Genomic DNA, 40,559 nt, shown 5'->3' with positions numbered 1-40,559 from the left:
AGGATTCTCCGCATGATTCATGCAGAAAATCGCCCATCTCACCGACGAAAGATACGTGGGATAGTCTACCCGCTTACAATGTGATCCGTGAGACGTCTCTTAGAAGTGAGAAAGGGTGGCCAGATCTGGATCATAATAACATTTGCAATTCATCATGGTGCCACGGAACAAATGGCTTCGGCTTCTCAAGAAAGTTAATAAGACCATTTATGTCAGAGAGAGCATATGATGAGGATATTGCTATCGTACGCAGTCGGCTCGGAGAGAAGCAGGAATCCCTGTGCCTATGTCATGGCCTTAGTGCCGATTATTATCTGGCTCAGCGTATGGGCTGGAACGAAGAGACAGCAATCTTCAAGCAAGTTCGTCATGAAATTGAACAATCTGGTTTAGGCACAGACTTTGGATTGAGTAATTTTGAAATGGTTGGGGCTATGAATGGTGTCAGCGGACTTTTTATCGGCGAGCATCTTCTTTAGAGCCTGAACCAATAAAGGCGCCATTTGCAGCCAGCCACATAGGATTGGGTGCTCCCCAGATTGATAATTATTGCCTGCATCGACGAGATATCGCCATCATCACCTGTTGCCTCTCGGCATTGATATCAATGCCCATTTCCCGACGTGTCCAAAACGATTCTTTCGCCTGAGCGTTTTCGTGCAATCACGAACATCCCCGGTTGGCTGCGGATAGTTGCGTTGATCCGACGTTCATCCATCAGACTGAATGCAGTAGCCCAAGCATCCGCTCTCGCTGCATCACTGGCTACAACAGTCAACCAACGATAAAGTGCCGCTGAAAATCCGGTCTTTGGGTTGAGCAAATGGTTGAACCGTCCGGATTCTTCGAATTGAAACCCGCTGAAGCTGGATGTTGCGAGTGCCTGACCACGGATATCAACATATTCTTCGGCTTCAACTCCGGCTTCCAGATCGGCAATGCCGATGCGCCATGCCGTGCCGTCCGGCCTTGAACCAAGCGCGCGATATTCCCCTATATCGACCAGTGCGTGCTCGACTCCTTCCCTTCGCAACAATGCCGTCACACGGTCGGTAACGTAGCCCTGTGCAATACCGTTTAATGTCAGAGCCATTGACGGCTTGGAGAACGCAACGCGGTTCTCATCAAATAAAACGTGGTCGAACCCTACCTTTGCAAGCGCCTCGTCCCAAAGCAGCTGCGACGGTCCGTCGGGAGAAGGATTCTCTTGCGAAAAGTGCTTCTTCAGGCAGTTCCAAAGAGGCTGAACCGTCGGATCGAAAAGGCCGTCGCTGGCCTGCCAGCATTCATGGCAGATGCGCAGAACCTCAACCAGATCGGCTGAAGGCGATGCCAGCGCCCCATTGCGATTAAGTTCGGCAAGGTCTGAATCTTCGCGATAGAGGCTGAAGATGTTCTCCAGCCTTTTGGCCTCTTGCGCCGCTTCGCGCAGCAACCGTTCGGCAGTCGAACGATCCGGATGATAGAGTATGATCTTGGCTAGTGCCCCCATCGCCTGGCCACGCCAGATGATGGGCTCAGGAAGGTCGAGTGAAACTGCGTGTTTTGGAATGGCCCAAAACACTACTCCAGCCGCACCGCCAGCGAGTAAAAGCCGACGGCTGATACGGTGCCCACCTTCAATGCGCATGGCTCTCCGCTCCGGGATCGGAGGGCCGCATCGACTGACCGCCGAGAACGTAATCCTCCGGTATTTCGGTGAACGTGTTAATACGGCCGCCCTTTTCAGCGATGAACTTCTCTGCTGCTTCCCGTGTTGAAAACGGCACAGCCTCCTGTGCCCCCATCCCGCCTACAGCAGTGCTTTCAATCACGAAAAAGGCTTTGCGCGCATCGACCCAGTTTTCCGCTCCCGGCTCTTCCCAGCTTGGCGCTTTCCCCATATCTGAAACGTAGATCGCCGCGATCCCTTTTGGCTCCTCAGGCAGCATCGTAAAGGCGAGCGTATCACGGGCGGAAGAGAACCATACTGCCTCGTTTGTCGGCTCTAGAATGATCTGGCCCTTGGGGCCTGGGTGTTCCAGAACATTCATCCCGCAATAGCGGCCCATTGCGCTTTCCGTCAGAGCGAAAGGAGCAATGACTGCATCTTTCTTTTCATCTGGAGAACATCCGGCAAGCAGAACCAGCAACAGCGGGGCAAGAAACAGAGCGGGTTTCATAATTCTTTCCTCGAGAAAACCAGCATCGCAAGGGACAGTGGCAGCATGACCCAGAGACCGAGCGCCAGTGTCAGCGCTGAAGCCGAGAGCGTAGCGTTACCGGCTATGCCGCCCATGCCGGTCAGAGATCCAGCCTGTCCGAGACCAAAATTGAGAAGACGATAGGAATCGGCCGGGTTGAGCAGGAGCAGACCGTTGAGCACGCCGCCCCCAACAACACGGCCCTGATCGAAAACCAGCAGGGCAAGAAGCGCTGCATCATAGATCAGCACGAAAAACAGCCAGACGCCGATGGCGATACCTGCTGCTGTGCTCCGCTCGCGCACCAACGTGCTAGCGAGAAAACCGATGGCAATGAACACCGCGCCCAGCAGGATCGACGAGATAATGAGTTTCAACAGCGACAGCCAGCTTCTCGCATCCACGCCGGATCCGGTAACAATCAGTGCCACAGCCGCAGCGCCGTAGCCGAACAATGTCGCGAAAGCCAGAATGGCAAGCTGACCAATGAACTTGCCTAGAACCAGCTGAAACCGGCTTATCGGATAGCTCAGCAGCAACAGCATCGTGCCGCGTTCCATTTCACCAACGATTGCATCATGCGAAATGAGAAGTGCAATGAGAGGAATGAGGAAGATGGTCAGACTGGAGAGGCTGACGATCACCACGTCCAGCCTGCTTGCGGCAACCGAGCTGCCGGTGGGTGCGCTGCCGAGAAAAGTCATACTCAGGGCCAATGCTGCAAGCAGTAACGTGGTCGCCAGAACCCAGCGATTGCGCAAGCCTTCCTGAATTTCCTTGGAAGCAATGATGAGAATATTATTCATTCCGCTGCCTCCGCGCGCGCCGCTTCTCCGGCATTGAGAAAGTGGGCGTAAAGTTCGTCCAGCGTCGGCGGAACGAGATCAAGTTCCGTGAGATTGTCATTCATAGCCACGATTTCGCGGACAAGCGCCATCTTGCCTTTCGTCGGGGCTTCCGTTTCGAAGATATCCGGGCCGAGACGATGCCAGCACAATGCCGTATTGGCGGTTGCCGAAGGCAACCGGGAAACGTCCGGCGTCTGCACGCGTATGCGAAGCGGCAGTTGTGAAATCCGGCGCAACGTATCAATGGAGCCATCGGCGATGATCTTGCCCTTGTTCGCGATGATGACGCGCCCGACCTTGGTTTCCAGTTCGGTCAAGGCATGGGACGACATGAGGATTGTCGTGCCTTTGCTCCGCAGCTCTTCGAGAACTTCATAGAAGCTCTGGCGCAAGGCGGGATCGAGACCAGTCGTCGGTTCATCAAGCAGCAGAACGGATGGCTGACCGAGCAGTGCCTGAGCAAGCCCCAGTCGCTGGCGCATCCCTTTCGAATAGGTGCCAACCCGCCTGTTCGCAGCTTGGGCGAGGCCAACGCGCTCCAGCAGCTCAATATTTTGGGCAACCGGCATTCTCTTGAGCCGCGCGTAAAAGCCAAGCGTTTCCGCTCCCGTCAGCGCCAGATTGAAAGAGACGTGCTCAGGCAGATAACCAAGGCGCAATCTGGCGGCAAAAGCACCCGTCGCCGGATCCTCGCCCAGCACGCGAACTGCGCCCTTGGTCGGACGGATCAGCCCGAGCATGAGCTTTATCATCGTCGTTTTGCCGGCACCGTTATGGCCGACCAGCGCAATGCTTTCTCCGGCGTGAAGGCTGAAACTCGCCTCGCTGATGGCGTTGAACCCGCCATAGGACTTTGTGACCTGATCAAGAATGACAGTCTCAGTCATTTGGTTTTCCTTTCGCCGGATCGACCGGATGCGGCGGCTTCATAAGGGGATGGCTATCGACAACACCGCCCGGCAGGAGCGCTGGAAACTGGGTCTGTGCCCAGCGGATTGTCTCGATTGCTGGACTATTGATGAGAATTTTTGCCTGTGGCGCGGTCCACAAAACCTTATCGATCAGATCATTGGGTCGGTAAGGGCTGTCTGCGATACCATCGCCATTGAGATCGAAGGCCGGATTGTCACTCCAGTAATTGCCACGCCCATTGACCGACCAGTCGAGGTTGCGCGTGCCGACATATTTCACCTGATTGCGGTTATTGATGAAGGCGTTGCCACTCATGGCATTACCCTCCGAGCCGGCGGTAAAGTGAATGCCTATGCTGCAGTTCTCGAAACTGTTCTCGGTGAACTTGTTCTTGTTGGCATTGTAAATGAATACGCATTTTTCTGGACCGAGCCGCGCGGTCTCGCCTGCCAGCGTCTCCGCCTGGTCTTCAGCAGGAAGGCCGTGTTCAGCTTTTTGAACACCCGCATCCAGCCAGCGATCTATCGGCTGCATACGTCCGATCACACGATTGCCGGAAATGACCGAGCTGTTTGCATAATTGAGCAACAAGCCATGATCCCGGTCGCCGTCGGACAGGTTATCCAGCACCTTGAGGCGGTTGGTGTACATGATCGCGAAACCGACTGAATTGTTGCGCGAAACATTGCCGATGACCTGGCTGTCATCCGTGTACATGTAATGGACGGCGAACCGGACATCCTCCATCACATTGTTGCGGAAGATGTTCTTGCGGCTGGCATTGGTATAGATGCCGTCGCGCCCGTAGCGAATGACGTTGCCGATAACCTGTGCGCCGGGCGCATTCCAGATGGAAACGCCGCTGCCGGTTTGCGCCATCCGCACGCCTCGACGGCCAATGATCTCATTATCGCTTGCGATGGAGTTTGCAGCACCGTGCAGATAAATCCCATAGAGATTATCGATAAGGCGATTGTTCTCGACGCGCGCGCCCGTGGCGGTTTTAGCTACGAAAATCCCGGAATTGAGGTCCGGCATATTATCGCCCGAACCACGCACTTCCAGCCCACGCACGATAGCATCCGGTGCGTTGATCGTTATGGCATTGCCCAAGCCAAGTCCGTCAACAACAGCACCCGGCTCGCCGGTCAGTTCAATGGCGCGGTCAATCGTAACCGCGCCATTGTGTTTGCCTTTCAGGAGCCGGACGACATCGCCCGGTTCCGCTTTGTCGATAGCCGCCTGTACGCCTTCGCCTGCCACGACATCGATCTGCCGTGCCTGCAAACCGTCGCACAGAACGACGGTCAGCAGCATTGCAGCGCTCAAGGACTGAAACCGGCGGGGGAACATCATGGCAGTCAGGCCTTCTTCGGTTCCACGAGCATCCGGCCCTTCATCTCCATGTGCATGGCGTGGCAGAACCACGAGCAGTAATACCACCACACACCCGGCTTGTTGGCCGTGAAGGTGACAGATGCAGTCGCCTGCGGCCCCACCTCCATGTTGACGCCGTAGTTGATGATGGCGAAGCCGTGCGTAAGGTCTTCGATTTCATCGATATTGGTAACATACACCGTCACCTCATCGCCGTGCTGGACAGTGAACTCGGTGAGACCGAAGGCTGGCGCGGCAGACGTCATGTAAACGCGTACCTTGTTGCCGTCCCGGATCACCTCATTGGCGTCCATCAGGTCGAGGCCATCGGCTTTCGCCTGAGTGACAGCATCCGCAAAGAACGGGTCCTCGCGGCTCCAGAAATTGACGGGATTGATCTTCGAGCGATGAACGATGGTCGCATCGTGCGGTTCGGCAAAACTTGGCCCGTCATGGACAATCGCCATCTTCTCACCGGAAATGTCGATGAGCTGGTCATTTTCAGGCTTGAGCGGCCCCACATTGAGATAGCGGTCCTTGGAGAACTTGTTGAGCGAGATCAGCCACTGACCATCGGCGTCCTTGGTCTGGCCCATGGACGTGTGGTTGTGACCCGGCTGATAATGCACATCGAGCTTCTGCCGGATCGGATCGACTTTCTCACCCTTGAAGGCACGCTTGGCGTCCTCAATGTTCCATTTGCAGATCTGGCTGTCGATGAACAGCGTCGTATAGGCGTTGCCCTTGCCATCATAAGCCGTATGCAATGGCCCAAGTCCGAGTTCCGGTTCTGCAACCACTGCATCGCGGGGCTGGATCTTGTCGTCGAAAAGCTCATCAAACTTGCGAACGTCGAACACGGTAACGGTCGGCGACAGCTTGCCGTTGGCGACCACATGGATACCGTCTGGCGCGGTGTTGATGCCATGCGGGCTGTTCGGCACGGGAATGTAACGGGTATATTTGGAACCATGGCGTCCATCGATGACCGGAACGCCGTTGATTTCCTTGAAATCGCCCTTGGCAACCGCCTCTTCGATACGCTTCAGATTGAAGATGACGATCCAGTCCTGCTCACTCGACATCATTTCAGCGAGGGTCGTGCCTTCCTCCGAATTGTAGCAGGTGGCAAAAGCATATTTGCCCTGATAATCGCAATCCACGTTGTCGAGATTGCCGTCAACCATGATCTGCCAGGCAACCTTCATGGTCTCGCCGTCAACGGCCGTGAAGATCGCGTGATACTGCTTGGTGTCGGTCAGATTGCTGCCATCGTTCGGGATCGGTGCGCGATCCTCACCATTACAGAAAACATATCCGGTTTTCGGATATTTCTGGACGCGCAAGCCATGCACGGTGTGCTGGTTCGGAAGCTGAATAATCTTGTCGCATTTCATCACATCGAGGCGGATGCGGCAGACACGCGTATTGGCCTTGTCGTTGGCGTAGAGATAACGCCCGTCATAGGTGCCATCCGTGAAGGACGGATGCGGGTGGTGCAAGTCACCATTCAGAAATATACCACCGCGATCCTTCAGAAACTCTTGATCCTGCGGCAGAAGACCTTCGGTCAGCACCTTCAGGCTTTCGTTTGTCTGGCCCCAGCCGGTCGCGCTATCGCGATTGAACACGGGAATGCGCATCAGTTCGCGCATTGATGGCAGGCCAACGATACGGACCTCGCCGCTCTGGCCGCTGGAAAAGAAGACGTAATACTCGTCCAGTTCTCCAGGCTTCACCTCTGCGCTATGACCAGCGCCGCCAGCAGCAGCCAATGCCGGCTCGGTTGAGCCTGCAAACAGCGCCCCACCAAGACCGCTTGCACCGGCGGCAGCCACAAAGGCCGACGTGCCGAGCAGCTGTCTTCGACTGAGCTGCGTTTTCTTGTTTTCTTCAGACATGCTTCTCTCCTTTAGAAAAGTCAGGCAGCAGGACCGGTATCGGCAGCACCTTCAACCGGTTTTCCTTTGACTGAGATGACGGGTCTGGCCGGTCCACCGCCACGTTCGGCAGCCGCTGCGAGGGGGGCATTGCGGGCTGCGAATTTTTCACGCTTCACGCGCACCTGGATCATGTGCGGGCAGCGCTGGTCGTCGTGATAGAGTTCCTGACAATGCATGCAGTAGATGCATTCATTGACATTGATCTGGCCCTCGGGATGGATCGCCTCGACCGGGCACTCCTTGGCGCAACGATGGCAGGGCGAGCCGCATTCCGGCCATCGTTTCAGCCATTCGAACATGCGGATGCGTCCAGGAATGGCGAGAGCGGCGCCAAGCGGGCACAGATAGCGACAATAGAAGCGCTCGATAAACAGGCCCGCTGTCAGAAGTGTCAGGGCATAGACGACGAACGGCCAGTCACGTGCGAATTTGAGAATTATCGAGGTCTTGAACGGCTCGACCTCCGCGAACACTTCAGCCAGCGCGACCGAATAGAGCGACAATCCAAACAGGCCGAGGAAGATCATATATTTGAGGGGCCAGAGGCGCTCGTGCAGTCCCCATGGCAGCTTGACCTGGGGTACCTTCAGCCATTGGGCGAGATTATTGGTGAGTTCCTGAAGGGCGCCAAACGGGCACAGCCAGCCACAGAAGGGTCCGCGACCCCAGAACAACAGTCCCGCAGCCACCGATGCCCACAAAATGAAGATCAGCGGCGATGTCAGGAAGAATTCCCAGTTGAAGCCGGTAATCAGGGAGTTGGTGAAGGTCAGGACATTGACCACTGACAATTGCGCATTGTTGTAGAAGCCAAGCCAGACAAGGATGAACAGGAGATAGCTACGCCGCAGCCAGGTGAAGAAGCGCGGATGCCTGACCAGACTATTCTGGAAGAAGAAGATACCGACAAGAACTGTAATGGCGAAAGCGGTGATGACCACATTGGCACGATTCATCTCCCACATCCGGACCCAGAGCGGATTGCCCTCGCCCAGAATATCAGCGGCATTTGCTTCGCCGACCGGCTGCGGCTGACGAGGCGCATCGGCAGTTAGTGCGGATTGCGCTGGAGCAGGTTCCGGCAGCTTCACCAGATATTTTTCCGGCAAATTGTAACCAAGATCATAGCTGACATTGGCCTTGTCCCGCGCACCGAAGCCGCGCTGCACCAAGAGCTGCAAATCCCACGGTTCCGTTACGTCGAAGTCGAAGCCGTCCGGGACCTGAAACAGTGCTATCTCGCGCAGACGCGGCGCGCCGTCGGCTATGATGTCGCCGATACGGGTATGGTTCTTGTCACGGAAGCGTACGCCCTGCTCGTCCTGCATCAACTCGATGCGGTCAAAGATACCGCCGCGCACATAACCGGAGCCTTTGAAGGAATAGGCTCCGTCGCCAGCGACCAGGATCGCCTGACGCCCCGGCTTCAGCTGCTTTTGTAACCGTTCGTAGCCATCTTTCCCGAGTAGGCTGATACCGATCGACGGTACTGAGACCGGCGCGACGTAAAGCTCGATGAATTCGTCGTCGGGATTGGTTGTTTCAGGGTTTTCGGCGGCGCGATCATGTTTGGCGTCACGAAACGCCTGTGTCACGTCACCAACCGACAGTTTCAGGCTGCGAACCGCAGCCGTCGCCGATCAATGTTTGCCAGTCGTGTTCTTCACGAATCTGCAAATCAACCGCGCGTTGCACATTGGCTGCGACAGCCTGCACAGGAGTATTTCCGAGCCTCCCACTGCGGATAAGGCCGACTGCCGAGCGAACGACGCTGTCCCCCATGACGAGCACGGTAACTGTGGCACCGCTGACGATTTCCACCTGTGGCGGCTTGCTCTGGCCAGCGGCAACAGCACTCATATCACTATCGACCAACGAGTTCAGCGCAGCCACAACCTTGGCTTCGGGAATGCCGATCAGCACGATCGGCTCTTTGTGGTCTACCAGTTTTATGCCGCGTATGACGCCTTTGGTATCGATGCCTACGACAATATGGATCGGCTTGCCGGAATAGCCGATGGAACTGGTGAAATCTGAATTCAGGTAGGCATAGCCGATCACCTCGCCCCGCTTCATCAGTGGTGCGATTGGCGGCTCGCCTTGTGACTTGCCTATAGCGTCAGCCTCTTTGAAGAGCGCACTTGCTTCAACCTTGGGAATGTATTTTTCCAGATCAGCGGCAGATGCTGCGGTCTGCCAGCAAAGAACCAGAACCATCGCTGCCAGTGCGACGGTCCTGATAATTTCGAATAAAAAGGAAAATGGCTGGCTGACGCTTGGAAAACTCTGCTCCTGAAATCGAGAACCCGGAGCAACCACACGGCCCAGTAATGTTATTTTCACGTCCAACCTGCGTATGCTCAACGATTAATTGTGAGCATGTCTTTCGGTTGGAAATTATCGGATCAGACGTCGAGTTCTTTGCTCTGGCGCAAATGTAGCACACAAGGACCCAACATTATCAACGCTAAAGGATAATCCGACCGGCGTGAAACGAAGATCGATAAGATTATGCTTAAAATAGAAATGGGTTAGAGCGCCGATCTGTTTCAATCAGATCGAAACGCGCTCTAAAAACAAACAAAGGCAGGATTGTTCAGCACGTAAGTGCCATTGCTGGGATTTCATTTCGCGTTCGAGTCAGCGTTGCGCCCTCCGATCGTCACGGAGCCTTTGCCGCTTGCCATTTGATGACTCTAGACATTCCTTCCGACTGGATGGCGTGCAGCATATCACGCAGCGCTGAACCGAATGCGCCATCTGTCAAGGCCGCGGGGAGCACATCAGGGCACACTGACGCAACTGCACGGATTATTTCCTCGGATGTCTCAATATCTTCCAGTGCGATCTGGAGCGCGGTCGCCTTGGGGTCATTCAATGGAGCCGGATGGCCATCTGCTCCTTTTCGAGCCAGATAGGCGAGCCACGAAGCGAGGGCGAAGACAAAGGGCATATACGGCTTGCCCGATGCCAGTGCTTCCAGCGCTGGGATCGTGATGCGCTGCGGCAGCTTCTGTGTCCCATCCATTGCGATCTGTGCGGTGGAATGGGCGATAGATGGGTTGGAAAACCGCTCGGCAAGCGCCGCAGCATAAGCGTCGAGATCGATGGATAATCCCATTACAGTTGAGGCCGCTGCAGCGAGGTGGCGGCGGACAAGCGCGGCGTGATCGGGGTCCGCCATAACATCGCGGACAAGGTTTTTACCTGAGAGCTGTCCGCTATAGGCAAGCATCGAATGTGCCCCGTTCAGCATTCGCAGCTTCATGTTTTCATACGGAATGACATCGTTCACAAAAAGAACACCGGCACATTCCCATTGCGGACGTCCGGCACAAAATTTGTCCTCGATCACCCATTGGCTAAAGGGTTCGGTTTCAACGGCAGCGCGATCTTCTCGCCCTGTTAGCTCCATAGCGAGTTTGGCAGTCTCGGCATTTGATGCCGGCGTAATCCGGTCCACCATGGTAGAAGGGAAGCTGACATTGTTCGCGATCCAGCAAGACAACTGCTCGCCATGAGTTTCGCGGGCGAAGGCCAATGCGGCGTTCTGCAACTTCTGACCATTATGGGAAAGATTATCGCAACTGAGCACGGTGAAAGGTGGTAATCCGCCGGCCATGCGACGAGAAAGTGCTGCTACGATAAGGCCGATCACACTGGTAGGTTCTTCCGGATTAGCGAGGTCGGCGGCGATAGCTGGATGCGCGCGATCCAGCCTGCCGTCACTGGTGATGCCATATCCTTTTTCCGTCACGGTCAAACTGACGATACGACATCCGGGCGAGGTCATCGCAATCACAGCATCACGGCCTACCGTCGGGCCGGACAGCACCCGGTCCAGGGCGCCAATTACACGTGCTTCGGTTACGGGGCCGCGTATGATCAGGGTATAGCGGCCGTCTTGCGGGTTCAAACTATCAGCAACGGCGGTGCCACGCAGCGACACCCCCGTCACGCGCCAATCGCCCCCCTTTTGCGCCAAAACGCTATCGGTATAGGATAAGAGGTGCGCGCGGGCAAAATTGCCAAGACCGAGATGAACAATGCCGGCACCATAATTTTCCGGATTATAAGCGGGCCAACTGGCCGCTGCAGCATCGTTTGCCAGTGCTGAAAGCCGTATCACTTGTTGATCCTGACATCTGGATGGGACAAGGCAGTCATGATCCCGCGCAATTCGGCCAGGCCTTTCAGGCGCCCGATGGATGGATATCCCGGCTGAGCGCGCCGGTTCAGATCATCGAGAATGTCCTGCCCGTGATCAGGGCGTATCGGAATGCACCAGTCCGCACGACCTTCAGCTTTGCGGCGGTTTTCCTCTGCCAGAACAGCAGCAATCATGGCCACCATATCCGTGTGACCTTCAAGATGTGCGGCCTCATGGAACGATCCACCAAGGTGGGGCTCTTCAAGTGCAACATTGCGCAAATGCAGGAAATGTACGCGGTCGCCCAGACGCTTCATCATGCCCGGCAGATCATTATCGGCGCGCGCGCCGAGTGACCCAGTGCAAAGCGTGATGCCGTTTGCGGGAACGTCTACTGCATCCATGATGGCCTTGTAATCAGCTTCGGTAGACATGACGCGCGGCAGTCCGAGAAGCGGGAACGGCGGGTCGTCCGGATGGCAGCACAGACGCACACCGAGCTCTTCCGCAAGCGGACTCACCTCTGCCAGAAAATCGATCAGGTGGTTCCGCAGGCGCTCTGGCGAAATATTGTCGTAATGGGCGAGATGAGCCTTTACGTCGTCCATTGACATGCGCTCGGCAGCGCCAGGCAGACCGAAAACGACATTGCCGGAAAGCTCAAGCCGCCGCTCCTCGGACATTTCCGCAAAACGTTTGCGCGCAGCTTCGATGAACTCGGGCTGATAGCCATCCGACGCGCCCTTGCGCTCCAGCAGAAACAGGTCGAAGACGGCGAAGTCGAGGGCATCGTAGCGCATACAGGTCGCTCCGTTTGCCAGCCGATAGGCAAGGTCGGTGCGTGTCCAGTCGAGGATGGGCATGAAATTGTAGCAGATGACTTCGATGCCCGCCTTGTGCAGGTTACGCATCGATGTCTTCCAATTGGAGATATGGGTCTTCCAGTCTCCTGTCTGGCGTTTGATATCTTCTGAAACCGGGAGGCTTTCCACGACTTCCCATTGCAGCCCGGAAGGTTCGCCATTTGTCATCCGGGCGATTTCAGCTTGCCGTTTTGCAATTTCGGCAGGCGACCAGATCGTACCGGTTGCCACATGGTGCAGGGCAGTGACAACACCTTCCACACCGGCTTGCAGCATATCATCTATGGATACGAGGTCCTTGGGGCCAAACCAGCGCCAGGTCTGTCTCATTTATTCGTCTTTCCTGTTTTCAGTGCGATGCTGACGCATCAGCGAAACTAATCTGAACCTTTACGGACCGGGAACGATCCGTAGCCGCCTGAAAGGCAGACAAGGCTTCTGTCATGGGAATGGTTGCGGTGATGATCGGCCGGGGATCGATAGCCTTCGATCCAATAAGGTGCACGGCCTCGGCGAATTCTGTATCGAACCGCTGTGAGCCGACAAACTGGATTTCTTTGCCCACCATGACGTTGAGAGGCAGGACAGTCGGTCCGGCGACACCAACCTGTACAAGCGTACCGAGCGGCCGCAGGCAGGAAATTGCATCACCGATGGCCGGTGCCGCAGCCGAGCATTCAAATACCAGATCGACCTTGCCCTTGCCTTCCTGCCAGCGGGCTAACCCCGTCGGATTAGTTGCAATATTGACCGCATGATCTGCACCCATGCGCGAGGCGATGGCCAGAGTGGCGTCCTGAATGTCGGTCACGATGATTTCTGAAGCGCCGCGTTGTCGCGCCACCGCCACGCAAAGGGCGCCGATCGGGCCTGCGCCGGTCACCATGACGACCTTGCCAGCAAGGCTGCCTGCAATCGCTTCACCGCGATTGGCTGCGTGAAGGCAGACTGCCAGAGGCTCAGAGCAGGCCGCAGCTCCAGGATCGATTCCATCCGGGACAGGCACGCACTGGTCAGCCGCAATCACGATCCTGTCACGGAACATGCCCTGTTCATGCGGAAGGTACATTGCTGAACCTTTGAAGCGCATCGCGCTGCAATGGCGTGGCAGGTTTTGCTGGCAGAAACTGCAGGTGCCGCAAGGCTGCGAAGGGTTCATGGCAACGAGCTGGCCCAGTGCCAGACCCGTTACTCCCTCGCCAAGGGCCTTGATGCGTCCCGAGGCCTCGTGTCCAAGGATGATCGGTTCCCGGACCCGGATGGTGCCTATTCCGCCTTCCAGCCAATAATGCAAATCCGATCCACAGATTCCGCCTGCTTCGACAGCGACCAGCACTTCTCCTGGCCCCGGCGTTCCGACAGACCGGGTCTCGATCCTCAGATCATCCTGTGCGTGAAGGCAGATCACGCGCGTGTTCGACAACTCACTCATTTCCACCTCACGGCATCAATGTGTTAGGCAGCCAGGTTGCCAGAGGCGGCATGTAGCTGACCATCAAAAGAACAATCAGATTGGTGATGATGTAGGGAATGATTGCCCTGATTACCGGGGAGAGCGGGAGCCGCGCAATATTGGAAGCGACAAACAGGCAAACGCCGACCGGTGGCGTCGTCAGACCGATCATCAGGTTCAGGACTGCAAAACAGGCAAAATGAAGGGGGTCGATACCAACCGCCATTGCCAGAGCCTGCAGAGGTACGAACAGAATGATCAGAGCTGCAATCGTCTCCATGAACATGCCGACGAACAGAAGCAGAATGTTGATCAGCAGGATAACGAGAAACTTGTTGTCGGTGATGGAAAGAACTGCGTCGGCCAATGTCTGCGGGATACGTTCCGCCACGAGAATCCAGCCGAATACATTGGCAGTGCCCACCAGTACCAGAATTCCAGCCGAGCTGATTGCGCTATCGATGATGATCTTCGGTATCCGGCTTACCGGCAATTCTCTGTAGACGAACAGCCCCACTACCGCCGCGTAAAGGCAAGCAACCACAGCCGTTTCAGTTGGCGTCGTAATGCCGACAAGCAAGCCACCCACAATCAGGGCGGTCATTGCAATCGCCCAAATTGCACCGGTAAACGAAGATAGCAACTCCCGGGCACCCCTCCAATCCTCGCGGGGGAAGCTTTTCTTCTTGGCGATGAAATAGGTCGTCACCATCATGGCGAACCCCATCAAAAGCCCTGGAACCGCACCTGCCAGAAACAGCTTGCCCACCGAAAGTCCGGAGAGCGATCCGACGATAATCATCGGCACACTTGGCGGAATCATGGGGCCGACCGTTGATGAGGCAGCGGTGACGGCAGCGGAGAAATCCGCTGGATAACCGACCTTTTTCATGCCGGGGATCATCATGCCGCCAACGGAGGCCACATCGGCGACCGCGGTTCCCGAAATGCCGCCAAAAAGCATTGAGGCCGCGATATTGGCCTGGGCCAGCCCGCCGCGCATCCAGCCCACTAGGGCATTTGCAAAGCGAATAATCCGCTCGGTGATACCGCCGGAATTCATCAGATTTCCGGCCAGAATGAACCCCGGAATGCACAGCAAAACGAAACTATCCATCCCGGCATACATTTTCTGAGGAATGACAACCAACGGGATGTCTGCGAATAGAAGATAGGCCATCGAGGAAAGGCCCAATGTCACAGCTACAGGCAAGCCGATGGCAAGGCCCAGCACGAATGTGCCAAGAAGAAGGGTCAGCCCCATCAATTTTCCTCCGAATTGGGGATGGCGCGCCCGTCATGACGGCCCGACAGCATTTCAATGATGCGCATCAATGCCCAAAGGCCCAAAGCGACAAGAAGAACGAGCTGTGTTGCGTGGACGAAATCCATACGCCAGCCGAGTGACGGAGCAGTCTGACGGCTACCGATCATGGTATAATCCCATGCAGCAGGCAGAAGAGTAACGGCGAAAACCACAGTTAATGCGGCGCTTATCAGTCGCAGCAGCCATGGCATACGTCCAGGAAGGCTTTCGCAAAGAAGGTCGACATTGACCATATCGCCACTACGCAGCGCGAGGCCCGCACCGAGCGCACCAATATAGAGCAGGCAGAATCTGGTCAGCTCCTCGGTCCAGACCGGGGCGCTGCTCAAAAAGGTACGGGCATAGACCTGCAACAGCACCGCGCCCATCAATATGAGAAATGCTGCCAGTATCAGAAGGCGACATATGCCTTCCAATCCCTTGAATAGTTTTGTCATGGTGTCCTCGACCTGGCAGCTGCCGGATTGAATCCGGCAGCCCCGTTATCTCAGTCGTTGAAAATCTGTTCGACCAGCGGACGGATTTCCTGTGGCACGGAGTTGATGACGGCGTCGCGTGCCTTTTCTGCAAAGGCCGCCTGATCCACGTCGACAAACTTCACCCCCCGGCCTTCCAGATCGGTGACGAGTGCCTTTTCGTCAGCTATGAACAATTCACGTTCATAAGCCTGCGTGACCTTGGCTGCTTCCTGCAATGCAGCTTGGTCAGCCTCCGAAAGCTTACCCCAGCTTCGTTCCGATATAGCCAGATAGATCCACGAACGAACATGTTCTGTCTTGTTGATGACTTTCTGGACCTCATAGAAGCCGCCTGACTTGAAAAGCGCGAGCGGATTTTCCTGACCTTCAATGGTACCATTCTGGAGCGAGGTGAAAACTTCGGAGAAGGCCATCGGGGTTGGATTCGCACCGAGCGATTGCCATGCGGCAACAAAGATCGGCACATTCGGTACGCGAAGCTTGAAGCCTTTCAGGTCTTCCGGCTTTGTTATCTCCCGATTGGCTGAAAGATTGCGCGGACCCCGCGCGAAATAGGTCAAAGGGCGAACGCCTGCCTTCTCGATGATTTCCGCCTCGATCTGCTTGCCGATCTCGCCGGATGCAATCTTATCCATATGTTCAAGAGATTTATACGCATATGGCAAGGCTAATAAGGCCGCCTTCGGAGCCCAGTTCTGCAGACTCTCGCCGGTGATGGTCATATCGGCTGTGCCAAGCTGCATACCATTGATGAGGTCGATTTCCTTACCGAGGGATTCATTTGGATATACTTCGACGACGACGCGCCCCTCTGTACGAGATTTAACCTCTTCAGCGAATTTCAGAGCAGCCTTGTGCCAGATATTTTCTTCATTGGCGAGATGACCGAGTTTAAGTGTTACCTCCTGCGCCAGCGACGTTCCTCCCATGACTGCAAGAACAACACAGGTTGCCGCCAGACGCGTAAGACTCCGAAGTTTCATTTCTACCTCCTCTAGATAATGTTTTTGCTACTGCGCGCCCTTACAGAAAATATTCGGGCCGCTCCTGTTCAATGATAGGCAGATCACTCAGAATGCCTCGCAGATGCGCCCGTATTGACTGCTCAGCATCGCCGACATTGCCTTCCGCAATTCCGTCCACGACGGCGCGATGTTGCGCGATAAGGCGATCGACCGGAAAATGCATGCTGGAAAGAAACCGTACCCGGTCCATCTGGGCTTTCATCTCAACGACTACGTGCCAGGCTTTGCCCTTGTCAGCCCCCTCGGCCAGAGTGCGGTGAAATATTTCGTCCGCTTCCATGAAATCCCGAGCAGATCCGCCGATGAGTTTTTCCTGGCGAACAAGCTGGGCCCGTAATTCGGCAACAAGCGCGCAATCGGGCGATTGAGCCAGGAGCTTAACGATGTCGGCCTCCACAGCTTCGCGCACAAAGCGTGCGTCCATTACGGCCCGCAGCGAAATTTTCGCAACGAACGTGCCTCGCTGGGGCCGAACCTCAAGCAACCCTTCATTGGCAAGCTTGATGAAGGCCTCGCGCACAGGCTGACGGCTAACCCCATATTGCTGGGCCACGTCCGCCTCGGAAATCCGGGTGCCGGGCGACAGCGCATTGTCAATGATGGCAGCTCGTAATGCGGCGTAAAGCTGATCAACCACACTGACGTGCTTCGGCTGTAACAACGGGCTTTGCATAAATTTCTCCTCGGCTTTCAGATATACCATACTACCATACCAGTCAATAAGGATACGCGTTCGTGCATCAGTGGAACCACAGCTTGAAATGAAACATGTCGACAGCCGGAGTTTGGCAGAGGTGGAGACCGTTACATCCGCGACGGCCCTACAAAGGGCTTTCATCTCCAGCCTCGGTCACATCAAATAGTTCACGGTCTTCGCTGATATCTGGAGCGTTTCGAGTTAAAATAGAGTCGATGGATCCGCTCTATCTATTTGTTTTCACGCATGTCTTTATCCCCAAACCGGTTCCCGCTTTCGGGAGACATGCGCTAGTCGCACAGGAGAATACGGATTGGTTTTTCCTCCAGCGTGCCCAGTTCCATACATTTTTGATCGGAGCAAAAAGTCCAGCCTCCAGCCGTCTTACCGGAGGCCGCCAGAACAATTTCATGACGCGGAGGAATGTTCGGATGATATATATACCAACCAGCCTTGCGAACGGCATCCGGGGGCGGGTCCATCCCTGCGCCGGATCCCTTGATGCGGGCCTCTGACAATACAAGGCCCTGGGGCGTGACGTTCCAGAACTCCTGCCACGGCACTTTCTCGACACTGTGCGTCCACGAGAGAACGAAGCTCGTGGCGGCGATTTTCAGAACGCCGCCAGCCGTTGCAATGCAAACCGCCATCAACTGGATGACGCGACGACGGAGGGCCGCGACCTCCAGAAATGCCATGCAAGGAAAGCCGCGCAGGCAGCAAAGCCAAGCTCATCGCTATAGGGATAGGTGGCGAGCATCAGAGCGATGGCAACAAAAGCCCATATACGCTCCCATATGTTCAGTGGCGTCCGAAGATAGCCGATTGCGGCTGCACCCCAGAGAAGGATGCTGAGCAGCGCCTTGACGAGCATATAGGCAAAGGCTGGCCAGAAACCGAACTGTTCTGTGAGCGGGCCACCTTCCTGAAGCATGATAACCGGCTCGTATACCGCCATGAAGGGCACGGCAAAGCCCGCCACCGCAATGCGGATCGCCTGCATGCCGATCTTCATGCCCGATTCCCGCGCGATTGGCGCCGCCGCGAAAGCTGCAAGCGCAACGGGCGGCGTGAGGTCGGCCATGATGCCGAAATAGAAGACGAACATATGCGACACCAGAAGCGGCACATCGAGATGAAGGAGTGCCGGGCCGGCGATCGAGGACGTGATGATGTAGTTTGGAATGGTCGGAATGCCCATGCCGAGTACGAGACAGGCCAGCATGGTCAGTATTAGCGAGAAAAACAGCGAGTTCTCACCAACGCTGACGATCACACGGGCAAAAGTCGATCCCGCACCGGTCAGCGCCAGAACGCCGATGATGACGCCGACCAGCGCGCAGGCAATGCCCACAGGAAGCGCATTCTTGGCACCTTCCGCAAGGCTCTGGAGGCAAAGGTTCAGCGTTTCGCGACCGCCGCGCACCAGAAAGTTTATCGCAACCAGCACTGCAACAAGAGCAATGATAAGCGTAATGCCGCGCAGGGCATAGCCAAAGATATTGAATGTCGTGCCGAAAGCCGCTGCCGACATAACACCGAGTGCGATCCAGAACAACACACGCAACGGCATCGACATGGAGCCGGAAACCGGCACGCCCAAAATGATGAGCGCAGTCAGGCTGAGGCCAACGGTGCCTGCAAAAAGTGGCGTATAGCCTGAGAAAAGGAGCCATACCAATGCGACGAGCGGCAGCACGAGAAACCAGCGCTTTCTGATCGCGTCGAGAGCGCTCGGCATTTCGCTTTTATTGAGACCCTTCATTCGGAGGCGCCGCGCTTCAAGATCGACCATTACGAAGACGGTTATGAAGTAGAGAATGGCAGGAACGATAGCCGCCTTGACGATCTCGACATAGGGCAGGCCAAGCGTTTCAGCCATGATGAAGGCGACGGCCCCCATGACCGGAGGCATGATCTGACCACCCATCGACGCCACAGCTTCGACACCACCGGCAAAGGCCGGGCGGAAACCGGACCGTTTCATGAGCGGAATGGTAAATGCGCCTGTCGTCACGACATTGGCGACGCCGGAACCGTTGATCGTTCCCATCAGGGCCGATGAGATCACGGAAACTTTTGCAGGTCCGCCACGCGAGGCGCCCACCGTTCCCATGGCAATGTCGTTGAAGAGCTGGATCATGCCAGCGCGTTCAAGAAATGCTCCGAACAGAATGAAAAGAAAGATATAGCTCGAAGAGACATAGATCGGCGTGCCGTAAATTCCCTCTGTTCCGAGGAACAGAACCTCGACCACTTGCTCGAAATCATATCCGCGATGATTGAATGGCTGCGGAAGATATTGGCCGAACAAGCCGTAAGCCAGAAAGATCGCGCAGATGAGCGGCAAGGTCCAGCCCATCATCTTTTTTCCCGCCCAGAAGACGAGTGCGATAACGAGAATGCCGATCACGATATCAAGCGTATTGGGTTCGCCTGCCCGGATCACCAGATCTTCGTAGAAAATCCAGTGATAGAGACTAAGTGCGAAAGCGACGATGGCTGCCAGCCAGAAAGCTGCCCGTTTTGCAGCGTCTGTACTTGCATTGGCATAAAGGCCGAAGAGAAGCAGAAGCAGAAATCCGACATGGACGGAGCGGACCACCTGGCTTGGTAGCGGTGAATAAGCGGAAGTCCAGAGCTGGAAAACCGAAAAAGCCACGGCGATGGCGAACAGGATTTTAGCACCCGTGCCTGTGCCCCAGGCGGGGATATGTTCAGCCGATTCCACGGCGCTGTTCTCGCTCTGCGTCATGAACGAACCTTTATCAGACTATGCATTAAAATTAACAGTTACGGAAACGATCTGATTGACAAGAATCTGGCACCATCTGTCAGGAACGGTGCCTGGGGTTATTGCCCAGGCACCGTCTGCCGCACAGAATTGCTGTTAGCTTATTCTATGCCTTTTTCCTTGTAGTAACGCAGTGCACCAGGATGAACCGGGACAGGTGACACGATGGTGTTTTTGTCGAGCTTGATCGCCTTTGCTGAAGAATGGGCGGCAGCCAGCTGGTCGAGATTCTCGAATAGCCCCTTGGTCATCTGATAAACCAGCTCTTCATCCATATCAGGACGAACGATCAGATAGTTGATTACGGAAGCGGTTACGACGTCCTTGTCCTGCCCACTATAGGTATTCGCCGGAATCGTATTGACCTGATAAGGCGCCCCAATTTTCTCGATGACGTCTGCGGGAACTTCAACAACATTGATGTCCACCGAGTTGGCAAGATCACGCAGCGAGGCGACGCCAAGTCCGGAAGATTGCAGAGTTGCATCCAACTGGCGGTTTTTCATGAGTTCGACAGATTCTGCAAAGGGCAGATATTCGATCTTGCCGAGATCGTCATAGGATAAACCGGCCGCCTCCAGAATGGTACGTGCATTCAGTTCGGTCCCGGATTTTGGAGCACCGACGGAAAGGCGCTTTCCTTTAAGATCGGCCAGTGTTTTGATGCCGGATTCCTTGGAGGCGACGATCTGAACATAATTCGGATAGATCGCGGCAAGCGTACTCAGATTGGTGAGCTTCTTCTTAAAACCGGCCGCCTCATTGCCTTCATAGGCATCGCGCAGAGAATCGCCCAGCGTGAACGCAACTTCGCCGCGTCCGCTGTTGATGAGATTGATATTCTCAATAGACGCTTTCGTTGCCTGCACCGAAGGGCGCACATCAGGAATGCTCGAATAGATTTTTTCCATCGCAACCCCAAGCGGGTAGTAGACCCCACTGGTGCCGCCGGTCAGAATGTTTACAAATTCCTCGGCCTTAGCTTGCGCTGCACCGAAGACAAGCCCCAAAGCGGTAGCCAGCGAAACAGTCGTTTTCCGATTAAAAATATGCATATTCCCTCCTCACTCCGATAAACTTCGCCATGGTGCAGGCACCACGACCATGCGAGGGAGACTTGCAGATCCTACCCCACCGCATTTTCTAAAAATGTCCTCCCACGGAACTGCGGAAACGCTAACGCATTATAGAGAAAATCCCAAACGTTTTTGGCCGCTCCCACAAGATCTGTATAATTCTCGAATGCTCGTTACATCCAACTGAAGAACGAAATTTTTTATTGCATGCTTTACTGGCGATAGATCGGCGAACTCATAATCGCTGTTCTGCCCGAATATGCTATTAAAGACCGCTATTGCAACGCCAGAGCGTTCTGTGCCGCCGACAGCCAAGCGCTGTCTGAACGGTGGACATATCACGTGGTAGCGCCTCTTCCTTAATACCCCCACGTATATCGGAGAGTATCGCATGTTCTTTCGTTCAATTTCGTTCTACAGAACCCGGCGATGCGCAACCAAGCCGTTCAGCGCGATAAGGAATTCACGCTGTTCTGCAAATAGCTGTTTCCAGCTGTCGAAGAGTTTGATCAGATCAGATGATGTAATGACGTTCATGACTGCACCTCAACCCGCAAAATGCACTGTGCTGGACGACCTGATCAATACTGTGGAACCGCCCGCACCCAGAAGACCATCAGAAGCCCCGAGTTTGGCTAGCGCGTTCGCTTCAAAACATAATTATCGATGATTATCGAACTCACCTGAAAAATGCCCCTATGCAACGCAAACATCAGTCGACGCGAGAGGATATCGCCGATAGAAAGCGGATAACTAATAACCAATCCGGTCTGGCAGACCAACGACAGAAAGACGGAAAATTGTCCAGGAACCCTCCTCGCAACCAGGCTGGTTTTGCAACACGTGCGATCCATATCGGCCAGGAACCCGATCCCCTGACCGGCGCTGTGATTCCACCGATCTATCATGCGACAACCTACGTGCAGGATGGCATAGGAACGAGCAGGGGATACGATTATACGCGAAGTGGTAATCCGACCAGAAACGGCCTTGAGCGTTGCCTTGCCGACCTTGAAGGCGCGGAAGCTGCATTCGTTTTTCCCAGCGGGCTTGCGGCGGCTGCAACATTGCTGGAGGCGCTTCCCGCTGGCTCGTCGATATTGGCTCATAACGATCTCTATGGCGGTGTCTATCGACTGCTGGCCGATGTCAGGCCAATCACAGCGGCACATAATGTAAATTTTGTGGACTTTTCCGACGAAATTGCACTGCGCCAAGCCGTTCTCGACCATAAGCCCGCTCTGCTTTGGTTTGAGACCCCCTCAAATCCAACACTTCGCATTGTCGATCTGTCATTGATTGCTGAACTTGGCAGACAGGTCGGTGCGATTACGGTTTGCGACAGCACCTTCTCGTCGCCTGCGGGGCAGCGCCCTATCGACCATGGAATTCATGTGGTTGTACATTCGGCAACGAAGATGCTGAACGGGCATTCGGATCTATTGGGTGGCGTGGTCGCTGTATCTGCAAACGCACCCGCCAAACTTGCCGAACGGGTTGGCTATCTGCAGAACGCCCTCGGCTCTGTCATGTCACCGACGGATTGCGCTCTTCTGCACCGTTCACTGAAAACCTTGGAAATACGTAGCGTCCGACAATCGGAAACGGCGCTGAAGCTGGCAACCGGTCTCGAACAAAGAGCTGAAGACCTGGGATTGACCAAGGTCGTGTATCCTGGCCTCGCCAGCCATCCGCAGCATAAACTGGCCGCAGATCAAATGATCAATTTTGGCTGTGTCATTTCTATCGAAGTCTCTGGAGACCTGACACGCGTCGAACGCATTCTGACATCGACCCGTTATTTCCACTTCGCAGTCAGCCTTGGAAGCGTGGAAAGCCTTATTCAGCATCCATATTCCCTGACTCACGCCGTAGTACCTGAAGACCAGAAAAATCAGCTGGGAATTGACGCTCGGCTTATTCGCATCTCGATCGGCCTGGAAGACCCGGAAGATCTGGAATCCGATCTGGTGCAAGCACTCTCAAGCAACAGATGATCTCCTCATCTGGAACTTTTACAACAGACCCGCTTTGCCGGTTGCTCGCGCAGTGCCGACACAACGACTGCTAAAGGAGATCACATCGAAACCAATCGATGACAGGTCCCGAGCGAAAGGGTGGACCACACCAAAAATGCTTGTGCTAACGCTTTTTTCGACCGACAGAAAAAATTCGCGCTTTCTTTGAGATACAACAAATCCGGTCCGTGGCTAGCACTCTAGAATGGCTCGAGTGATGATGCGGCTGTCATCATCATACTTCGAAGCCTGACAGCCACGGAACAATATGATGTCGGCAGAACCTGTCTCACTATCCCCCGTAATCGATGTCCGCACCATACCGCCGATTTCGCGGCATGCGACGATCTTCTCGATGATCGATGCGCTTGAACCCGGCGAAGCGCTGGAAATCATCAACGATCACAATCCGGTGCCGCTGCGCCGCCAGCTTGAAACCCGAAATCCAGGCATATTTTCTTGGGTCTACAAGGAAACAGGTCCGCTATGGCGGGTCGAGATCGGTCGCCGGAAAGGCCATCATGGCGCTGACCATGAATGCACCTGCGGCAATCACTAAAGTCTTATAGGCACAACGTCCGGGACGAACTGAGATGATTGGCGCGACACTTTCCCGTTGGACCCTTTCCTATTTTACCGCTTCGCTGGCTTTCCTCGTCTTTGGACTTGCCCTGATGGCAGGCGGTTTCGGCTATCCGGGTCATGGAATTCGCGCGGCTGAAACACTTATAATCGTGCACGCCATCTCAATTGGATGGCTTGCACTGCTCATGAGTGGCGCACTTCTGCAATTCGTGCCGGTTCTGGTGAACAGATCTCTGTGGGGAAGCCGGGCAAGCCTCCCTGCTTTGCTTCTGCTGGTCGCGGGCCTGTCCGGTCTGCTCGTTGCCTTTGCAGGCATGGCCGGACTGACGGAAAGCCCGGCATGGTTGCTCCCAGTCTCCGGCGTCCTGTTGACCTGCGGTTTCTCCGTCATTTTTGCAATATTGGGCATGACGCTCTGGCTAGCGCGCCCAATCGCCCTGCCCGCGCGTTTTGTTGCGGCAGGCATCTGCTGTCTTTTGATAACAGCTCTGCTTGGCAGTGTTTTCACTTTCGCGCTCGCAGGCTTCACCGAGCAAGCCGTTCTGCTCGATATTGCGGGAGCGGCATTGCCGGTTCACGCTGCGCTTGGCCTTGGTGGCTGGATGACCTTCACGGCTATGGGCGTAAGCTACAGACTGCTCACAATGTTCATGCTGTCTCCCGATGCTGTGCGGCAGACAACCAGAATTATATGGTGGGAAGGTGCCGCTGCCCTGACCATCCTTGCTGTCGGAATAGTCGTTGTCGCCTTGGGAATGGGATCGGTCGAAATCGCCGTGACGGCTGCGCTCATTCCCGGTATCGCCTGTATCGCGCTCTATATCGTCGATATTCAGACGATCTACCGGCAGCGCAAGCGCAAGACGATAGAATTGAACAGCGCCGCCAGTATCCCCGCATTTATCGCACTTGGGCTTTCGCTTCTTCTGGCAATTGCCCTGTTCTGGACAGGTACTTCCGATGCAATGATTGCCGGACTTGTCTACCTCTTCACTTTTGGTTGGCTGACCGGCCTCAGCCTTGCCCAGCTCTACAAGATCGTACCGTTTCTGACCTGGCTGGAATGTTATGGCCCCGTCATGGGACGTGCACCGACCCCGCGTGTCCAGGATATGGTCAGCGAACGCCGCGCACGACAGTGGTTCGCTCTTTATTATACTGGCGTGGCAGTGGCGACGCTGGCTTTGATTGCCGAATATCCAATCATGTTTCGTTTGGCTATCATGTTGAATCTTGTAGCGATCCTTGCATTGATCGTGCACTTCTTCCGCGCCCGGCGGCTTCTTAATGTACCGCACGGCCTACGCCTGCCAAAAGGGGCAACCCTGCCCCATCTCATCTATGCCGGTGAACCAATTTTCAGGAGATTGAAATGACACTCTCAGCTCAGGACATCGCGCATCATGTGCTGGACGTACGCCCGCTGATCAAGGGCGGCGTAGAACCGTTCAATGCCATCATGGATGCAGTCGGCGGCCTTTCGCCGGGACAAAGTCTTTTGTTGATCGCCCCATTCAAACCGGCACCGCTTTTCAGTGTCATGGAGCGGAAGGGCTTTTCCGCAAAAGCGGAGTCTTTGGATAATGGTGACTGGCAAGTCCTGTTCAGCCCCGCGATGGATGCCACGCCTGAATTGCGTTTCTCGGATAATGTTGTATCGCCGGATGCCTGGCCGGAGCCGTCGCGTTATCTCGATTGCACGGATATGCAGCCGCCTGAGCCGATGGTGTGCATTCTTGCCGAATTGGAAGATATGTCCGCAGGTACAGTTCTGTTCGCGCTGCTGCACCGCGAGCCTTTATTCCTCTTTCCCGAACTCGAAAACCGCGGTCACGAATGGATCGGCAATTTCGATGAAACCGGCACCGCCTATCGTATCATGATCCGTGTTGGAGACGCGAGGTAGTCATCATGCAACACAACACACATGCCCAGATGGAGAAGCAGATTATCGAAAGTCTGCGTCTGGTGCTCGATCCCGAACTTGGGTTCAACCTCGTGGACCTTGGCATGATCTACAGTATCGACATTCGTGATAGCGGGAATGTCGATATCAGCATGACGACGACAACACCCGGCTGCCCGGCTGCCGGTTATCTGACCGATGCCGTACGCGCGAGCGCCGAATCTGTTGAAGGTGTTAGTGCAGTGAATGTCGAACTGACCTACGAACCGGAGTGGATTCCAGAAATGGCGATGCCTGAAGTGCAAGCACGATTTGGAGATTAATCGCCAGGCACATAAATCCCCGTCACCAAAGCCAGCGAACGCTACCAATCTGTTCGCTGGTTTCTCTTTTGCTCAAACCTCTTCGTTTCAGCCTTTGCTCCAGCGCAAACAAAGCGAAACATATATCAAACGGATGAATTAACTATTTGATATTTAACAATTATTATTACTCAACTTTCTGCACCACCTTGATCGCAGTCAAGGACCATCGAAACGACCCTTTCTATAGTCGCCATGACAGAGCAGGAAATGCTCGGTCCTATCGTAAAGGAGAGTATCGATGGTCGACCAGATGCAAATCAGCCGCCGTAGCATATTGGCAGGAGCCGCCCTGGCCGGGGCACTTGCGCCGGTTCTGGCAACCACATCCGCCTGGGGACAGGGCGCAATGAGAAAGGCAAGTGCAGCAGAAATAGCCGCACTCCCACGCCAGAAAGTCAAGTTGGTGGATCCCCCCTTCGTGCATGCCCACAGTCAGGTTGCAGAGGGCGGACCGAAGGTGGTTGAATTCACAATGGTGATCGAGGAAAAGAAGATCGTCATCGATGATGCGGGAACCGAAGTCCATGCCATGGCATTCAACGGCACCGTTCCGGGACCGCTGATGGTTGTGCATCAGGACGATTATGTCGAGCTAACCCTCATCAATCCCGAAACCAACACGCTGATGCACAATATTGATTTTCACGCTGCAACGGGCGCATTGGGCGGCGGTGGACTAACCGAAATCAATCCGGGTGAAAAGACTATTCTGCGCTTCAAGGCGACGAAGCCCGGCGTCTTTGTCTATCACTGCGCACCTCCCGGAATGGTTCCCTGGCATGTCGTATCGGGCATGAATGGTGCGATTATGGTGCTGCCGCGCGAGGGACTGCATGACGGCAAGGGAAAAGCCCTGACATACGACAAGGTCTACTATGTCGGCGAACAGGATTTCTACGTGCCGCGCGACGAGGACGGGAAATACAAGAAATATGATGCGCCCGGTGACGCCTATGAAGACACGGTTAAGGTCATGCGCACCCTCACCCCAACCCATGTCGTATTCAACGGCGCTGTCGGCGCACTGACCGGCGACAAGGCCATGACGGCAGCGGTCGGCGAGAAAGTCCTGATCGTCCATTCTCAGGCCAACCGCGATACGAGACCGCATCTGATCGGAGGCCACGGGGATTATGTCTGGTCAACCGGCAAGTTCAACACACCGCCGGATGTCGATCAGGAAACCTGGTTCATTCCGGGCGGCGCGGCCGGAGCAGCTTTCTATACGTTCCGGCAGCCCGGCATCTATGCCTATGTGAACCATAATCTGATCGAGGCTTTTGAACTCGGCGCCGCTGCCCATTTCAAGGTCACAGGTGAATGGAACGACGACCTGATGACCTCGGTTCTCGCGCCATCCGGCATGTAAAGCGAATGCATGAAGGCGCCTTGCCTCCCATAGCGCCTTTGGCAAACCTGGAGCGGTTCCCACGTTTGGGGGACATGCTCCAACTGAACGATGTTTTAGGATGAAAGGCTCGGGGCTGTATCCATCTGCCTCCCGGATGGATACGGTCCCCTGATATCCGATGAACGAAAGCAAAGGAAAAACCTGCCTGCGCGAGCTTGCCGTAGCCATCCCGGCGGTTGTGCTAGCAGTCGTCGCAGGATTGTTTGTCGTTGACGCAGTCGGGCGTGCGGATCACTCAATGCCGGGCGCATCGACTGTCGGTCCCGAGACGATTGTCATCGCGCCGCGCACCATGACTTATCGGGCGGATGGCGATTTTCAGAAGAACAATTATCCTGTCGATGCCCCATTGACGACCCGCAAGCTGCAACGGGCATTCGAGATCATGAAATATCAGGTCAGCACGACTGACTACGAACGTTGCGTCGCCGATGGTGACTGTCAGCCTGCCGAAGCTCTGCCGCATAATCACGATGCATCCACAGAAGATAGCCCCATCGTAGGCGTCAGCTATGATGATGCGCAAAACTATGCCGGCTGGCTTTCGCGAAAAACTGGCGATATCTGGCATCTGCCGACAGACGAGCAGTGGGCGTTCGCCGCCGGGTCACGCTTTCCCGACGATGCGCTTGGCATCGAGGATGATGCTGCAGCCAATCCGGCACTGCGCTGGCTGAGAGATTATGAAAAACAAAGTGCCCGCAAGCTGGACAGGAACCCTGCCAGACGCCCCGCCGGCGCTTTCGGTGTCAACGAACTGGGCGTAGCCGACATTGCAGGCAATGTGTGGGAATGGACCCAGACCTGCCACCGCCGCGTCAATATCGATGCCTATGGCAAGCAGGTTGCGGAAATGCCGGCTTGCGGCGTTTATGTCGTCAATGGCAAGCACCGCGCGGCCATGAGTTCATTCATTCGCAACCCGAAAACCGGGGGATGCAGCGTTGGTGTACCGCCGGACAATCTCGGTTTCCGGCTGGTTCGCGACAACCGCTGGTATGCTGTGATGTGGAAGCGCATCCAGAACATCGGCGCATGAGGGATTAACTGTGAATGCCCGGTCTCCGGCTCCGAAAACAATTCCAAGCCCGCTTTGCTGTGCTAAGGTAGATGCAGGATTTTGGAGTGTGAGAAACGCAATGTCCATGATAGATCGCGGACTTGTCAGGAAACTGTCTTTGTTCGCCAAAATGAGTGACGGTGAACTGGACAAGCTTGTTTCCTATGCAACTACAAAGCGTGTTCTTCCTGGAGAAGCGATCTTCGAACAGGGCGACGATGCTGTTCTTTTCTACCTCCTCCTGCACGGGCGGCTGAAGGTCAATCAGGTGACGCCGGACGGACAGCAGATCATCGTCCGAATGGTGCATCCGGGCGATCTGTTCGGGTTTGCCAAAGCCTTGCAAAGAAGCGACTATCCCGGCACGGCGATCGCCGTCGCGGAAAGCATTGTGCTGGCTTGGCCGACAGAGCTTTGGGATTATTTTGTCGAGCAGAATCCCGGTCTGGCAATGAACGCTATCCAGACGATCGGCAAAAGACTGGAAGAAGCCCACACGCGCATCCGTGAAATGTCGACGGAAGAAGTGGAACGGCGTGTCGCCCACACGGTCCTGCGCCTTGCACGTCATGCCGGACGAAAAGAAGACGACGGTATTCGAATCGATTTTCCGATCACGAAGCAGGATATCGCCGAAATGACTGGAACAACCTTGCATACCGTGTCACGCATTCTCACCAGCTGGGAAGCCCAAGGGCTCGTTCGTGGTGGACGCCAGAAACTGACCGTTCTCAATATGTCAGGTGTGAGACGACTTGCAGACGGCGAGCAATAAAGTCAGTAGAAAACAGGAAATACTGGCGGAAAGCGTCCAGCGTAACGCAGTTAAAATACAATAAATAATTAGATAATTGATTTTCCTTCAAAGAAATAGGGACATTATCTTCGCATCACCCGAAGACTTCCCGTTGCTCGGATTTTGCTGCCAGCAGCGCCTCTATCATCAACTTTTCTGACAGGATATGGCGGCGCACGCTCTCCATAAAACCACGCATCATGTATGAAATCGTGTCGGCGGCAAGATTGCTGCACCCTTTTGCAACCGCTGTCAGGGTCTGCGACAACTCCTCGGCAGCCATCCGGTCGCAACGATGTTCCGCCTTCAGCCGTTCGATGATGGCATTGGCGAAATGCGAATGAGCCTGCCGACTGAAATCGGGAAAAAGCACCTCTTCCTCAAGCGCATGGGTTTCGCTGACAAGGCGGGGAATGAGCTTCGCGATCCGCCAGTACTCCTGCATCGAGGCATCGGATTCGAGATCGCCCGCGATTTCCTCCAGCTGGAGACAAAGTTGCAGAAGCTCATGATGATGCGCTTCAAGGCGGCTGATGTCGGTCGCGTGCAGGGCTGGCAGCGTGTCCATGACCTCTCTATTCCCTATTGACCTAAGAATAGAACGGCTGCAATCACGATGGATGCAGCAACGGCGGATAGCGTGCCCGCGCCCTGCAACGCTCCCATGCGATAGAGAACCAGTGAGAATCCGATGATCGCCGGTGTTGCGACCATGAGACCGATCTGTGCATCCGTCATTGAAATTTCCTTGGCTATGACAAGAGTACAATGTCGCGCCCGACGCATTTCTTCTTTGCCAAAACGCAAAGAAGGCCCGAACTGCGGGCGCTAGGCATGTGCGATGTCTGGAACCGAAGATTTGGCCATAGTTGCAATGAATTCAGAGAACCACGCGGAAGACGATCTTCTGCTGTGGATTCTCGTGTGGAGCGAACTCATCGCCTTCGCAATCCTGCTGATAGCCTTCATGGTGATGTCGATCATCAATGCGGAAGGGGGTGCGCAGTTGCGCGCACATCTGAGCCCCGGCCTCGCTGCGACCAACACCGTTGTGCTGCTGATGAGCGGCTGGCAGGCGGCGGTCGCCGTGCGCAGGCGCAACACTATAGATCAGGCTCGCCGCCCGCTTTTATATGCCGCCTTTTTCGGCCTCGTTTTTGTGGCGATCAAGCTTGTCGAATATTCGCATGAGATTCGGTTTGTGGGCGATGAGGCGGCCGGGTCATTCTTCGAGCTTTATTTTCTGCTGACCGGGTTTCATCTTCTGCATGTGCTGTTCGGCTCGGTCGTGCTGGCGCTTGTCGCATGGCGACCGACGCGCGCCAATATTCTGCTGATTACGACGCTATGGCACGCCATCGACCTCGTATGGCTGGTGATGTTCCCCGTTCTTTATCTCGCTTGAGGCCCGCAGTGTCCGATCGCAATCACCATTCGCTCAACCGCACCTTCATCATTCTGATTCTCCTCGCTCTGAGCGGCGCAGTCATCGCAACCACCAGCGCCGGAATGTTTGCAGCCATAATCATCGTGTTGATTCTCGCTTTTGCAAAAGGCCGGTTCGTCATCCTCGATTTCATGGAAATGCGCGGAACCAACGGCACATTGAAACCAGCCTTGTTGGTCTGGCCTGCCCTTCTGCTGGCGCTTGCCCTGACACGTTCCATCGTTGTCCGCGTTCTCCTTTGAACAACCGTGTTGGTGTTTGCCAAATCACAAAGAAGGCTTTCCCCTGACCGATAGAACAGTCCTGTCCCGTGATGCTGGCGAGGGTTTGACCAGCCACATTATCGACGGGGGGATTTGTTGCCGGGGCCTTGTTCCCCGGCAGATGAAAGGACGAAGGGATGGCAGAACGCCTAACCAAGACCGGCGCACGGAACGTCTTCTACGGCGGGTCTATTTTCTTTTTCGCGATCTTCGTGGGGCTTACGGCGCACAGTCACTACTACATGAAAACAACTTCCACGGATGAATCCACGCTGACGGCCTCGGTTGCCCGCGGCAAGCACATCTGGGAGAAAAACTCCTGCATCAACTGCCACACGCTACTTGGAGAAGGGGCTTATTTTGCACCCGAGCTTGGCAATGTCTGGAAGCGCTGGGGCGGGGAAGAAGACCCGGAAGGCGCACGCGAGACAATGAAAGCGTGGATGCAGGCGCAACCCACGGGGATAGAAGGGCGTCGCCAGATGCCCCAGTTCAACCTGAGCGAACAGGAACTCAACGATCTGGCTGATTTCCTCGAATGGACCAGCCGCATCAAGACGCAGGACTGGCCGCCCAATGAGGCAGGCTAAGCGCGGGATGAACGGAGTTACACAATATGAAATATGAAAGCCAAAAGGTCGCGATGCTCTATTTCTATGGAACGCTCGCGCTGTTCATCGCGCAGGTCGCATTCGGCGTTCTCGCCGGTACGATCTATGTTCTGCCCAATACGCTCTCCGAGCTTCTGCCCTTCAACATTGTCCGCATGATCCACACCAACGCGCTGGTCGTCTGGCTGCTGATGGGCTTCATGGGTTCGACCTATTATCTGCTGCCGGAAGAAACGGAAACCGAGCTTTACAGCACCAAACTCGCCGTCATCCAGTTCTGGCTGTTCTTCGTGGCTGCGGCCATCGCTGTCGTCGGCTATCTGTTCCATATTCACGAGGGGCGTGAATTTCTCGAACAGCCATTCATCATCAAGGTCGGCATCGTTGTCGTCTGCCTGATCTTCCTGTTCAACATCACGCTGACGGCGCTCAAGGGCCGTAAGACCACGGTGACCAACATTCTTCTGTTCGGCCTGTGGGGCCTTGCCCTGTTCTTCCTGTTCGCCTTCTACAATCCGATCAATCTCGCGCTCGACAAGCTCTACTGGTGGTATGTCATCCATCTGTGGGTTGAAGGTGTCTGGGAACTCATCATGGCGTCGATCCTCGCCTTCCTGATGATTAAACTCAACGGCATCGATCGTGAAGTCGTTGAAAAATGGCTCTATGTCATCGTCGGCCTTGCCCTGTTCTCCGGCATTCTCGGCACCGGCCACCATTATTACTGGATCGGCGCGCCGGGCTACTGGCAGTGGATCGGTTCGCTGTTCTCGACGCTGGAAGTCGCACCGTTCTTCACCATGGTCATCTTCACCTTCGTGATGACATGGAAGGCCGGTCGCAAACACCCGAACCGTGCGGCCCTTCTGTGGTCCATTGGCTGTTCGGTAATGGCCTTCTTCGGCGCGGGCGTATGGGGCTTCCTGCACACGCTGTCGTCGGTCAACTACTACACCCACGGCACGCAGCTTACCGCCGCCCATGGCCACCTCGCCTTCTTCGGCGCCTATGTCATGCTCAATCTCGCAGTCATGGCCTATGCGATCCCCGAACTGCGCGGGCGCGCACCCTATAACCAGATGCTCTCCATGGTGAGCTTCTGGGCCATGTGCACCGCCATGTCGGTGATGACCTTCGCGCTGACCTTTGCGGGCGTCGTCCAGACCCACCTTCAGCGTGTGCTCGGAGAGTCGTTCATGAACGTGCAGGATCAGCTCGCCGTATTCTACTGGATACGCCTTGGCTCCGGCGTCGTGGTGGTGATCTCGGCCATCATGTTCATCTGGGCCTTGCTGGTTCCAGGCAAGGAACGCCGTGAAAACACGAGCACCTTGATACAGCCTGCCGAATGATCGTCGTCGACAAGCCCCGCCATCCGGCGGGGCTTCCCTGCCCGATACAAAGGAAAACGGCCATGAACCCCATTCTCAGAAATGTCGAAAATACCGGCGCCTCGATCCCTCCCTACAGCGCATCCGGCAATGAATGCGCGCTCTTTGAGATGGCGTGGACGCGCAAGCTGCCATTGCTTCTGAAAGGCCCGACCGGCTGCGGCAAGACACGGTTTGTAAGCCATATGGCCGCAAAACTCGGCCTGCCGCTCTCGACGGTTTCCTGCCATGACGATCTGGCGGCGGCTGATCTGACCGGGCGCTATCTGCTGAAAGGCGGCGATACCGTATGGGTCGACGGTCCGCTGACGCGGGCCGTGCGCGACGGCGGCATCTGCTATCTCGACGAGATCGTCGAGGCGCGTAAGGACGTGGCTGTGGTTCTGCATCCGCTGACCGACGACCGCCGCCTTCTGCCACTGGAACGCACCGGCGAACTGCTCGAAGCGCCGGACGGCTTCATGCTCGTTGTGTCGTACAATCCGGGATACCAGAACCTGCTGAAATCCCTGAAGCCAAGCACGCGCCAGCGCTTTGTCGCCATCGAGTTCGATTTTCTGCCCAAGGAACAGGAAATCGCGGTGGTCAGTGAAGAAAGCGGTCTCGCTGCCCAAAAGGTTGCGCCGCTGGTGGCACTGGCTCACCGGCTGCGAGGGCTTAAAGGCCACGATCTGGAGGAAGGCGTTTCGACCCGTCTGCTGGTCTACTGCGCCACGCTGATCGACGCCGGCATGTCGCAACGCGAAGCCGCACGCGCCGCGATGATCGAGCCGCTGACCGACGAGCCGGATGTGAAAGCCGCCCTGATTGAAGTTGCCGATGCAATGTTGAAATAGGCAGGCGCGCAATGCTGGATTTTCTGGAACTGGAGGAAACTGTTGGCCGCGCCTGGCATCGCCTGATCGGCAAGACCGGATCGTGGCCGCATTATCCCCAGCACGCCGTACAGCTTGGCGATATTCGCCACAAGCTTGCCATCTGCTTTCGCGGCTTTGGCGGCGATGTCGCCGTGCAGATCGCCCCGGCCCGTGCGCGAACTTCCGGGCACAGGCTGGGCTTGCGCCAGCGCATGGCGTTGGGCGAGGAAAAACTCAGCCAGCCCTTGCGGGATGAGGCGACATTGATGCTGCCGCCGGAAATCGCGCTTTTTCCCGATCGCACGCTCAATTACGATCTCTATGTCTGGCTTGCGGGTTATATGGCCGTCATGCCGACGCATGTGGACGAACTTCCGCATGATCCGCTGCGCCGCAATCTTGCAGCCCTTGCAGCGGCGTCGGATACGGTTGCGAAGACATGCGCGGTCTTTCCGGGCCTGCATAAGCGCTATGCACGCCTGTGTGAGGCGGTGCTGGCCGTACGTCCCAAGCGTTCGCTCCATGGTCTCGAACAACAGGTGGAAGACCGCATTCTTTCGCTTCTCAAACAGGGCGCAGGACTACCCGATGACAGTCTTCCCACCATTTTTCCGCATTGCGCACCCGCAGGCTATCTGCCGGCCCTGCCCGTTCCGCTTTGGCCGGAACTGACAAGGCGCGAGGAAACCGCTCCGCGCGACAGCGACGACCAGCCGGTACAGAGCAGCAAGGCGGAAGGTGTCGAAACCGGGCGGCAGATCGCCAATCGCGAGAAGCTGGACCCAAGGCTGGCCGACCGGAGCCCATTTATTCTCAATCGCTTCGAGAAAATCCTTGCCATGGCGGAGATGGTGAACGTCGACAGGCCAACCGATGACAGCGACGAGCAGAACGCAAAATCCGCCGATGAGCTTGACGATCTGACATTGGGCGAACGCAAGGGCAGACCCGCCGCCCGCTTCCGTTTCGATCTCGACCTGCCGCCGGAAGCCGTTGATCGCAGCCTGCTCGCAGCCAAGCTGACCTATCCCGAATGGGATTACCGCAAGGCAACCTATCTTCCGGATCATTGCAGCGTTCTGGCAGCACCGGCGCAAGGCCGGGACGCCCGTATCGAGCTCGACGATGTAGCCACAAGCCTTGTGCGTCGGGTGCGCCGCCAGTTCGAAATCCTGCGTCCGGGCCGCGAATTGATGCGGGCGCAGCTTGATGGCAACGATCTCGATCTTGATGCCGTGGTTCGTTCACGATGCGATTTTGCCGCCGGAGGTCAGGGCAGCGACCGGGTGCACCTAATGAGCCGCCCCAAGGCAAACGACCTTGCCGTCACCATTCTGGTCGATGTCTCGCTATCCACCGATGCGTGGATCGACAACCGACGCGTGCTGGATGTGGAAAAGGAGGCACTTCTGGTTCTGGCCAATGGCATTGCCGCCTGCGGCGACCGCTGTTCCATCCAGACCTTCACCTCGCGCCGCCGCTCCTGGGTGCGGGTCGAAACCGTGAAGGACTTCGACGAACCCTTTGGGCCTGCCGTCGAATACCGGATTGCGGCGTTGAAACCCGGCTTCTACACCCGCATGGGAGCAGCGATCCGTCATTCGACGGCAAAGCTTGCCGAACAGCCCAACCGGAAGAAGCTGCTGCTGGTCCTGACCGACGGCAAGCCGAACGATGTCGACCACTATGAAGGCCGTTTCGCGCTTGAAGACAGCCGCAGGGCCGTCAGCGAGGCACGCGCCAAAGGCGTCAACGTGTTTGCCGTGACCGTCGACCGCGAGGCGAGCGCCTATCTTCCCGCACTTTTCGGCCGCAGGAATTATGCGCTCGTCGCCAAACTGTCGAAACTGCCTGTCGCTCTACCGGCGATCTATCGGATGATGACCGGCTGAGTGATCGTCGCTGCCAATAGCCAAAGTCCGTGAGCAGGAAGTCCCATCTTCCCTTCCCTCCTCTCGGACGAAGGTGCCGGATCCATGCCGGCGCACGACAATTCCGGCAAATACCAACATGCCGATTGCCTCTCTCAAGGTTGCACGCGAAACCTTGAAATCGTCGGCAAGATCGGCTTCGTTTGGCAAGCGTTCGCCTCTGCCCCATCGCCCTCCAAGGATCGCAAGCCGCACCGTCTCGGCGACCTGTATCACAAGCGGCTGCCTGTCTAACGGGCGCAACCATTCTGCTGGCCCGTCGCGCACCACCTTGTCTTTTGCCATGTTCAACCCGTCTGCGTGGCAGTAGCGGATGCAGAAACCCGCATCGCATAGCGGCGCGCCAGAACAGCGCCCACCAGAATCTGGATCTGGTTATAGAGCATGATCGGCAACACGATCATGCCGAAGCCCGGCAGGCCCGCGAACAGGACCTGAGCTAACGGAAGCCCGGATGCCAGGCTTTTTTTGGACCCACAGAATACAGCCGCAATCTCATCTTCACGGGTAAAACCAAGCCAGCGCGAGCCAACCATTGTAAATCCAATCACGCCCGCCAGAAGAACAACGCAAAGCACAATCGCCATAATGAGCCCCGACGGCGGCAAGACTTGCCAGAGCCCGGCGGTGACCGATTGAGAAAATGCCGAATATATGATCAGCACAATCACCGACTGATCGTAATTCTCCAGCCAGTGCTTGCGTGTCGAAAGGAACGGCCCGAGCCAGCGATGGCAGGCTTGTCCCAGACCGAACGGCAGCAGCAGCTCAACCACCACGTCGCGCAAAGCCTGTCCCAAATCGATTGACCCCGATGAACGCATGAAAATCGTCATCAGAAGCGGTGTCAGCAACAATCCGAAGACATTCGACCCAGCCGAATTGCAGACCGCAGCCGGCACATTGCCCCTTGCCATGGCGGTGTAGGCAATCGAGCTTGAAATTGCAGAAGGCAGAACGCCCAAATAGATGAAACCAAGAACAAGATCCGGTGGCAGGATGCTTTCGGGAACGAGACGCAAAGGCTGCACGATCAACGGGAAGACGACAAAAGTCGTCGCAAAAATAAATCCATGCAATTGCCATTGCTTCAAACCCGAAACAATCGCCCTGTGAGACAGCGCTGCTCCGTGCCCGAAAAACAGCAGGCCAACGCCGATAGTCCCCAGCATACTGACAACATCGGCTGCATTGCCGGTCGCGGGAAAGAGAGTTGCCAGAACAACTGCGGCAATCATCAAAATCAAAAAAGGATCAAGGCGCATCTATTCATCCACTATTGGTTCGTCAGCTTGACTGACCGTTGTGTGGGGGATAGGTCTCTGTGCAATTGGTCTGCAAATTGGTATGGGGTGCCGCCGGATGACAGATCGCGTTCCGACCGCCGAAGCAATGCAACGCATGCAGAAGCTGTTGGTGGAACAGAATTTCGGCCCGCAGGATAAGATCCCACCCGAGCGGGTTTTGTCGGCGACACTCGGCTGCAGCCGCGAAACAACGCGCAAGGTGCTACGACAGCTTGAGATCGAAGGCGTGGTGTGGCGTCATCAGGGCAAGGGCACCTTCATGGGTCCTCCCGCCTCGACCATCGAACGGCCCATAGACCGGATCATCGAATCCGCGTCCGCTCAGGACCTCATGGATGCAAGGCTGGTCTATGAGCCAGCCCTTGCCGCTGCCGCAGCCCAATATGCCACGCAAGATGACCTCGCCTCCTTGCGCAAGCTTGCGCTGGCGACGGGTACAGCTCATGACTGGCGGGAATATGAACGTTTGGATGATGCCTTTCACAAGGCGGTCGCGCGCTCGAGCGGCAATGCGCTGCTTGCCGTGATCTTCAGTTCGCTCGCCTCCGTCCGGGGACGCTCGACATGGCAGCGCAGACATGATGCGATCTTTCGGGAGGCCCGTAAACGCGAATACGCGACAGAGCAAAGCGCGATGCATCTTGCAATCGTCGATGCAATTGAAGCCCGACAAAGCGACCGTGCCCACCAGGCCATGCGCGCTCATCTGGAAGCAATCCGCACGTTGGCCCTTACATCCCCGTAATACAGACCGCCCCGCCGCCAGTGATCGATGGCGACGGGTTTGAAAAATAGCGCACGCGCCTGATTAGAGGCTATTCACCAGACGGTGCGAGACGTTTTTCACGACCGTATAATGATGCAGTCCTTCGGCTCCGCCTTCGCGGCCAAGGCCGCTGTCCTTGACGCCGCCGAACGGGGTTTCGGCCACGGAAGCCTCAAGCGTGTTGATCGAGACGTTTCCAGCTTCCAGACCCGACATCAGACGGTCCACATTTTCCGCTGAACTTGCGAAACCATATGCCGCCAGGCCGAACGGCAGTGCGTTTGCCTTTTCAATGGCGGCATCAAGAGACGCTACCGGATTGATCAGCGCCAGCGGACCAAACGGCTCCTCCGACATCGCACGGGCATCGTCCGGCAGTTCAGCCAGAGCCGTTGGCGGGAAGAAATAGCCATTGTTCTTCAGGCGCCGGCCACCGAAAAGCAGTTTCGCACCCTTGGCTTCGGCATCGCTGACCAGCGCTTCCAGCGCCATGACACGGCGATCATTGGCGACGGGGCCCATCTGGACCCCTTCATCCATGCCGTTGCCGACGCGGATCGATTGCGCCGTTTCGATGAAAGCGGCGGTGAAACGTTCATAATGGCTTTCATGCACGAAGAAACGGGTCGGCGAGGTGCAGACCTGACCGGAATTGCGGTATTTGCGGCGCGCCGAGGCTATGCCTGCCACGACAGGATCGGCGTCCTCGCAAACGATGACAGGAGCGTGGCCGCCAAGTTCCATCAGCGCCGGTTTCATATGGCGCGCGGCGATCTCGGTCAGGTGTTTGCCGACGACTGTTGACCCGGTAAATGCGATAGCCCGGATCTCAGGTCGCGGGATCAGGAACTGAGAAATATCGGCGGGAACGCCGAAAACCAGATTCAGCACACCGGCAGGCAGGCCCGCATCTTCGAATGCACGTGCAATATGCGTCACCGCCGTCGGCGTTTCTTCGGAAGCTTTCAGGATGATGGAGCAACCGGCAGCCAGAGCGCCTGCGATCTTGCGCGCGGGCTGGCTCATCGGGAAATTCCACGGTGCAAATGCTGCGACCGGACCGATAGGCTCGTGCACGACGATATAGCGAATGCCGGGCGCGCTCGGAATAACACGGCCATAGAACCGAATGCACTCGCCAGCATCCCATTCGAAGAATTCGCAGCCGCGAATGACCTCAAGTCGGGCTTCGCTGATCGGCTTTCCATTTTCCAGCGTGATTGCGCGCGCAATCTCCTCCTGCCGTTCGCGCATGAGCGCCGACGCCTTCATGATGATCGCTGCACGAGCCGCAGGCGCCGTATTGCGCCAGATCTGATACCCGTTCCAAGCTGCCTGAAGGGCCGCTTCCAGATCCTCCCGCTCCGCGACCGCAACCTGCCCGATTTCGGTCTCGTCCGCAGGATTGATAATGGGAAGCGTATTGGCGGTCCTGCGCCATTCACCGCCTATGAAAAGCTGCACATCGGATTTTTGCATCAGAAAGCCTCTGCAATCTACAAGTTCGGGCCGCGCCCAGATCATCGTTACAGTCAGAATGAGATGTTTTAATTCATGCGACAATTCATCTTAAAACCATATATCCATGAGGATTATCGCATGAGTTAGCCTGTGCACTGGCAATTTTGCCCGTGCGAAATCGCCAGCCGCGCAACATCACGCGGCCGCACGATTTCTTTTGAAAGCCGATTAGAGCGCGTTTCGGGATGCGTTCGAACCGATGTTGCGAATACCGGCGAGCAGAGCCTGCGACATCTCGGTTTCGGGCGAACACCAGTCCATCAGAATATCGTAATGGTTTCGGTTCGCGATCTCGATTGCCTTCACCTCTCCACCGGCCGCGGCCCAGCAATCGGCATAAGCGCGTGACTGGCGCTTGAAGCCGTCTGCTTCATGCTCTGACCATGCTACGGTTATCGAACAGCCACGCGCTGGAATATGCCGGATCGGGCTGAGCCGATCGACATCGGCGGGACTGAGTTTCATCCACTCCTGCGGGAAAGTTGCCGCCACGGGTGCAAGCTCGAAAAGTCCGCTGACCGGCATGGCGAACTTCACCACATCCTGCGGCAAACCGAACTCATCCTGCCAGCCCTCAGCAAGAAGTGCAGCAGCGAGATGGCCACCGGCCGAGCTTCCTCCGACCGATATCCGGTCCGGATCGAGGCCATATTCCCGTCCGTGATGCCAGACGAAGGCGAGAGCAGCGCGCACCTCCCGCGTGATTTCCGCAAGGGAGACTTCCGGCGCCAGACGATAATCGACAGCAACTGTCGCAATCCCTTCGGTTGCGAGCATTCCTGCCATCATGGCCGAATCTTCCTTTGACAGAGCGCGCCAGTAACCACCGTGAATGAACACGAAAACCGGATTTAGCCCGCTTCGGGAAGCTGGCCCGAAAATATCGATCCGTTGTCCGCTTTCTTCGTCATAAACCACGTCGAAATGTCGGCCCCAATCGGCCCGCGGCGCGATACTTGCCTCGCGATAGCGCACCATTTCGGCGGCAAAGGTTTCCGGCGAAACGGTAGCCTTGGCATTGTAATCGCGATCAAGTCGGGCAGGGTCGAAACCCGCTTCTTCAGCCAGATGCCGCATGTAATGTTTATTCTTGCACATGTCTTCATTCCAAGGCCGGTTCCCGTTTCAGGGAAGCAGGTTCTAAATTGCCGTAGTGGCGATCCGGTTCTCGATTACTCGGACAAGATTGAGCGCAGT

40 protein-coding genes and 1 pseudogene (1 of these 41 only partly in view) are annotated in these 40,559 nt (G+C 56.0%); 16 read left to right on the top strand and 25 right to left on the bottom strand.

The genetic code is table 11. The annotated features are described in order from the left end of the window. The coding region (locus tag JNC70_RS15830) for a lanthionine synthetase LanC family protein (protein ID WP_374788657.1) at positions 1-479 on the top strand (479 nt) is incomplete at its 5' end. 125 nt (positions 480-604) lie between these two features. Here the strand turns inward: JNC70_RS15830 and JNC70_RS15825 are convergent. The 18 genes and pseudogenes from JNC70_RS15825 to JNC70_RS15740 form a co-directional block, all read right to left on the bottom strand. Next, the gene (locus JNC70_RS15825) at positions 605-1,630 is read right to left on the bottom strand and encodes an FAD:protein FMN transferase (RefSeq protein ID WP_104755309.1); all 1,026 of its coding nucleotides are present in this window, start codon (positions 1,628-1,630) and stop codon (positions 605-607) included. Then, a complete protein-coding gene (locus JNC70_RS15820; RefSeq protein WP_104755310.1) occupies positions 1,620-2,162 on the bottom strand; it encodes a nitrous oxide reductase accessory protein NosL in 543 nt (180 codons plus the stop codon). Before JNC70_RS15820 ends, JNC70_RS15825 begins: the two co-directional genes overlap by 11 nt. Continuing rightward, complete coding sequence (locus tag JNC70_RS15815) at positions 2,159-2,989, bottom strand: DUF2705 family protein (protein ID WP_104755311.1); 831 nt, start codon at positions 2,987-2,989, stop codon at positions 2,159-2,161. Before JNC70_RS15815 ends, JNC70_RS15820 begins: the two co-directional genes overlap by 4 nt. Next, positions 2,986-3,918 (bottom strand): ABC transporter ATP-binding protein, encoded by a 933-nt coding sequence (locus JNC70_RS15810; RefSeq protein WP_104755312.1) that lies wholly within the window; start codon positions 3,916-3,918, stop codon positions 2,986-2,988. The genes JNC70_RS15815 and JNC70_RS15810 overlap by 4 nt, the downstream gene beginning before the upstream one ends. Next, the gene (locus tag JNC70_RS15805; protein WP_104755313.1) at positions 3,911-5,299 is read right to left on the bottom strand and encodes a nitrous oxide reductase family maturation protein NosD; all 1,389 of its coding nucleotides are present in this window, start codon (positions 5,297-5,299) and stop codon (positions 3,911-3,913) included. The genes JNC70_RS15810 and JNC70_RS15805 overlap by 8 nt, the downstream gene beginning before the upstream one ends. 5 nt (positions 5,300-5,304) lie before the next feature. Further along, positions 5,305-7,221, bottom strand: coding sequence for a TAT-dependent nitrous-oxide reductase (gene nosZ, locus JNC70_RS15800; RefSeq protein ID WP_104755314.1), 1,917 nt, complete (start codon positions 7,219-7,221; stop codon positions 5,305-5,307). Positions 7,222-7,241: 20 nt separating this feature from the next. Continuing rightward, positions 7,242-9,480: pseudogene (locus JNC70_RS15795) on the bottom strand (4Fe-4S binding protein). A gap of 445 nt (positions 9,481-9,925) precedes the next feature. After that, positions 9,926-11,392, bottom strand: a complete 1,467-nt coding sequence (locus JNC70_RS15790) for a mannitol dehydrogenase family protein (protein WP_104755315.1) — start codon at positions 11,390-11,392, stop codon at positions 9,926-9,928. Beyond that, on the bottom strand, positions 11,389-12,606 hold the full coding sequence (gene uxuA / locus JNC70_RS15785) for a mannonate dehydratase (RefSeq protein WP_104755316.1): 1,218 nt from the start codon (positions 12,604-12,606) through the stop codon (positions 11,389-11,391). The genes JNC70_RS15790 and uxuA overlap by 4 nt, the downstream gene beginning before the upstream one ends. Positions 12,607-12,625: 19 nt before the next feature. After that, positions 12,626-13,708, bottom strand: coding sequence for an L-idonate 5-dehydrogenase (locus JNC70_RS15780; RefSeq protein ID WP_104755317.1), 1,083 nt, complete (start codon positions 13,706-13,708; stop codon positions 12,626-12,628). Between the two features lie 7 nt (positions 13,709-13,715). After that, positions 13,716-14,993 carry a TRAP transporter large permease gene (locus JNC70_RS15775; RefSeq protein WP_104755318.1) on the bottom strand — a complete coding sequence of 426 codons (1,278 nt, stop codon included), beginning with the start codon at positions 14,991-14,993 and terminating at the stop codon, positions 13,716-13,718. Next, the gene (locus JNC70_RS15770) at positions 14,993-15,493 is read right to left on the bottom strand and encodes a TRAP transporter small permease (protein ID WP_104755319.1); all 501 of its coding nucleotides are present in this window, start codon (positions 15,491-15,493) and stop codon (positions 14,993-14,995) included. Before JNC70_RS15770 ends, JNC70_RS15775 begins: the two co-directional genes overlap by 1 nt. A gap of 50 nt (positions 15,494-15,543) precedes the next feature. Further along, entirely contained in the window at positions 15,544-16,518 is a 975-nt protein-coding gene (locus JNC70_RS15765) for a TRAP transporter substrate-binding protein (protein WP_104755320.1), read from the bottom strand. 40 nt (positions 16,519-16,558) lie between these two features. After that, positions 16,559-17,233 carry a GntR family transcriptional regulator gene (locus JNC70_RS15760; RefSeq protein ID WP_104755321.1) on the bottom strand — a complete coding sequence of 225 codons (675 nt, stop codon included), beginning with the start codon at positions 17,231-17,233 and terminating at the stop codon, positions 16,559-16,561. Between the two features lie 314 nt (positions 17,234-17,547). After that, positions 17,548-17,955 carry a DUF1850 domain-containing protein gene (locus tag JNC70_RS15755; RefSeq protein ID WP_245414740.1) on the bottom strand — a complete coding sequence of 136 codons (408 nt, stop codon included), beginning with the start codon at positions 17,953-17,955 and terminating at the stop codon, positions 17,548-17,550. Further along, entirely contained in the window at positions 17,907-20,012 is a 2,106-nt protein-coding gene (locus tag JNC70_RS15750; protein WP_104755323.1) for a TRAP transporter permease, read from the bottom strand. The genes JNC70_RS15755 and JNC70_RS15750 overlap by 49 nt, the downstream gene beginning before the upstream one ends. Before the next feature lie 140 nt (positions 20,013-20,152). Beyond that, the gene (locus tag JNC70_RS15745; RefSeq protein ID WP_104755324.1) at positions 20,153-21,106 is read right to left on the bottom strand and encodes a TAXI family TRAP transporter solute-binding subunit; all 954 of its coding nucleotides are present in this window, start codon (positions 21,104-21,106) and stop codon (positions 20,153-20,155) included. 435 nt (positions 21,107-21,541) lie between these two features. After that, entirely contained in the window at positions 21,542-21,664 is a 123-nt protein-coding gene (locus JNC70_RS15740; RefSeq protein WP_280952345.1) for a hypothetical protein, read from the bottom strand. A 263-nt stretch (positions 21,665-21,927) separates the two neighbouring features. Here JNC70_RS15740 and JNC70_RS15735 point away from each other — a divergent pair, with 263 nt between their 5' ends. The 8 genes from JNC70_RS15735 to JNC70_RS15700 all read left to right on the top strand — a co-directional run bounded on the left by JNC70_RS15735 (position 21,928) and on the right by JNC70_RS15700 (position 29,247). Continuing rightward, positions 21,928-23,124: a trans-sulfuration enzyme family protein gene (locus JNC70_RS15735; RefSeq protein ID WP_104755325.1), complete on the top strand. Its 1,197-nt coding sequence runs from the start codon at positions 21,928-21,930 to the stop codon at positions 23,122-23,124. Between the two features lie 292 nt (positions 23,125-23,416). Continuing rightward, the gene (locus tag JNC70_RS15730) at positions 23,417-23,704 is read left to right on the top strand and encodes a DUF2249 domain-containing protein (RefSeq protein WP_104755326.1); all 288 of its coding nucleotides are present in this window, start codon (positions 23,417-23,419) and stop codon (positions 23,702-23,704) included. A 34-nt stretch (positions 23,705-23,738) separates the two neighbouring features. Beyond that, positions 23,739-25,106 carry a hypothetical protein gene (locus tag JNC70_RS15725; RefSeq protein ID WP_374788656.1) on the top strand — a complete coding sequence of 456 codons (1,368 nt, stop codon included), beginning with the start codon at positions 23,739-23,741 and terminating at the stop codon, positions 25,104-25,106. Beyond that, on the top strand, positions 25,103-25,636 hold the full coding sequence (locus JNC70_RS15720; RefSeq protein ID WP_104755327.1) for a DUF2249 domain-containing protein: 534 nt from the start codon (positions 25,103-25,105) through the stop codon (positions 25,634-25,636). The genes JNC70_RS15725 and JNC70_RS15720 overlap by 4 nt, the downstream gene beginning before the upstream one ends. 5 nt (positions 25,637-25,641) lie before the next feature. Further along, the gene (locus tag JNC70_RS15715) at positions 25,642-25,959 is read left to right on the top strand and encodes a metal-sulfur cluster assembly factor (RefSeq protein WP_104755328.1); all 318 of its coding nucleotides are present in this window, start codon (positions 25,642-25,644) and stop codon (positions 25,957-25,959) included. Between the two features lie 280 nt (positions 25,960-26,239). Beyond that, positions 26,240-27,370, top strand: a complete 1,131-nt coding sequence (gene nirK / locus JNC70_RS15710; protein ID WP_104755329.1) for a copper-containing nitrite reductase — start codon at positions 26,240-26,242, stop codon at positions 27,368-27,370. 160 nt (positions 27,371-27,530) lie between these two features. Next, a complete protein-coding gene (locus JNC70_RS15705; RefSeq protein ID WP_104755330.1) occupies positions 27,531-28,451 on the top strand; it encodes an SUMF1/EgtB/PvdO family nonheme iron enzyme in 921 nt (306 codons plus the stop codon). Between the two features lie 100 nt (positions 28,452-28,551). Continuing rightward, positions 28,552-29,247, top strand: coding sequence for a Crp/Fnr family transcriptional regulator (locus tag JNC70_RS15700; protein WP_104755331.1), 696 nt, complete (start codon positions 28,552-28,554; stop codon positions 29,245-29,247). 115 nt (positions 29,248-29,362) lie between these two features. Here JNC70_RS15700 and JNC70_RS15695 read toward each other — a convergent pair whose 3' ends face one another. Together JNC70_RS15695 and JNC70_RS15690 are read right to left on the bottom strand one after the other, a co-directional pair. Beyond that, positions 29,363-29,836 carry a hemerythrin domain-containing protein gene (locus tag JNC70_RS15695; RefSeq protein ID WP_104755332.1) on the bottom strand — a complete coding sequence of 158 codons (474 nt, stop codon included), beginning with the start codon at positions 29,834-29,836 and terminating at the stop codon, positions 29,363-29,365. A 14-nt stretch (positions 29,837-29,850) separates the two neighbouring features. Further along, positions 29,851-30,006 (bottom strand): hypothetical protein, encoded by a 156-nt coding sequence (locus tag JNC70_RS15690; protein ID WP_010660610.1) that lies wholly within the window; start codon positions 30,004-30,006, stop codon positions 29,851-29,853. A 103-nt stretch (positions 30,007-30,109) separates the two neighbouring features. Between JNC70_RS15690 and JNC70_RS15685 the strand changes: the two genes are divergently transcribed. The 6 genes from JNC70_RS15685 (at position 30,110) to JNC70_RS15660 (ending at position 35,729) form a co-directional block, all read left to right on the top strand. Beyond that, on the top strand, positions 30,110-30,673 hold the full coding sequence (locus JNC70_RS15685; RefSeq protein WP_104755333.1) for a cytochrome c oxidase subunit 3: 564 nt from the start codon (positions 30,110-30,112) through the stop codon (positions 30,671-30,673). Positions 30,674-30,681: 8 nt separating this feature from the next. Beyond that, positions 30,682-30,957 (top strand): cytochrome C oxidase subunit IV family protein, encoded by a 276-nt coding sequence (locus JNC70_RS15680; RefSeq protein WP_104755334.1) that lies wholly within the window; start codon positions 30,682-30,684, stop codon positions 30,955-30,957. A 158-nt stretch (positions 30,958-31,115) separates the two neighbouring features. Then, complete coding sequence (locus JNC70_RS15675) at positions 31,116-31,568, top strand: c-type cytochrome (protein WP_006466562.1); 453 nt, start codon at positions 31,116-31,118, stop codon at positions 31,566-31,568. 26 nt (positions 31,569-31,594) lie between these two features. Beyond that, positions 31,595-32,941, top strand: a complete 1,347-nt coding sequence (locus tag JNC70_RS15670; RefSeq protein WP_104755335.1) for a nitric-oxide reductase large subunit — start codon at positions 31,595-31,597, stop codon at positions 32,939-32,941. 62 nt (positions 32,942-33,003) lie between these two features. Then, the gene (locus JNC70_RS15665) at positions 33,004-33,816 is read left to right on the top strand and encodes a CbbQ/NirQ/NorQ/GpvN family protein (RefSeq protein ID WP_104755336.1); all 813 of its coding nucleotides are present in this window, start codon (positions 33,004-33,006) and stop codon (positions 33,814-33,816) included. 11 nt (positions 33,817-33,827) lie between these two features. Continuing rightward, on the top strand, positions 33,828-35,729 hold the full coding sequence (locus JNC70_RS15660) for a nitric oxide reductase activation protein NorD (protein WP_104755337.1): 1,902 nt from the start codon (positions 33,828-33,830) through the stop codon (positions 35,727-35,729). Here the strand turns inward: JNC70_RS15660 and JNC70_RS15655 are convergent. Together JNC70_RS15655 and JNC70_RS15650 are read right to left on the bottom strand one after the other, a co-directional pair. Next, complete coding sequence (locus JNC70_RS15655) at positions 35,697-36,053, bottom strand: GntR family transcriptional regulator (RefSeq protein WP_104755338.1); 357 nt, start codon at positions 36,051-36,053, stop codon at positions 35,697-35,699. The genes JNC70_RS15660 and JNC70_RS15655 overlap by 33 nt on opposite strands. Before the next feature lie 2 nt (positions 36,054-36,055). Beyond that, positions 36,056-37,033 (bottom strand): bile acid:sodium symporter family protein, encoded by a 978-nt coding sequence (locus JNC70_RS15650; protein WP_104755339.1) that lies wholly within the window; start codon positions 37,031-37,033, stop codon positions 36,056-36,058. A gap of 97 nt (positions 37,034-37,130) precedes the next feature. Here JNC70_RS15650 and JNC70_RS15645 point away from each other — a divergent pair, with 97 nt between their 5' ends. Further along, entirely contained in the window at positions 37,131-37,820 is a 690-nt protein-coding gene (locus JNC70_RS15645; protein ID WP_104755340.1) for a FadR/GntR family transcriptional regulator, read from the top strand. Positions 37,821-37,883: 63 nt separating this feature from the next. On the opposite strand, the gene JNC70_RS15640 is transcribed toward JNC70_RS15645, so the two are convergent. From JNC70_RS15640 to JNC70_RS15630, 3 genes are all read right to left on the bottom strand, one after another. Continuing rightward, complete coding sequence (locus tag JNC70_RS15640; RefSeq protein WP_104755341.1) at positions 37,884-39,320, bottom strand: NAD-dependent succinate-semialdehyde dehydrogenase; 1,437 nt, start codon at positions 39,318-39,320, stop codon at positions 37,884-37,886. Positions 39,321-39,530: 210 nt separating this feature from the next. Next, a complete protein-coding gene (locus JNC70_RS15635; RefSeq protein WP_245414741.1) occupies positions 39,531-40,460 on the bottom strand; it encodes an alpha/beta hydrolase in 930 nt (309 codons plus the stop codon). A gap of 42 nt (positions 40,461-40,502) precedes the next feature. Beyond that, positions 40,503-40,559: the 3' end of an aspartate dehydrogenase gene (locus tag JNC70_RS15630; RefSeq protein WP_104755342.1), read on the bottom strand. The gene runs 750 nt beyond the window's last position; only the last 57 of its 807 coding nucleotides appear in the window; its start codon lies off the right edge, out of view — the gene reads right to left on this strand; its stop codon occupies positions 40,503-40,505.

It is taken from the genome of Brucella oryzae, assembly GCF_041929965.1.
Classification (GTDB): domain Bacteria; phylum Pseudomonadota; class Alphaproteobacteria; order Rhizobiales; family Rhizobiaceae; genus Brucella; species Brucella oryzae.
This window is presented reverse-complemented; position numbering and strand designations above follow the sequence as displayed.

Bases quoted from the DNA above. Each gene is read 5' to 3' on its own strand.
- JNC70_RS15815 (WP_104755311.1), bottom strand. From the start codon at position 2,989: ATGAATAATATTCTCATCATTGCTTCCAAGGAAATTCAGGAAGGCTTG.
- JNC70_RS15700 (WP_104755331.1), top strand. From the start codon at position 28,552: ATGTCCATGATAGATCGCGGACTTGTCAGGAAACTGTCTTTGTTCGCC.
- JNC70_RS15695 (WP_104755332.1), bottom strand. From the start codon at position 29,836: ATGGACACGCTGCCAGCCCTGCACGCGACCGACATCAGCCGCCTTGAA.
- JNC70_RS15820 (WP_104755310.1), bottom strand. From the start codon at position 2,162: ATGAAACCCGCTCTGTTTCTTGCCCCGCTGTTGCTGGTTCTGCTTGCC.
- JNC70_RS15730 (WP_104755326.1), top strand. From the start codon at position 23,417: ATGTCGGCAGAACCTGTCTCACTATCCCCCGTAATCGATGTCCGCACC.
- JNC70_RS15715 (WP_104755328.1), top strand. From the start codon at position 25,642: ATGCAACACAACACACATGCCCAGATGGAGAAGCAGATTATCGAAAGT.
- JNC70_RS15810 (WP_104755312.1), bottom strand. From the start codon at position 3,918: ATGACTGAGACTGTCATTCTTGATCAGGTCACAAAGTCCTATGGCGGG.
- JNC70_RS15825 (WP_104755309.1), bottom strand. From the start codon at position 1,630: ATGCGCATTGAAGGTGGGCACCGTATCAGCCGTCGGCTTTTACTCGCT.
- JNC70_RS15645 (WP_104755340.1), top strand. From the start codon at position 37,131: ATGACAGATCGCGTTCCGACCGCCGAAGCAATGCAACGCATGCAGAAG.
- JNC70_RS15685 (WP_104755333.1), top strand. From the start codon at position 30,110: ATGTCTGGAACCGAAGATTTGGCCATAGTTGCAATGAATTCAGAGAAC.
- JNC70_RS15725 (WP_374788656.1), top strand. From the start codon at position 23,739: ATGATTGGCGCGACACTTTCCCGTTGGACCCTTTCCTATTTTACCGCT.
- JNC70_RS15780 (WP_104755317.1), bottom strand. From the start codon at position 13,708: ATGAGTGAGTTGTCGAACACGCGCGTGATCTGCCTTCACGCACAGGAT.
- JNC70_RS15690 (WP_010660610.1), bottom strand. From the start codon at position 30,006: ATGACGGATGCACAGATCGGTCTCATGGTCGCAACACCGGCGATCATC.
- JNC70_RS15760 (WP_104755321.1), bottom strand. From the start codon at position 17,233: ATGCAAAGCCCGTTGTTACAGCCGAAGCACGTCAGTGTGGTTGATCAG.
- JNC70_RS15660 (WP_104755337.1), top strand. From the start codon at position 33,828: ATGCTGGATTTTCTGGAACTGGAGGAAACTGTTGGCCGCGCCTGGCAT.
- nosZ (WP_104755314.1), bottom strand. From the start codon at position 7,221: ATGTCTGAAGAAAACAAGAAAACGCAGCTCAGTCGAAGACAGCTGCTC.
- JNC70_RS15740 (WP_280952345.1), bottom strand. From the start codon at position 21,664: ATGAACGTCATTACATCATCTGATCTGATCAAACTCTTCGACAGCTGG.
- JNC70_RS15640 (WP_104755341.1), bottom strand. From the start codon at position 39,320: ATGCAAAAATCCGATGTGCAGCTTTTCATAGGCGGTGAATGGCGCAGG.
- JNC70_RS15655 (WP_104755338.1), bottom strand. From the start codon at position 36,053: ATGGCAAAAGACAAGGTGGTGCGCGACGGGCCAGCAGAATGGTTGCGC.
- JNC70_RS15770 (WP_104755319.1), bottom strand. From the start codon at position 15,493: ATGACAAAACTATTCAAGGGATTGGAAGGCATATGTCGCCTTCTGATA.
- JNC70_RS15665 (WP_104755336.1), top strand. From the start codon at position 33,004: ATGAACCCCATTCTCAGAAATGTCGAAAATACCGGCGCCTCGATCCCT.
- JNC70_RS15670 (WP_104755335.1), top strand. From the start codon at position 31,595: ATGAAATATGAAAGCCAAAAGGTCGCGATGCTCTATTTCTATGGAACG.
- JNC70_RS15745 (WP_104755324.1), bottom strand. From the start codon at position 21,106: ATGCATATTTTTAATCGGAAAACGACTGTTTCGCTGGCTACCGCTTTG.
- JNC70_RS15705 (WP_104755330.1), top strand. From the start codon at position 27,531: ATGAACGAAAGCAAAGGAAAAACCTGCCTGCGCGAGCTTGCCGTAGCC.
- JNC70_RS15635 (WP_245414741.1), bottom strand. From the start codon at position 40,460: ATGTGCAAGAATAAACATTACATGCGGCATCTGGCTGAAGAAGCGGGT.
- uxuA (WP_104755316.1), bottom strand. From the start codon at position 12,606: ATGAGACAGACCTGGCGCTGGTTTGGCCCCAAGGACCTCGTATCCATA.
- JNC70_RS15650 (WP_104755339.1), bottom strand. From the start codon at position 37,033: ATGCGCCTTGATCCTTTTTTGATTTTGATGATTGCCGCAGTTGTTCTG.
- JNC70_RS15775 (WP_104755318.1), bottom strand. From the start codon at position 14,993: ATGGGGCTGACCCTTCTTCTTGGCACATTCGTGCTGGGCCTTGCCATC.
- JNC70_RS15750 (WP_104755323.1), bottom strand. From the start codon at position 20,012: ATGACGCAGAGCGAGAACAGCGCCGTGGAATCGGCTGAACATATCCCC.
- nirK (WP_104755329.1), top strand. From the start codon at position 26,240: ATGGTCGACCAGATGCAAATCAGCCGCCGTAGCATATTGGCAGGAGCC.
- JNC70_RS15720 (WP_104755327.1), top strand. From the start codon at position 25,103: ATGACACTCTCAGCTCAGGACATCGCGCATCATGTGCTGGACGTACGC.
- JNC70_RS15765 (WP_104755320.1), bottom strand. From the start codon at position 16,518: ATGAAACTTCGGAGTCTTACGCGTCTGGCGGCAACCTGTGTTGTTCTT.
- JNC70_RS15755 (WP_245414740.1), bottom strand. From the start codon at position 17,955: ATGGCATTTCTGGAGGTCGCGGCCCTCCGTCGTCGCGTCATCCAGTTG.
- JNC70_RS15675 (WP_006466562.1), top strand. From the start codon at position 31,116: ATGGCAGAACGCCTAACCAAGACCGGCGCACGGAACGTCTTCTACGGC.
- JNC70_RS15805 (WP_104755313.1), bottom strand. From the start codon at position 5,299: ATGATGTTCCCCCGCCGGTTTCAGTCCTTGAGCGCTGCAATGCTGCTG.